This window comes from Catenulispora sp. EB89 (genome assembly GCF_041261445.1).
GTDB lineage: Bacteria > Actinomycetota > Actinomycetes > Streptomycetales > Catenulisporaceae > Catenulispora.
Genome location: NZ_JBGCCU010000037.1, coordinates 1 through 57,671, shown reverse-complemented (window position 1 = coordinate 57,671; position 57,671 = coordinate 1). Strand labels below are relative to the sequence as shown.

The following is a 57,671-nucleotide window of genomic DNA, read 5'->3' as shown; positions in this document are numbered from 1 at the left end:
CGCGGCGCCAGCGCGTCCGGCGGGGCGATCGAGGCGAGCAGGTCCGAGCGCTCGTGGGAGGGCAGGTCGATCAGGTCGCGGCCGTCGAGGTGCAGGAGGTCGAAGAGGAAGACGGTCAGCGGGATCTGCTCGCGGAGCTTGGCGACGTCGCGGCGGCTGCCGGTGCGGCTCGCGGTCTCCTGGAACGGCCGGGGGCGGCCGTCGGGGGCCAGGGCCAGTGCTTCGCCGTCCAGGACGGCCGTGGTCACCGGGAGCGCACGGGCCAGTTCGACCACCTCCGGCAGCCGGTCGGTGATGTCGTCCAGGCTGCGGGTGAAGACCTGGACGCGGTCGCCGTCGCGGTGGATCTGGACCCTGATTCCGTCGAGTTTCCACTCCAGGGCCGCCGGGGCGGCCTTCTGCAGGGCCGTGGGGACGTCTTCCGCCGTCCCGGCCAGCATCGGCTGGATCGGACGCCCGACGACCAGACCGACCTCGCGCAGCCCCGGCACGCCGTCCCGGAGCGCGGTCCGCGCGGCCGCCGCCAGATCGCCGCCGAACATCGCCGCGCGCCGCACCTCGGCCGCCGGGACCTCCGCGGCCTTGGCGACCGCGTCGGCCATGACGCCGTCCAGCGCCCCCTGCCGCAGCTCGCCGGTGAGGAGGCGGCGGAGGAAGGACTGCTCCTCGGCGGTGGCGCGGGCGAACAGCGCCGTCAGGAGCTCGCGGCGGCGCGCCTGCGAACCGGCGCCGGACGTGCCGCCGACCTCGTCGAGGATCCGGTCGACCTCGGCGACCTCCAGCTCGCCGGCCCCGGCCGCATTCCCGGCAGCAGCCCCGGCGGCAGCCCCGGCGCCGACCCCGGCCACCGGCGCGGGCAGGTCGCGCAGCGTCGCCCAGCCGACGCCGATCTGCCGCTGCGGCAGCTCGCCGGACAGGTAGTGGACGGCGACCGTGATCTCCTCGGGCCCGGCCGTCCGCAGCCGCTCGGCGAGCAGCGCGATCTTGGCCGAGCGGGCTGAGGTCTCGGCGACCGCCGCGGACGTGGTCGCCAGATCGAGCAAGCGCATGGGGTCCATGCTCCGCCACGGCACTGACAGGGGCGAGCGGAGTCATCCAGAAGATGTGGCACGTCGCAGCAGGAAGTACCCCGCCGCCAGCCCGAAAGCCGCCGCCGTCTCGTGTCCGATCGTCGCGAAGTTCGGCAGCAACCCGAACCACTGCGCGCTGACGAACGGGTACGCGAACACCCCCGCCACCCACGGCAGCCGCGCCGCCCTCGGCACCAGCGGTGTCACCGCCGCGGCGATCGCCAGCACGCCGTAGCTGATCCCGTAGTCGTAGCCGTCCCACCACTTCGCGGGGTAGCGGCCGGAGTGGATCGCGGCGGCGGCGACGCTGGTGGTGACGGCGGTGGCGATGGTGTTCGCCAGGAGGAAGACGGCGGCGGTGCGCGCTGCGCCGAGGCGGCGTTCGAGTGCGGCCATGCAGACGCCGACGCCGCCTGCGATGATCAGAAGGTGGGAGAGCAGGCCGCTGTCGGTGGCCGCGACCAAGGGGCTGGCCAGCAGGACCGTCAGTGGGGCGTGTGCCATGTTGTGCGGGTTGGTGCTGATCGTGATCTTCAGGTGGTCTGCGGCCGGGCCGGTGAGGATCTTCGTCAGGAGCAGCAGGCCGGCGAGGATGACCAGGAGATACGCGAACGTCATGGGGTTGCGGCGCGGGTAGGCACGTGCCGCCCGGACCAGCGCTCGGACCGCGCTGTCGATCGCCATGCACCGAGCTTGGCAGAAACGCCTCGGCCGGTGCCGGATCACCGGTGACAATGGGGGTTCCGAGCCGAGGATGGAGGACCGATGGACGCCGAGGAACATCCCGAGGAACAGCCGCACATCACCTGGCACGAGGCGCCGGTCCCGCCGGGCATGCCGGTCGTGCAGGCCTACGTCTGGGCGCTCGACCCCGACGACGGCCGCGTCCTGATCCAGGACCGCGGTCCGCAGCACCCGCGCCGCTACACGCTCCCCGGCGGCCGCCCGGAGCCGGAGGACGGCGGGGATCCGCTGAAGACCGCCGCCCGCGAGGCGATGGAGGAGTCCCAGATCCGGATCGACACCGAGCGGGCCGTCTATCTGGGCCATCAAGTCGTCACCTGGCTGGCCAAGCGCCCCGAACCGTATGCCCAACTCCGTTACGCCGCGCCGATCATCGCGTACGAGCCCATCGGACCCGACCCCGACAACGGGCGCACCAACCGCCGCTTCATGACCGGTCTGGCGCGTGCGCCGGAGCTCCTGCACTGGCACGAGACCGGCGCGGCCCAGGCGAAGGCGGCGTTACGGGCCGGGGAGGAGCTCGGCCTCCCGGTCGACGACCCCTCGCCGGAGGGGTACCGGGACGGTGAGAAGGATCGCTACCTCGTCTGCCACGACTACGGCATGGGCGGCCTGTGGTGGTGGGTCACGGCCCGCAGTGCCAAGGAGATCAAGGAGCGGGTCGCGGACGTCGTCGTCGTGACGGCGAGCGAGACCATCAGCCGGGTCGCGGACTGGAAGCTGATGGAGATCGACATCGACGCTTCCGGCGAGAACCCGTTGACCGGCTTCAAGGCCACCCGGGACGAGCAGCGCGGCCAGCCGGGCTTCGGCGCGCTCGTCGGCCGCGGCACGGTCTACGTCCGCCAGCCCTGGGAGGAGGACGTCTATCTCCTGGAACTCCGGGAGGACGGCTACCGCACCCGCCAGGTCGTCGAGCACGCCGACGGCTCCCGCGAGAAGATCGGGGAGTGGCCCGTCAACCCGCCCTACGACCTCTACGACCCGGTCCTGGGCCGGGCCGAGGTGGACCGCGCCGTCTTCGAGGCCGCGTGGGACAAGGCGGAACCGGAAACAGAAAACTGATAAGCGTGTTCGAACTACAGGTGGCCCTGGTATAGATACAGCGGCGACCGGACGCCGTCCAGCCCGAGGGCGACGTCCGGGAACCACTTGCCGGGAAGCTGCCGGGAACCACTTGCCGGCAACCTGCCGCGAACGTGCCGGGAGTCGCGACGCAGGCCCTAACCCCCGATGCCCAGCGCATCGACGATCCCTGAGATGTACCCCAACTCGTGCGCCCGCCCCCGGCTGCAATAGGCGTCCGACGACGTGTCGCCCCACGTCGCCACGTCCCCGACCATGGCGGGAACGTGGTCGTCGATGACGAACCCGTCGAACCCGGCCTTGTGCAGCCGCCGCAGGATGCTCGGCGGATGGAAGTTCCCCTCGCCGAGGAAGCACTCCGCGAACGCCGGCACCGTCCCGCGCACGTCCCGGAAGTGCACGTAGGCGATGTGTCCGCTCGGCGCCAGCAGGTCGATGACCTCCGTGACGTTCGCCGCCCCGGCCATCGCCGACACCGACCCCGTGCACAGCGTCAGCCCCCACGCGCGGCTCCCGCGCGCCCGGTCCCGTGCCTCGGCCAGCGCCGCCGGGGACGTGAAGATCCGCGCCGCGCCGCCCAACGGCTCGGCGACCGGCGGATCATCAGGGTGCAGACTCAGCCGGACTCCGACCTCCTCGGCGACCGGCAGCACCGCGTCGAGAAAATACTGGTAGTTGGCCCACATGTCGTCGACACTCAGCAAAGGATCGATCGGCTCTTCCGGCGTCAGCTTGTACGCCGCCAGCGCGTTCCCGGCGCCCGCGTCGGCCAGATCGAACGACGTCACCTGCGTCCCACCGCGCCCCGGCGCGTCCATCGACGTCCGCCACACATACGTCGGCATCCAGTGGTGCCCCAGGATCGGGATGCCGGCGGCGGCCATGTTCCGAATCGTCCGCCGGTAGTTCTCGATCTGCTCGTCCCGGCCCGGCGCCCCGCGCTGGATCAGCGCGAAGTGCGCGGCCGGCACGTTCTCCAGCCCCTCCAACCGCAGCCCGTCGCCCTCGATCCGCTCTCGCAGAGCCTTGAGTTCCGCCTCGGACCAGAACCCTTCAGCGCCAACGAGATTGCTCGGCGTGTGGAGCTGCACACTCCGCAATCCCAGCTGATGCGCGAACCGCGCCGTCCGCTCGTCGTACTCGTCGACGTGCCCCACCGCCACCCGCATCGGCGCTACTCCCCGTCGTCCGGCAGCGCGACGGCCAGCGACGCGAGCAGTCCGCCGTCCACGCGGATGTCGGCGCCGGTCACGAACCCGGCGCGGCGCCCCGCCAGGAACGCCACCACCTCCGCGACCTCCAGTGGCTGCGCGATCCGGCCCAGCGGATGCGCGCGCCCCCACTGGGCCAGCAGCGCGTCGACGCCAGCCGGCGTCCCGTCGCTGAACAGCCGCGCCGAGTGCCGCAGCATCGGGGTGTCGACCGACCCCGGGCACACGGCGTTCACCCGCACCCCGTACGGCGCCTCGTCGATCGCCATCGACCGCACCAGCGCTCCCAACGCGCCCTTGCCCGCCGTGTACGCCGCGACGTTCGCCTGCGTCGCCACCGCCTGCACCGACGACACCACCACGATCGCCCCGTCCCCGGAGCGCCGCAGGTACGGCAGCGCGGCGCGGGCCGCCAGGAACACCCCCTTGACGTTGACCGCGAAGACCTCGTCCCAGGTCTTCTCCTCGGTGTCGGCGACGGTCCCGTACCGCTGGATGCCCGCCGAGGTGACCAGCACGTCCAGCCGGCCGAAGGCGGCGACGGTCGCCTCGACCGCCGCCGCGAGCGCCGAGGCGTCACAGACGTCTGCGATCACCGGGATGGCCTGCCCGCCGGCCGCGGCGATCGCCTCGACGGTCTCGGCCGCGTCGCCCTCCCGCAGCCCGTTGACCGCCACCGCGGCCCCGGCGGCGGCGAGCAGCTCGGCCGTGGCCCGGCCGATCCCGCTCGCCCCGCCGGTGACCAGGGCGACCCGCCCCGCGTGCTCTTCCACAGTCGTTCGTCCTTTCCAGGTCCCCCCGGACACGCGCCGAGGGGAGTCAGAAGCCGCCGGATGACCCGATCACCCCAGCGGCATGGCGCAGAAACCGCCGCCGGCCCGGTGCAGCGCCGAGGCCGACCAGTCGAAGGACTCAAGGTCGGGGATGCTGGCCACGAAGCGTTCGGCGTCGTCCTCGGGGTGGTAGCCGATGGCCGCGCCCTCGGCCAGGGAGAACCAGCCCCGGGTGTTCGCCGAGATGCCCCACAACACACGGAAGGCGGCCGGGGCCGGCGCGGCCAGGCACGCCTCGACCAGGCGCGCGCCGTCCCCGTGTGAGATCCACACCGCGAGGTCGATGATCGACCGGGGCTCGGGACGGTAGGCACCGAGTCGCAGACAACTGACATCGATCCCGAAGCGGTCGTGGTACAGGCTGCCCAGCGCCTCCACCGCCGCCTTGCTGACGCCGTAGTACGTGTCCGGGCGCGGGCTGACGCCGGCCGGCAGCAGTCCGTCCGGCCCGACGTCGTCGCGCGTCCAGAATCCGGCGGCGTGGATGCTCGACGCCAGTACGGCCCGCGGTACCCCCTGCTGTACCACGGCGTCCAGTACGGTCCGGGTGCCCTCGACGTTCACCTCGGCCAGCTCTTCCCAGGTCCCCTCGCCGGGTTTGCCGCCGAGGTGTACCACGGCGTCCACGCCGGCGCAGGCCTCGGCGAGCGCTTCCGGGTCGGTGATGGAGGCCTTCACGATCTCCGCCCCGTCGTCGCCGGGCGGCACCGGGTTGACGTCCAGCAGCCGCAGTACCCGTCCGGGCCGCGCCAGCAGTGGACGCAGCGCACTGCCGACACGTCCGGCCGCGCCGGTGATCAGGATCCGTTCGCTCACAACGCCTCCCCATAGGATTCGGGGACGATCGGGTCCGGCGTGTAGGGAGGTTGGTTGTACGTGTGCTGACGCCGGAAGCCCTTGATCGGGGGCTCCCAGAACCGCGGGCTCGCGGCGTCGGTGTCGATCGGGGTGGACTCCGGACCGATGCCGTTGCCGTTCTCGGCGGCGACGGCGTACTCGTAGACGCGGTCCGTGTCCGGTTCGGTGTCCCGGAACTCGAACGCCAGCCCTGCGAACACCTCCCGATAGCCGAGATCGCCCTTCAACCGACGGTACAAGCGGTAGCGCGAAGCACCAAGGACCTCGCCCCAGGAAGCGTCGACGTACTCGCCGCCGAGATGGAGCCGCAGGCCGTCCGGCGCCGGTGGCCGCTTGTCGTCGACGTAGACCGGATAGTCCGGGCCGGGATCGCTGATCTGGTCGGCGTTGGTGGCGACCACGCGGACGTGGTACTTCGTGCCGTTGTCCAGGCCGTGCAAGGTGAAAGGGCTTTGCCGGGCCGCACCGGAGGTCTCCCAGTGTGTGCCGCCGTCCCTCGACAGCTGGATGACGTAGGACTCCGCGGCCGGCACCTCTTCGAACTCCACGACCGCGCTCTCGCTGCTGTTCGCTGTGCGCAGTACGCGCGGCGGGAGCGGACGCGGCAGTCCGTGGGCGAACTCCAGCAGGTGTCGGCCGCCGGGCAGGGCGATCACCTGCTCGGTGTCGCTCCGCCGGATCGTCATCGGCGGGTTGCCGTCGACGAATACCGTTCCGGTGCCGAAGCCGGACGCGATTCTCAGTGTCGCGGTGGTGTATTCGCGGGCGAAGTAGACCCCTGAGATGTGCGCGGGGTCGTCGAACTCCAGACTGATGCCCAGATCTGGGTCGTCGGTCATGAGCAGCACGTCCCCGGCGCCGATCACGCTGCCGTGGAACAGGGCCAGCCGAGTGCTGCCGTCGTCGCCGACCCGGATGGCGCCGACGGTGCCGGTGAAGCGCAGGCCGTCGGCCGCGTAGTCGACCTCGCCGGCGGTGCCGTCGGCGCGGAACACGTGGTCCACACCGTGCGGCCCGCGGATCCTGGCACCCCACGGCCGCGCGTCGGCGGCCACGTCGCTGCGGTGGCTGACCACCGCCAGCACGTCGGTGTCCGTGCCCTCCCAGCGTCGGATCTGCGAGGTGGAGGTGCGGATCTCGTCCACGAACGGGACGTCGCTGAGCATGTGCACGGCCGGCATCCGGTCCGGCAGCTCGGCGAAGCTGTTCGCGTCGTGGCCGGTCGCGGCGGCCAGCGTGGACCAGGTCCACACCATGCGCTGCTTCGGGGCGAAGGCGTCGTGGACCGCGATGTAGTCCGAGCCCATCAGCAGGACACTGCGACTCCTGTACTCCTTGGCGACCGGACCCTTGGGATGCGGCACGATCTCCGCGTACTGGGCCCAGCCCAGGTCGTAGAAGGGCCGCGAGAGCACGTTCTGCCCGATCGCGCGGAACGCGCCGTCCTTCCACACCGCGCACGACGTGGCGAACGTCCCGTCCGGTACCCGGCGGTCGCCGGCGTCCTCGGGGCCGTGGCCGCTCCAGGCGCGGCCGTCGGCGTAGTAGTAGATGTGGCCCGAGCCGTTGTCGTCGGCGATGCCCCAGCGGTAGTTCGGGCCGTGGTCGACCTGTTGCAGGAAGACCGCGACTTCGGACTCCTCGCAGACGTCGGCGCGCAGCGTGATGCCGTAGCCGGTGTACTTGGAGCTGCGAAGCCGTGGATTCGTACCGGTATTCCCGGCTGTCTCCACCAACGGCCGCCACGGGTCCGGCATCCCGGGTCGGACGTCCAGGCCCTTCGCGGTCTCGTCGCTGCCCCAGATCAGATGCTCGGCGACTAAGGGTTCGTAGTTGCGTAGCGTCTCCGCGAGGCGGCGCAGCTCGATGGGGGAGCGGCGGGGCCAGAAGGCGTGCGCACCCTGCGCCGGATGCATGCGCAGCGGGCCTTCGGGGGTGGCGATCGGCGTGGTGAGCGCGTCGACCAGCCAGCGGCCGAGCGCGGCGTACTCCGGTGTGGTCAGCCGGTTGCGGCCGTCGGCGCGGCGGGCCAGGGCGTTGCCGAGGGTCATCGGACGGAGGAAGGCCCAGGTGTAGGTGGCGATGCTCTCGGTCCACCGGCCGCCGGCGGCCTGGTACCCGGTCAGCGCCGGGCGGGTGAACGTCCGCCCCAGCAGCTCGGCCACCTTCTCGAAGCGGTCCTTCCAGGCCGGGGCGTCCGCGTGGTCCGGGAAGGCCCAGGCCAGGGCGCCGAGCGCGGCGACGCCGTCGGCGTGGAAGTTGGGGTGGCCGCCGAACATGCGCAGCAGCGGCGTCATCTCCTCGTTGGCCGAGACGTACGCGCAGAGCAGCAGCAGGGCCTCGACCCGGCGCCGGTCCTCGGGGCTCAGCGACTCGCGGTGGCGGTCGTAGCCGTCGAGGAAGCGGTCGTAGAGCGGGCGTTGCAGGATATTGAGATAGCCGCCGACCTCGTTGACGCCCCGGGCGATCAGGCGCGGGCCCTCGTCGCCGGCGAAGAACGCCTTCAGGAAGTCGTCGGCGGAGGCGAACTCGCCCTCGGTCGCGATCGGGTCGGGCCGGGAGCCGGTGTACTCCAGCTGCCAGTCCTTCACGCGGTCCAGGCTGAGCGTGCCCTGCCAGTGGTGCAGGTCGCGGGCGTAGCTGGACTGGTAGTGCGCGTCGTTGCTCTCAAGGTCCCGGGCATGGTCGTAGAAGGCGATGCCGGTAGCGCGGGTGCCGGGGCGCAGTGGCCAGGTCCAGTGCAGGACGCCGTCGGTGTGGCGGAAGTGGAGCTGGAGCCGGTCCGAGGAGGCCCACAGCGCGTAGAGGCGGTCGTCCCACTGCGCGTGGTCGCGGATGAAGACGCCGCACGCGTCGCCGGAGCGCTCATCCCAGAAAGCGGCGTGCGGCCGGATGTCCCAGGCGAAGCTCGGGGCGTAGGGCCCGACGGTGAACATCATGTCCACGCTCGGGTCCTCGGTGCCGCCGGGCCCGGAGAAGTTCGGGTCCTCGCCGCCGCCTCCGAGGACGATCGGGTCGTCGATGCCGAGCCAGGCGCGGCCCTGCTCGTGCGGCCAGGCGGAGGAGAAGCGGTGAGTGGGGAACACGCCGGTCCAGGTCATGTCCAAGGTCGCGTCGAGGCCGTCGGACATGGTTTCGGAGAGCTCGACGAAGTCGCAGCCGGACAGCGCGCGGATGACGGCGGTGTAGTGCGCGCCGCCCGAGAAGGAATACAAGACTTCGCAATCCACGAACAAAGGCCCGGCTTCCAGCACCCGGCTCTCGATCCGCTCGACCGAACCGGAAACCGGGTCGGCGCCCGAGACGATGCCGGAGCCCGAGCCCGAGTCCTTCGTTGCGGCCGGGACGGTGATGGTGGAGGTTCCGATCCAGCCGGAGCCCCGGTCGAAGTGGGTGATGGGACCGGGTGCGGTGCCATCGGCCGACAGCCTGGCGGGAAGGCGCACTCGCAGTGCGCCGCTGTCGAGGGTGATGTCGTCGTCGGTCGAGGCCACCGTGACCGCGGCCGCCTGTGCGCGAGGCAGAGCCGCGTCCGCCGACAGCGTGAACCGGTGGCTCTGCCCGGGTCCCAGCTCCGCGAAGAAGCAGACCGTCGCAGTGGCCAGATACCCGTCCGACTCGGTGGACTCCGTCAGCTGAAAGGGGATCGGCGCACCGTTCCCATCCACCAGCCGCAGATCCTCAGCCCGCACCGAAGCTGTCTCCCACCGCACCGGATACCGCACCAGCGTCCGCGGCCACGCGAATTCCGGATGGTCGATCAGGTCGCGCAGGACGAACTCCACCTGCTCGTCCCGCGCTCCCCAGACCCTGCTCATTCGTCCCCCTGCTCGGCGGCGGCCTTGGCCACGCCCTGCGTCCCGAACGCCGCGCCCCCGGCGACGCCCTCGACCAGGAAGCGCTGCAGCAGGATGAACAGCAACAGGATCGGCGCGGCCACGATGAACGTCCCGGCGGCGATCAGCGGCCAGTTCTGCGTGTTCTCGCCGAAGAACGAGTACAGCCCGCGGGTCACCGGCCACAGCGTCTTGTCGGAGAGCATCACCAGCGGCAGGATCAGGTTGTTCCAGGCGCCGACGAAGCCGAAGATCGCGAAGGTCGCCAGGGCCGGCTTCATCTGCGGGATGATGATCCTGAAGATGAAGCGGATGTAGCCGCAGCCATCCAGCGCCGCCGCCTCGTCGATCTCGCGCGGGATGCCCTTGATGTAGCCGACGAAGAAGAAGAACCCGGCCCCCGACAGGCTGACCATCAGCAGATAGCCGGGCATCGAGTTGTACAGGTGCAGCGCGCGGGCCTCGATGAACAGCGGGATCAGGCCGCCGGGCAGGAACCCGGAGAAGATGAAGAAGCTGTACAGCACGTTGGAGTGCCGGAACCAGCCGCGCGAGATCGGGAACGCCAGGAACACGCCGAGCGTCAGCGTGATCGTCACCGGGATGACCGCGTAGATCAGACTGTTGATCATCTCGCGTCCGAAGTCGCCGGCGCTCCATGCGTCCCCGAAGTTCTGCTTGGTCCACGGATGCGGACTGCCGGTCGGGTCCTGCAGGAAGCCGGTGAACGTCTTGAACGACTGCAGGAACAGGTAGACCAGCGGCGCCGCGAACACGAACGCCGCGATCACGAAGCACAGCAGCTGCCGGCCGCTGGCGCGGGCCAGGCGCGAGGCGCGGGAGGGGACGTCCAGGGCGCCCTTGGCGCCGGAGGACCCGGACGCTCCCGGCGTGTCCGGACCCTGATCCGCGACCGCCGCCACCGTCGTCGTGCCGCTCACAGCTGGATCTCCCTGCGCCGCAGCCCGAACAGCAGCCCGCCGCCGATCACCAGCGTCAGCCCGAACTGCAGGATCGCGAGCATCGAGCCGTACCCCAGCTGGCTGTTGCCGCCGAACGCGGAGTCGTACATGTAGAGCCCCAGGGTCTTGGTGCCGAAGTTGCCGCCGGTCAGGACCAGGATCAGCGCGTACTCGCCGAGGGTGCCCATGGCGGTGAGGAAGACGTTGACGGTGGTCGCCGGGGCCAGCAGGGGCCAGGTGACGTGCCGGAACACCCGCCACTTGCCGGCGCCGTCCAGGGCCGCGGCCTCGTAGACCGGCTTCGGGATGTTCCGCAGTCCGGCGATGTAGATCAGCATCGAGTAGCCGGAGAACATCCAGATGTTCACCAGCATCACCAGGGGCAGGGCCAGGCTGTTGTCGCCGAGGAAGGCCGAAGTGCTGTGGAAGATGCCGTGCCAGACGTTCTCGGCCGGTCCCATGACCGGGTCCAGGATCAGCGCGAAGATGGTGCCCACGACCGCGACCGAGAAGATCTGCGGCATGAAGATCAGCGCGCGGTAGAAGGTGTACGAGCGGCCCGGCCGGTTCAGCAGCATCGCCAGGCCCAGGCCGACCGCCGTCTGCAGGATCGTGACGCCGGCCACGTAGATCAGCGTCGTCTTGATCGCCGGCCAGACCTCGCCGGACAGCGCGGTGAACGCGGTGGTGTAGTTGCAGAATCCGCAGTAGTTCAGCGGCGTGCCGGGCAGGCCCGAGTATCGCGTGAACGAGTACCCGATGGTGGCCACCGACGGGTAGAGCCCGAACAGCAGCCACCCGATCCCCGGGATCGCGATGCTGGCCCAGGGGATGAACCGTCTGGTGCGTGAGGTTCCGAAGGGACAGCGTGACACGCCGCCTCCTCTCAACGGTGCTGGTGTGGTCCCGCCGACCTCGGCGGGACCACAGGGAGGGTCCTTACTTGCCGATGGACTTCGTGTAGGCCGACGCGGAGCGGTTCAGGATCGTGTCCAGGCTGTCCGAGCCGATCGGGGACAACTTGTAGTAGTCCGGTCCGGCGGCGTCGTTCGACGCGCCCTGCGGGATCCACGGCGTCGTCAGCTGCACGAACGAGTCCGACGTGTGCTGGTTCAGCCAGTCCATCCAGGACGTGCCGGTGTTGCTGACCGCGGGCTCGGTCGACATCGAGCCGGTGGCCTTGAGCCAGTTCTGGTAGTTCGCCGGGTCGGAGAACATCGCCAGCCACTGCATCGCCAGGTCCTTGTGCGGGGCCGAGGTCGGCACCACCCAGGTCAGGTCCGGCTTGACCGGCACCCGGTTGTCCGCGGCGTTGTCGGTCCCCGGCAGCACGAACAGGCCCGCGTTCAGCTTCGGGTTCGCCTTCAGGATGGTCGCGGAGTCCCACGAGCCGTCCAGCAGGAACGGGTAGTCGTCGGTCTTGACCGCCCAGATGCCCGGCGCGGTCTGCTGGTCCACGCCCGAGGCGGCCGGCTCGATGTACTGCATGACCTGCTGGTACTTCGCGCCGATGTCCTTGTAGGTCTGGGCGTTCCAGTTCTGCGTGCCCTGCCAGAACGCGTTCGCGCGGTCGGAGGAGACCTGGACGGAGTCCGTCGGCTGCTTGCCGGCCATCAGCGTCTGGTTCTCAATGCCCTGCCAGATACCGCCCTGCATCCCGACCTTGCCGGCCAGGAAGATCGGGGTCTTGCCGGCCGCCTTGAGCTGCGCGCAGTCGGCCAGGAACTCCGAGAAGGTGGTCGGGACGGCCATGTTGTACTTGGCGAGCAGGTCCTTCTTGTACCAGATCGCCCCGGCCCCGGCGTACTCCGCGGCCATCACGCCGTACACGCCGCCGTTGTAGCCGACCGCCGCCTGCTGCGCCGTCATGTCGTAGTTCTTCATGAACGGCTGGTCCTTCAGGTCGACCAGCTGGCCGGCCTCGATCAGCGCCGCCGGACCGCCGGGCTTGATGTTGGTGAAGCTCGGTGGGAACGCCTTCTGCGTCGGTGCGAACTGCGCCAGCACGTCCACCGACTTCGACTGCAACAGGCTGGTGGACAGCTGTCCCCAGGCGCCGTTCGCGGTCGAGGTGTTCTGGAAGTTGACCGTGACGCCGGGATGCGCCTTCTCGAACTGCGCGTTGAGGGCCTTGGTGAAGTCCACCGCGCCGGGGTTGGTCCACTCGGCGACGGTCAGCGTCACCTTGGGGCCGGACGAGCCCGACCCGGAGGACTTGCTGGACGAACACGCGGCCGCGGTCGTCGCGGCCACGACGGTCACGAGGGCGATCGCGACCGGTCTGCGGATGCTCATGACGGGCTATCTCCGTTTCCTGATTCCTGGGCGGGGACGAACTACGGGCGTTGCAGCGCACCGTCGCCCCGGCGCGGAGGGCGCCAGGCGTGACCGGGCTCGGCCTTCGCGGCCGGCGGGTACTCGGCGGCCAGGGCTTCGTCGAGGTCGACGCCGAGCCCCGGCGCGTCCGACGGCCACAGGTGGCCGTCCCGGATCTCCGGGCAGCCCGGGAACACTTCCCGGTGCTGGTCGGCGAACAGGTGCTGCTCCTGGATCCCGAAGTTCGGGCTGGCCAGGTCCAGGGCGAGGTTGGCGGCGTGGCCGATCGGCGAGACGTCGCCGGGGCCGTGCCACGCGGTGCGCACGCCGAAGCTCTCGGCGAGGTTCGCCAGCCGCCAGGCCGGGGTCAGGCCGCCGATCGCCGATATGTGGACCCTGATGAAGTCGCACAGGCGCTCGGTGATCACCGGTCGGTACTCGGCGGGGTTGACGAACAGCTCACCGATCGCGATCGGCGTCGCGCTCTGGTTCCGGATGGCGCGGAGCCAGTCGAGGTCCTCCGGGGCGACCGGGTCCTCCAGGTAGAACAGGTCGTACGGCTCCAGATCCTTGGCCAGCCGCACGGCCTCGGTGGGGTGCACGCGCTCGTGCACGTCGTGGATCAGCTCCACTTCCGAGCCCACCTCGCTGCGCAGGTGCTCGAACAGGCCGCGCACCGTCCGCAGATACGCGCGGGGATCCCACGCGTCGGCGACGAGCGGGCGCCGGTAGCCCTCACTCCCGGTCCCGCCCGCCGCCTTCGGTGCGCCGTAGGTGCCGCCGCCAGGGACGGCGACCTGACAGCGCACGTGTGTGTAGCCGGCTTCGATCCATTCCTGGACCTCCTCGGCGACCGCCTTGGCGTCCACCCCGGCGGCGTGGGTGTAGAGCGGGACCGCGGTGCGGCAGCGCCCTCCGAGCAGCTGCCACACCGGGAGCCCGGCGACCTTGCCCTTGATGTCCCACAGCGCCATGTCGACGCCCGACAGGGCGTTGTTCAGCACGGGGCCGGAGCGCCAATAGCCGCTGACATGCAGGGTGCTGACGATGTCCGTGATGTCGGCCGGATCGCGGCCGATCAGCTGCGGCGCCAGGTACTCGTCGACCGCGGTCGCGACCGCCTTGGCGCGCTGGGTGAAGGTCGCGCATCCGAGCCCGTACAGGCCCGGCTGGTTCGTGTCGATCCGGACGATGACCAGCGTGGTTCCGGTCGGCGCGGTGAGGATGGTCCGGACGCCGGTGATGCGGACGCCGGAGCTGGTACCGGTGTCGGGGCCGGCGTCGGTGCTGGAGTCGGCGCCGGAGTCCGGCCCGCCGGAGGGCGCCGCCCAAGGCGGTTCGGCAGGCCGGAGTTCGTCGTGCGAGGTCACTGTCCGATCCCCCAACGGGTGTCGATCCGGCCGCCGGTGAACTGCGCGCCGGTGCCCCAGAACGGGGCGAAGTTGTAGCAGCCCGAGGCGGTTCCCTCGTTCTTCGCCGTCCAGTACGTGGCGCCGTGGCTGTTCTTGCCGCGGTCGTTGACCTGGACCGCCATGGTGGCCTCGTGGACCTGGCCGGCCGTAAGGGCCTGGATTGCCGCGTACAGATCAGGGAGCTGGTTCCAGTTGATCGCCAGCTCGTACGTCGTCAGCTTGTTCGTCTCGTCGCGGGTGACGACCACCCGGCCGTCGGCGCCGGTGGTGGCGTGCGCGTCCAGCTGGCCCAGCGGAGTCGGGAGGACCGCGTTGGTCGGGTAGAACGTCTGGTAGTTCGTACCGGGCGCCAGCTGGCGGTGCAGCTCGCCGGCGCCGAAGGGCAGCGTGGCGACGAACAGGTGCGAGGCCGAGACCAGGCACTTCTCGTAGTGCGGGTCGCCGGCCAGCAGGTCGTCGGGGTTGGCGACGACGTTGAAGCCGATCTGGATGCTGTCGGCGGCGAACGGGAACAGGTACTGCCCCTGTGCCGAGGCCCATATGAGGTTCGAGGACTGCGTGTCGTCCTCGATGACCGCGCGCACGTACAGGCTCGTGCTGTCCCACGCGGTCTGGTAGGTGTACGTCTTGGTGTCGCTGACGCCGGCGAGCAGCACGGTGCTGGACATCGTGACCGGCACGACGCCGTTCCACTGGCTCGCGCTGCCGCCCACGGTGATCGAGCGGTTCGGCACGTAGGCGAGCTGGACCGTCTGCGAACCCTTCAGATGGAAGCCGTCGCGCCCCGGGATCGTCACGTCGTACCCGATCGGGTACTGGTTGTTCGGATCGACCTGCGTGGTCTGCGCCGGCCACGACACGACCTGACACTCACCCGGCGCCAGCAGCACCGGCCGGGTCGCGGTCGGCGTGCTCCAGCCGGCCGGCGGCGTCATCGTGACGTTGGCGTGCAGAGGAGCCGGGGAGACGTTCTCCACGCGCAGATCGATGGTGCTGCCGTCGCCGATCGGCTTCACGAACGACAGCGGCGTCACCTTCACCGGCTCGTCGTAGGTGAACACGGCACCCTCGGTCAGCAGCATCCTGAGATCGTTCGGCCGCAGATCCGTGTCGAAGTACAGAACCTCCCACGGGTTCAGCGGCAGCGTGACCGTGGACTTGCTGCCGTCGGCCAGCTGCGTGCCGAGGTAGTCGTAGACCCGCACGTGCCGGGCGTTGTTCAGGGTCAGCGTCCCGGTGTAGCCGACGTTCTGGTGCTCCATCGTGCCGTCGTAGAGCTGGTCGGCGTAGATCGCCGCGCGGCCCTTGCCGTCGGCGTGCTTGAACAGGAAGCCCCACGTCGACTTCGCCGTCGGGTAGAGCTCTTCGAGCAGCTGGCAGTCCTCCAGGACGCGGGTCATCGTGGAGTAGGCGACGATCGGCGCGCTCGGGCTCTTGGTCTTGTTGTCGTACATGTTGAACTCGGCGCCCGAGTACGTCGCGTCGTAGCACAGCGAGAACCAGAACACCTTGACCGGCGAGTTCTCCTCGGCCCCGGCCAGCATGTGCAGGAGGTAGTTCGGGGTCAGGGTGCGGGCTACGCCGTACTGCCGCATGGTCACCGGGTAGTCCGGGAACTGGAACGAGGCCGCCGTGCCCAGCTCCGTCTGCCACTGGCCGGCCCGGCCCTGGGTCTGGCCGTATTTCTTGTCCAGCTTGATCTGCGTCTTCGTCATCGCGTACTGCGTCGCGTCCGGATAGCCGTACGCGTGGTTCACCGAGCCGTCGATGTAGCCGGTCTTGTCCGAGCCGAGCGCGTAGACGATGTCCCGGTTGTAGGTGACCGAGCCGCCGCCGATCAGGTTCACGTCCGGGTAGTCCGGCTTGACCAGGTCCCAGATCAGCTTGGTCATGTCGCGGTAGTCCTGCGCCGTGCCGGTCGCCCAGGACCAGCCGTGCACCCACGGCTCGTTCCACAGCTCCCAGTTCTGCACCAGGTCCTGGAGCGGCGCGATGCTGTGGTACACCATCTCCGAGTGCGCGACCATGTCCTTCGGCCGGTTCTGGTACGGCAGCGGGATCGTGCCGTTGGGCAGCGGCTCCACGTTCCAGGACATGTTGTAGTTGATGCCGCCGATCGGCGTGATGCCGAGCGAGAGCCAGTTCTGGACCTCGGCGCGCGCGGCGTCGATCGCGGTCTGGTCCCAGAACACGCCGGGGGAGGGGGCGACGGTGTCCGGCTCGACGGCCACGATGCCGCGGGTCCACTTCACCCCCATGCGCGAGGCGATCTGCTGGCTCACCGCCCAGGTGCCCTCGGGCCGGATGCCGAGGCCGAACACCGAGTTCGGGCGCACCCCGGTGACCGTCTGCCGGATCACGCCGAGGCCGTGCGTGGCGGCGATCAGCACCGTGTTGTCGGACTTGGTGACGGTGACCGCCACCTGGTAGTGGTCCGGGCTCAGCGCGCCGAGCGGGATGGTGACCACGCCCGGCGTCCCGGCCGGGGCGTTGAACGGCGAGGTGCCGGTGCCCAGCTGCGTGGTGCCGCGCCGGGTCAGGGTCCAGGCGATGGCGCCGGTCATCGCCACCGTGCTGTTGAAGGTCACGACCAGCGCCGCCGGGGCGGTGCCGCTGGTCGGGTCGGCGATGTAGAGCCCTGTGGTGTCGGTGAAGTTGACGTCCACCAACGGGATGCGGACGGCTGCGGGGGCGGCGCCGGCGGCTGTCGCCGTCTCGGCATGAGCGCTTTGGCTGCCGATCATGCTTGCCGCTGCCGCGCCGGCGGTGGCCGCCGCACCGTAACCCAGCGCGCGGCGACGGCTGATCTCAGGGTTGATCATTTCTCGGGCCTCCGTGGAAGGAAGGGGTTTTCAGGCCTCTGCGATCAGCGTGATCAGGCACAGGCCGGAAGGGGGAACCGCGACGGAGAACGGCCCGAGGGCGAGGCGTGTGGTCTCCATGCGGACGGTGCGACCGCAGGCGTCTGACACGGTCAGGCGCACGTCGGCTTGGTGCGAGAGGTCGAGGACGATCCGGTCGCCGCCGGTGGCGTTGACCACAGCGGCCTCGCGGAGCCCGCGCAGGGCGAGCGGGACCAGGTGCTGTGCGCTGTGCAGGACCGCCACGACGCGCTCGGCGTCGGACGCGGTCACCAGGGAGTAGAGCTCGTCGGGACGGCTGGCGCGCAGTCGGCCGCGGGTCAGCAGCTCGCGGCGCTCGCGCCAGAAGCCGAGCCAGAAGGCGGTCATGGCGCGGTGCTCGGCGGGCAGGTCGCCGAGCCGCATCGAGAGCTGCGGGATGGTGTGCAGGACCGCCAGCAGCTGCCGGGCGGCCTGCTCCGGGGTGCCGGTCGCGTCCCACATCAGCATGTCGGAGTGGATCGCGGCGTCCGGCGCGAGCAGCGCCAGGTCCAGGGACTTCACGCGGTTGGCGACCGCGTCGGCCGGGCAGTCGCTGGCGCGCAGCAGGTTGGCGTACTCGAGCATCGCAGGGCCCGTGTACGGCTGACGGAACTCGATGAGGAAATCGGTACCGCGTACGGCGCGGAGCCGGTCGCGCAGGGCGGCGAGCATCGTGTGCATCGCGGTGCCGACGTCCGGGATCCAGTCCTCGGCGGCCGTGTCCGCGTACATCTCACTCGCGTACGCCGAGGCGGAGTCCAGGAAATCCATCTTCAGGCCGTCGAGTCCGTACTCCTCGATCAAGCGCGCGCAGCTCTCGACGACGAACTCGCGGACCCGGGCGTGGCGCGGATCCAGGACGTGGCACCGCCATTCGGGCCGGGCGTGCGGCGCGAGCTCGGCGAGTGTTCTGCTTGCCGCGCTGTTCTGGCCGAGCAACAACGGCGCGATCCAGGCCATGTACTTCAGCCCGGTCTGGTGGATCTCGGCGACGTGCGCGGCGAAGTCGGGGAACTTCTCGGAGTCCGGCTCCCAGTCGCCGCAGCCGGAGTAGCCGCCGCCGGTGCCGCCGCGCTGCCAGCCGTCGTCGAGGATGAGGAGTCCGCACCCTGCCTCGGCGGCCAGCTTGGCCTCGGCCTCGATCGCCGACGCGCTCACGTCTTGGTGGTAGGAGTACCAGGTGGAGTAGGTCGCGGTCCGGCCGGCGTCCGGCACAGGCAACGGTGTCTCAGAGGCCTGCCAGCGCGCCAGGTCGCGCAGCGCGTCGGCGTGCGGCTGTCCGGGACCGGCTATTCGGATCCGGCAGACCTCGCCGGGCTCCAGGTCCACGGCCAGCCAGATCCCGAACCGGCCGGTGCGCTCCCCGACGCCGAACCTCACGTGCGTGGTCGCGACCAGACGGTCGGTGGCGTAAGCGAGCAGCGAGTTTCCAGCGGCGTCGTAGAGACAACCCAGCGGCGCCGAGTCGAACAGGCCGACCGCGCGCCAGCCGGTCATCCAGTCCGCGGCCAGGTGGCGGTCCCAGCCGGCGGCCGGGTGCCAGTAGCCGACGGCGCCGCCGAGCGGGATGTCCAGGCGTACCAACGTTGTCCCCGGCATCCCACCGGCGAGCTCGACGACACCGCCCTCGGATTCCGCGGTGAGGACCGGTTCCGCGCCCGGAGTCAACCGTGTGACGACGGTACCTCGCACCTCAACGGCGCTACCGTCGTTCCACAGCCGACGCGGGTCGGGAAGGGAGGTCATCACTGTTCCTCTCAAGGGATTGGCTGGAACCATAGTCACGCCGAGACAACGTTGTCCAGAGTTTCAGCGAAGGAAAGGAAAGCGCATTCCGATGTTCAGCCCAGAGATATTCGCCCCCTGCGACGCTCAGGTCGGGGAGGGGCCGGTGGTCGAGCAGGCGGCCGGACGCCTGGTCTTCGTGGACATCCCGCAGGGCCGGCTGATGGAGGCTGACCTGTGGGAACCCGGTCCCGCGACAGAGATCACGAGGATCGGGATGAGCCTCGGCGCGGTGGCTCCGCGGCGCGGCGGAGGCTGGGTCGCGGCGTGTGCGAAGGGTTTCGGGACACTGAGACCGGACGGCGACTTCTCCGTCGAGCATCCAGTGCTGGCTGATCCGGCGTTGCGGATGAACGACGCCAAGTGCGACTCAGCAGGACGTTTCTGGGCAGGCAGCACGGAACTGTCCTTCGATCCGGGTCGCGGAGCGCTGCATTGCTGGGACCCGCAGCACGGAGTCCGAACCGTGGTTGAAGGACTGACGTTGCCGAACGGCCTGGGCTGGAGCCCCGACGACACCGTCTTCTACCTGGCCGACAGCATGCGGCACGTGGTGTTGACGGCCGAATTCGACGTGCACACCGGAACGCTCGGCACTCTCAGGGAACTGATACACATCGACGGCGGGCTGCCGGACGGACTGTGCGTCGACGAGGACGGTTGCCTGTGGCTCGCCGTCTGGGGCGCCGCTGAAGTGCGGCGATACGATCCGCGCGGCCGCCGACTCGCCACCGTGCGTTTCCCGGTCTCGCAACCTTCATCGTGCGCGTTCGGCGCGGACGGTGTACTCTTCGTGACTTCGGCCATTGAAGGTACCGACGCAGCTCGCGAGCCTTTGGCGGGCTCGGTTTTCGCCGTCGACGTCGGAGTGTGCGGAGTGCCGGCAGGTATATTCGAGGTCTGATTTAATCGAGAGTGCGCGCGTCGGCTACGCCGTGCCGGTTTCAGCCGGCGCTGCGCACTACCAGCTCGGTCGGAACCACGATCGTCTTGGGCCGTGACCGGTCCCCGGCGATCCGGTCGAACAGCAGCTGGGCCCCGATGCGTCCGATCTCGCGGACGTCGTAGGAGACCACGGTCAGCGGATACGGCACGAACGCGGCGGTCTCGAAGTCGTCGAACCCGACCAGCTCCACCTTCGCCGACCGGCCGCCCAGCGCGCCGAGCGCGCCGAGCACCAGCCGGTTGTTCAGCGCGAACACCGCGGTCGGCGGCTCGGGACCGTCGAGCATCGCGTTCACCGCCGCCGTGGCGTCGGCGACGGTGTGCACGCCGTACTTGATCAGGTCCGGCCGATAGGGCAGCCCGGCCTGTTCCAGCGCCTTCTCCGCCGCCGCCAGCCGCTCGGCCATGGTGGAGATGCTCAGCCAGTCCGAGACCACCCCGATCCGGGTGTGCCCGGCGGCGGCCAGGTGCTCGATCGCCGTGCGGGCGCCGGCCGCGTTGTCGATCAGCACCGTGTCCGCGCGCAGGTTGCGCGGCGGCCGGTCCAGGAACACGATCGGCGTGCCGCGCTCGATCTCCGGGCGCAGGTAGACGTGGTCGGCGTCGGCCGCCGGGACCACCAGCAGCCCGTCCACGCGCCGCTCGCACAGCTCCAGCAGCAGCTTGCGCTCGCGGTCGGCGTCCTCCTCGGAGCTGGCCGTGATCAGCAGGGTGTCGCGGTCCAGCGCGTACTGCGCCGCGGCCGCGGCTATCCCGGCGTAGAACGGGTTCCCCAGGTCCTCGATGAGCAGGCCCACCGTCGCCGAACTGCTGCCGGCCCGCAGGTTGCGGGCCATGTCGTTGCGGCGGAAGCCGAGCTCGGCGACGGCGGCGTTGACCTTGACCACCAGCTGGGGGTCCACGGTGGGCACGTTGTTCACCACCCGCGAGACGGTCTTCAGGCTGACGCCCGCGATCCGTGCCACGTCCGCCATCGTCGGGCGGCGTGCTTCCCCGCCCGCGCTGGGCGTGCTCATGCTCAAGGCGGTCCGGTTCCTTCCGGCGACACGGCGCCGGGCCCGGTGCCTACGTTGTCTCGTGTCGCTACTGTAGCGCCTCCAGGGTAAACGTGAAGCTGGCGGGCATGGCCTCCAGGCGGTGCCGCGGTTGCAGGGGATGGCCGCACGACGCGCTTCCGACGCCGTGGTGTGCGTGGTCCACATGGACGTGCAGGCGCCCGGAGGGGACCAGCTCGTCGGGATGCCGTGCGGCTTCCAGCGCCGCGGTGCTCCACGGCCGCACGGCGAGGTCGAAGTGCGGGGCGCCGGAAAGCAGCAGGCCGGTGCCGTCCGCGCGGGTCAGCGAGGCCCGGCGGACCTGGTGCCGGTTGCCGTTCTCCTGCGGGAACAGGTAGGGGGTCTGCAGGTCCCGAACAGAGCTCTGATACTGGCCGACGCGCACCGCCGACCGGCTGTCCCGGTACGCCTCGCCGGGCCCGAGCCCGTACCAGCTCACGGTGTCCAGCTCGCCGGGCAGCTGGAAGGAGACCCCGAAGCGCGGGATCGGGCACGGCCACGGCCGGTTCGGCGCGGTGTGCACGGTCAGGCTCAGCCGGGTGTCGGTCGCCGCCCAGATGTAGGTGACCTCCAGGTGGTGGTCCAGGCCGACCGGTCCGACGCGAGTCGTGACGGTGAAGGCGTCGGGCTCGCACTCCACGCCGCGCACGTCGTGCACCAGCCGGTCCAGTCCGGCGGCCTGCCAGGTTTCCAGCAGCGGCGGTGCGGTGAAGGAGGACCAGCGCTCGTTGTCGATCGGGGCGCGCCACAGGTCCAGCGCGAAGCCCTCGATCGCCAGTCCGGCCAGGCCCAGCAGCTCCCCGGAGGAGGCGTCGAAGGTGGCCGCGCCGAGCGTGACGGTGTCGCCGAGGCGTTGCGGCGTCAGGTAGTCCGCGGCCGCGTCGCCGCGGTCGATCGTGGCGCTGCCGAACGACGTGCCGCCCGGCGTGGAGGCCGCCAGCAGCGCGTCGGCGGCCAGCGCGACGGCCTGGTCCACCAACGGATCGGCGTCGCTGAACGGGGCGTCCTCCAGCTCGACCTGGCCCCAGGCGACCACGTGCCCGGCCGGCGCCCAGGCCTCGTCGGCGGCCAGCACGGCCTCCAGGATGAGCCAGCGCTCGCCGGGGCCCGCGGCGTCGGCGGCCTTCGTCAGCTCCACCGGGTGCCGGAAGCGGTGCGTGGCGCCCGGCGGGATCGGCGGGACCGGGAGTTCGTCCTGCGCGATGAGGTCGCCGTCGATCTCCAACCGCCAGCTCCAGCGCAGGTATCCGGTGTCCCGGGTGTGGTGCAGGTTGCGGATCGTGTCGCCCTCGACGCGGACCGGCTCGCAGAGTTTGCCGTACTCCAGCAGGCCCGGCGAGGGCGTGCGGTCCGGGAACAGCAGGCCGTCGGCGACGAAGTTGCCGTCGTGCACCCGCTCGCCGAAGTCGCCGCCGTAGGCGTAGTGCGCGCCCTGCGCGACGCCGTGGTCGATCCACTCCCAGATGAACCCGCCGGCCAGCCGGGGATGCGACTCGAACAGGTCGCGGTATTCCAGCAGGCCGCCGGGGCCGTTGCCCATCGCGTGCGCGTACTCGCAGAGGACGAACGGCAGCGACCGCCGGTGCGCGTCCACGGTCGGGTCGACCGTCATCGGCTCCTGATACACCCCGGTGGCGGCCACGTGGTCGTAGTTCGAGTACATCCGCGAGTACAGGTCCACGTAGGAGGAGTCGCGGTCGCCCTCGTAGTGGATCAGCCGGTCCGGGTCGCGCTCCCGGATCCACGCGGCCATCGCGGCCAGGTTCTCGCCGCTGTCGCACTCGTTGCCCAGCGACCAGATCACCACGCTCGGGTGGTTCTTGTCCCGCTCGACCATCCGCTCGGCGCGGTCCAGCAGCGCTTCGCGCCACTCCGGGTCGGCGACCGGGTTGCCGCGCCAGCCAGCCAGCGCGAAGCCGTGCGTCTCCAGGTCGCACTCGTCGACGACCCACAGGCCGTACTCGTCGCACAGGTCCAGGAACCGGGAGTCCGGCGGGTAGTGCGAGGTGCGGACCGCGTTGATGTTGTGCCGCTTCATCAGCAGCACGTCCTCCAGCATCGTCTCCGGGCTCAGCGTGCGGCCGGTGAGCGGATGCCACTCGTGCCGGTTCACGCCGCGGAACTTCAGCGGCTTGCCGTTGGCCAGCAGGACGCCGTCGGCGGTCTCGACGCGGCGGAAACCGATCCGGACCGGGACGCGCTCGCCGGCGCTGACCAGCTCGCCGGTGTACAGCCGCGGCCGCTCGTCGCTCCACGGCTCGACGTGCGCGATGACGAACGGGCCGGCCGGGTCGGCGTCGGCGATGCCGAGGTCGGGGACGGTCAACCGGGCGGTTCCGGCGGCGGTGTGGACGTCGACGCGCAGCGTGCCCGCGCCGGTCGCCGGGTCGAAGTCGGCGTGGACGAAGAAGTCCGATATCCCGTCGCGCGGCCGCTCTAGGATCGCCGCCGACCGGAAGATGCCGGACAGCCACCACATGTCCTGGTCTTCCAGGTAGGTGCCGGCCGACCACTGGTGCACGCGGACCGCGATCACGTTGCGCCGCCCCGGATCCAGCACCGCCGAGACGTCGAACTCGGTGGGCAGCCGCGAGCCCTTGCCGTCGCCGAGCAGCGTGCCGTTCAGCCAGACCGCGAAGCAGGAGTCGACGCCCTCGAAGCGCAGCCGCGCGCCCTCGGCGTGGAAGTCGGCGGGCACGTCGAAGGCGTACCGATACTCGCCGGTCGGGTTCTCGCGCGGGACGTGCGGCGGGTTCAGCGGGATCGGGTAGGTGACGTTCGTGTACGCCGGGGCGCCGTAGCGCGGCTCGCCGGGCACGCCGTCCAGCTGCCAGCACGACGGGACGGCGATCAGGTCCCAGCCGGCGTCGTCGAAGTCCGGGGCGTGGAAGCCCTCGGTGGTGTCGTGCAGCCCGGCGGCCAGCCGGAACCGCCACCGGCCGTCCAGGCCCAGCGTCGCGGCGTCGGAGGCGAAGGCCGCGCGCGGGGCCAGCCGGCCGGTGCCGGGGGAGCGGTCCTCGACGTAGGCGCAGTGCTTTTTGCGGGGCGAGTGCTGGTTGAGGGAGGTCTGTGGGGTCATCGAGCGGGCCACATCCTTTGATTCATCAGGGTTCTCGAATGACAGGGTTCTCAGATGAGGGTGCGCGGCGGTGCGGTGGACTTGCGCACCATGAGGCGGCCGGCCATGACCGTCTCGGTGTTCTGCGCGTCCTTGCCGTCGAGCATGTCGAGCAGGATCTGGGCCGCACGCCGTCCGAGGTCCACGCTCTGCAGCGCGACGCTGGTCAGCGGGGTCTCGCCGAGCACGGCGGCCGAGGTGTCGTCGAACCCTGCGATCGAGACGTCGCCGGGCACGCTCTTGCCGTTCTCGCGCATCCAGCGCAGGACGCCCAGGGCCATCGCGTCGTTGAAGGCGAAGACGGCGGTCGGCGGGTTGGGGAGGGTCATCAGCTGCTGCGCGCCGGCGTGCCCGGATTCGAAGGTGAAGTCGCCGTGGACCTCCAGCTCCGGCGTGGGTTCCAGGCGCGCGTCGGCGAAGGCACGCCGGACGCCGCGCAGCCGGGCGGCCATCGCCAGCCGGCTCTCCGGCGGTCCGTTGACCACGCCGATCCGGCGGTGGCCCAGCGCCAGCAGGTGCTGCGCGACCGCGTAGGCGCCGCCCTCGTCGTCGGGGTGCACCATGGCCAGGTCGTCCTCGGTGTAGCCGATCACCACGACCGGGTAGCCGAGCTCCACCAGGTGCGGCAGCGCGGCCGTGCCCCCGCCGCCCTCGACGATCAGGCCGTCGACCAGCCGGCGCCGGTCGAAGCGGCGGTAGGCGGAGGCGGGGTCCTTGGAGGCCTCGCGGGTGGACAGCAGCATGCCGTAGCCGCGGGCCGCCAGTTCCTGCTCCGCGCCGGTCATCATGCGGATCAGGTGGTCGTTGGCGAAGGCGAAGCCGGGGTCGTGCGGGATCACCAGGCCGACCACCTCGGTGCGGCCGCGGGCCATGGCCCGGCCGCCGGCGCTGGGGCGGTAGCCGAGCTCCGACATCGAGGTGACGACGCGCTCGCGGACCGCGTCGGTGACCGTCGGGTCGCCGTTCACCACGCGGGAGACCGTCTGGTGCGAGACCCCCGCGTGTTCCGCGACGCTGCGCATGGTCGGCCGTGCTGGCATCCCCTCCTCCTCCCCGGGATGGACGTTCAGTCCTACCTGATCTACTGTCGATCCTCGCTGAATGAACGCTCACTTTACAAGTGTTGGGGGATCGCCGACGATGCCTGGTTCCGACACCGCCCCGGACGACTTCGACGCATTCTGGTGCAAGGGCATCGAGGTCGCGCGCTCGCTCGGCGGCAAGCCGTCGGCCGAGCTCGTCGACACCGGTCTGACCACGATCACCACCCAGGACGTGACGTTCCCCGGCTACGGCGGCGAGCCGGTGCGCGCTTGGCTGCACCTGCCCCGGCACACGGACGGGCCGCTTCCGGTGGTGGTGCGCTACATAGGCTACGGCGGTGGACGGGGATTGCCGCACGAAGACGTGTTGTGGGCCAACGCCGGCTATGCCTACTTCGTGATGGACACGCGCGGGCAGGGGTCGGATTGGGGTTTGGGCGACACCGCTGATCCGCATGGATCAGGGCCCGCATATCCGGGGTTCATGACGCGCGGCATTGGTGACCCGGAGGATTACTACTACCGGCGCGTGACGATCGACGCGGTGCGGGCCGTGGACGCCGTGGCGGCGTTCGGCGAGGTGGATCCGACGCGGATCTCGGTGGTGGGGACGAGCCAGGGCGGGGGACTGGCGCTGGCGGTCGCGGGGCTGCATCCGGGGGTGCGGGCGGCGATGATCGATGTTCCTTTTCTGTGCGACTTCCCGCGCGCCGTTCACAGCGCCGAGCGGGGGCCGTATACGGAACTCGCGGCGTATATGCGGATGCATCGCGGTTCCGTCTCCGCGGTTCAGGAGACGTTGGCGTATTTCGACGGGGTGAGCCATGCGCGAAGTGCCACTGCTCCGGCCATGTTCTCCGTGGCGTTGAAGGACGACATATGTCCGCCTTCAACGGTGTATGCGGCCTACAACGTCTATGGCGGGCCGAAGGAGATCGTGGAGTACGAGTTCAACAACCATGAAGGTGGCGGCAGTTTTCACGCCGCGGTGCAGCTTCGGTGGCTGGCACGGTTGCATCGGGCGTTGGAAACAGACTGTTGACAGTAGGGTCGCTCGAACCTACCTTCGTCAGTGCCCTCAAGTGAACGCTCACTTTACAGTCGTTCTAGGGAGCTTGGCATGGAGGATTCGAAGGGAATGACGCGTCGGCGGCTCATTGTGAGCAGCGCCGGTGCGGTGATCGCGGGCGGGGTCGCGACGGCCCTGCTCGGTGAGACAGCCACAGCCCAGGCGGCGCCGGCCGCCGCCGGCGCCACCTTCCCGACTCTGAACGTCACCACCTCGTGGGTGGGGAACACGTACGCCGGCGCCACGCAGTGGATGCAGGACTTCCTGTTCAACATCGCCGTCACGGCCGACGGCACCGTCTACACCAACTCCTTCTGGGACGAGGGCGGCGATGAGGCCGGGATCTACAAGGACGGCAAGGTCGTCGGCAACAGCCACAGCGCGAACGGCGACGCGGTGGCGGTGAACAGCAAGAACGCTTTCCTGACGGTCGGCAACGGGCTGACCGCGTTCTCGCTGGCCGGGGTCGCGAGCACGGTGACGTTCGCCGTCGGCAGCCCGCCGGCCGCGGCCGCCGCGACCGACACACAGGTGGTCGCCACCGACCGGGTGCAGAACCGGGTCATCGTGTTCGACGCCGCGACCGGCGCGATCGTGCGGACCTGGGCGGTGAACATGCCCGGCGCCGTGGCGATCGACCCGAAGAGCGGCGACGTCTGGGTGGTCTCCGGAGTCACCCGCGACACCAACGACGGCCACTTCTGGCACGTGGGCGCGAACGGCCCGGCGACGGTGCTCGGCTTCACCAACACCGGCACCGCGCTGCCCGGCACGATCGCCGGTCCGGCCGCCGACTGGCTGCCGACCTCGCTGGCGATCGACGTCAACGGCAACCTGCTGGTCGGCGACAACGGGCCGCTGCGGCAGGTGCACACGTACACCGGGCTCCTCTCCCCGAAGCCGACGCTGGCCAGGAGCCTGGGCCGGCCCGGCGGGATCGGCAGCGGCACGCCGGGAGTGCCGGACACGAACAAGTTCTGGGGGATCTCCGGCGTCGGCGGGGACGCGGCCGGCAACGTGTACGTCGGCATGAACGAGTTCGGGACCTGGCTGCGCAAGTACGACCCGAGCGGCAACCTGGTGTGGCAGCTGGTCGGGCAGGAGTTCGTGACGTCAGGGGACTTCGACCCGGCGTCGAACGCGCTGGACATCTACAGCCCGCACGCGCACTACCGCATGGACTACAGCAAGGCGCCGGGCAGCGACTCGACGTGGATGGGCTACACCCTGGACTCGGTGAAGTACCCGCAGGACCCGCGGCTGTTCATGATCGGGCACCAGCACCACATCACGTCGGCGTTCGTGCGGCGCTTCAACGGGACGCTGTACATGTACACGACCGGCATGTACAGCGGCGAGCTGGTGATCCACCGGATGCAGGGCGAGATCGCCGTCCCCTCGGCCGCGATCTTCAAGGCGCACTTCACCGACGCCCCGAACTGGCCGCCGTTCCAACCCGCCACCGGCGAGTGGATCTGGCGCGACGCCAACGGCGACGGGGCGTTCACAGCGGACGAGTACACGACGAACAACGGCCTCAGCGCGCCGAGCAACTGCTGGGTGTGGTTCGTCGACGACAAGGGCGACGTGTGGGAGGGCGGCGATCGCAACCTGCGGCGGTATCCGTTGCAGGGCTTCGACAGCCACGGCAACCCGATCTACGACTACGCACACCTGGTGACGACGGCCCTGCCGGCCCCGTTCAAGCCGGTGCGGCGGCTGTACTACGACGTGGCGACGGACGTGATGTACGTGTCCGGATACACGGCGGCGCAGCCGTTCGAGAACGCGCACTGGAAGGAGTGCGGCAAGGTCCTGGCGCGTTACGACAAGTGGAGCACCCTGGACCCGGCGACGGCGACGCCCACCTGGCAGATCCTGCTGCCGTGGGACGAGACGGTGCAGCCGGTGGCCACGACCCCGGTGAGCTGGCAGCCGGCGGGGGAGTACATCTTCGTGTGCGGGATCGCCACGCGGGGGTTGGTGTGGGTGCTGAAGGCGTCGGACGGTTCAGCGGTCGGGATGTGGGAGCCGAGCGCGATCGTGGGGCCGCCTTCGGCGTACGGGCCTACGGGGTGGGTGGACGTTCCGTATGGGCTGAACGCTGCGGTGGGGGCGGATGGGACTTATCACGTGACGGTTGAGGATGATTTGAAGAACAAGATTCTGGTTTATAGCTGGAAGCTGTGAGGGTTTTGCGGTGAGTGAGTGAGTGAGTGAGTGAGGTGAGTTCGGCCCCGGCTTCTTCGCGCGCTTGATGGGAGTGCTGCGGGGAGGCTGGGGTTTTTGGTGGGCGATGGTCGGGGCGGTCTGGGCATCGCGCTGGCGGCTGGTCTGTGGTTTTAAGAGCCTTTTTTACGGCTTCGCCTAAGGTTTGGTGACCTCGCTGGGGGACGCAGTTCGGTGGTGTGCCGCTGGTTGCGCTGGCGGCCGGCGGGTAATGCTGGACACGACCGCGCACCGGTCCGAGTCACTGCGCACACGTCAGGTGGGCGGGTCGCGGCCGCGTGTGGTGGGTGCCTGAAAGTCAAGAGCAGGCGCCTCCGGCGGGGGCACTCGAGACTCTGAGGGATCCCCAACCCCCCGCGTCGGCGGCGGTTTGTGTGTTGGTCGCCTCGTCCCGGATCCCTCGTCGCTGTCGTCGCCCGGAGGGAACCATCCCGGCCTGGCGGTGTCCAGCCGGATCGCACGCTGCTGTGGTCGGGTCGCGTTCGGCCGGACACCGCCAGTCCGGGCTGGTTGTGCAAGCACCGCCGACAGCGACGAGGGATCCGGGACAACCCCACCTGTGGGAAGGATTCCCGCATCTCGGGCACGCCATGTCACCACCCGCAGGTGTACGCGCCCGAGTGGACCATGTCCACACCACACGCGGGGTTGTCCCGGGTTCCCCGTCGCGTCGGCGGGCGTAGCCAAGCTGACCGGGCCGGTGGTGTCAAGTCGCACGAGGCTGGACCACAGCAGCAGGGGTCCGACTTGATACCACCGGACCGGTCTGCTTCCGTGAGGCGACGATGCGACGGGGAACCCGGGACACAGGCGACCACAAGCAGCATCCGGCAGCAGACAGCGCGGCCCCCCTCCCCGGAGCGAGTGCCGCTCGCCGCGCAGGCGCCGCCGGAGGCCCTGCCCTTGACTTTCGGTGCCCACCACACGCGGCCGCCAGCCGCCAGACCAAACGTGTGCGCAGTGACTCGGACCCGTGCGCGGTCGTGCACACGAACAACCGCCGGCCGCCAACGCAACCAGCGAGGCACCACCGAACTGCGCCACCCAGCGGATCCTTCTTAAACCCGTGCGAAGCCGTAAGAAAACGCCCTTGAATGTCAACCCACAAACAAACCGCACCTACCAGCACCCACACATAGGTCAGAAGCGCCTGAAAATCGCCTGTAAAGCTACAGATCAGCCGCAACCGCAACCAACCAGCGCACCAAGCCCCAGCCAGCGCCCCCAAAAGCGAAAGCGCGGTAGGCCGAAGCCCGCCGCGCCATCGTCGTACCGTCGAACCGTTCGCTGAGGCCTAGGCCCCGGCCCCCGGCCCGATCTGCTTCTTCGCGTCGCCGGACGCGATCTCGTTCCGGAGCCGCGCCATCTCGTTCTCCACGCCGGAGCCGGCCGAGAGGGCATCGAGTTCGCGCGTGATGTCGTCCTTGCCGTAGCCGGTGGGGTCGTTCAGGACGCCGGAGGCGGTGAGTTCGTCCAGGGCGGCGCCGCGGGCCTGGAGTTGGGCCGTTTTGTTCTCGGCGCGCTCGATGGCCATGTTGACGTCGCCCATCTCCTCGGAGATGCCGCTGAAGGCTTCGCCGATCTGGGTGGTCGCCTGGGCTGCGGCGTAGGTGGCCTTGATCGTCTCCTTCTTGGTGCGGAAGGCGTCGACCTTGGCCTGCAGGGACTGGGAGGCTCGGACGAGCTTTTCCTCTTCTGCCTGCAGGGCGTTGTACTGCTGCGTCATGTCCTCGATCTGCTGCTGGAGCGGGCCGCGGCGGACCAGGGCCTCGCGGGCCAGGTCTTCGCGGCCGATCTCGAGGGCGCGCTTGGCCTGCTCGCCGCGCTTGTCGTAGTCCGCCTGCAGTTGCTTGAGCTGGATCTCCAGGCGCTTGCGGCTCGTCGCCACCTCCGCGACGCCGCGGCGCACCTTCTGCAGCAGCTCCAGCTGCTTCTCGTAGGACAGGTCGAGCTGTTCGACCGGATTTTCGCGGCGTTCAAGGGCCGCGTTGGCTTTGGCCTCGACGACCAGCTTCATCCGCTTCATGACGCCGCTCATAGACGCTCCCCGCCCCCTTCGATGCATGGGCCCCTACGCATGGCACGGCCCGGGGCTCCACAGGGGCCGGGGCCGGGGTACGGCAGAGTAGGGACGTTTCATGGGATCAACGCTTCCGTGGTGACCGTGGTTCCCAGGATAGACCGGGTGGAATCTCCTTCGGCACCCGTGGTGCGCCCGATTCCGCGCTGTGCGAGGTAGGCCCCCGCCAGCACGATCACGCCGCCGGCGATCTGCGTCGCCGACAGCCGCTCGCCGAGTGTGATCCAGGCCACGACGGTCGCCGATGCCGGCTCGACGTACGCCAGTCCCGCCGCCACCGTCGCCGACAGCCGCTGCACCGCCGCCGCGCCGGTGAGGTAGGACAGGACCGTGCTGATCAGCACGATGAGAGCGGCCAGCGTCCAGCCCGGCAGGTGGTGCGAGCCCATCGGGACCGAGCGCCCCAGGATGTGCCAGGGCGCGGACCACGGTGCGGCCAGCGGGGTCAGCGCCACCATGCCGACGCTCATGCCGCCGGTGGTGAGGGTCAGCGGGTCGACCGTGCCGGACAGTCGGTCGATCACCAGGAAGTACGTCGCGTTCCCGGCGCCGGCGCCGAGGCCGGCCGCCAGGCCCACGGCGTCCAGGTGCACCCCGGACCAGATCTGCACCACGATCGCCAGTCCCAGCATCGCCACCCCGACGCCGATCGCCGACTCGCGCGCCACGTGCGTGTGCCGCACCAGCTTCTCCCAGCCGACCACCAGCACCGGCCCGGTGAACTCCAGCAGGATCGCGATCCCGACCGGCAGCCGCGAGGCCGCCACGAAATACAGCACCTGGCACGCCGCGACCGCCACCAGTCCGTAGATCACGATCGGCCACTTGTTCCGCGCCATCGTCGCCAGCTGCCCGGGCCGCCGCAGCGCCAGACACAGCGCGACCAGCACCACGACCGTCCCGATCAGCCGCATCCACACCGCCTGCAGCGGGCTGAACCCGGCGGCGATCAGGGCCTTGCCGAACGGACCGCCGGCCCCGAAGGCCACCGAGGAGACCACGCCGAACAGGACGCCGGCCGTGGCGCGGTTGACGGAAACGGGGCTGCTCACATCCGGAAGAGTAATAGGCGCGGAGTGCTTTTGTCCTTGACGATCACCAGGCGAGGCCGAGTCGTGATCAGCTGTGCCCGCGAGCCGAGCAGCTCACGCGAGCAGCCGGACCGCCTCGGCGAACGCCTCCGGCGCCTCCTGCGGCACGTTGTGCCCGACCCCCTCCACCTTCCGGTACTCGAAGCGCCCGATGAACAGCTCCCGGTCCCCGGAATCGGCGAACGCCGGCCCGCCGACCCCGTCCGCCCCGGCCTCCAGCACCACGGTCGGCACCGCGATCTCGGTCCCGAACGCCAGCCGCTCCTCGATCGCCCGATACCGCGGATCACCCTCGGCCAGGCCGTACCGGTGCCGGTAGGAATGGATGACCACTTCCACGAAGTCGGGGTTGTGCAGGCTCGGCGCACTCGCCGGGAACTCGGCCGAAGCGGCCTGCCACGTCGGCGACCACGTCCGCCACAGCAACTCGCACAGTTCCTCGCGGTTCCGCTCCAACCCGCGCCGCCCGCGCTCGCTGTGGAAGTAGTACTGGTACCAGTACGTGGCCTCCCACTCCGGCTTCGACGGCTCGCAGGAGTGCGCGATGTCCTGCACGTTGAACCCGTCGACCGTGACCAGCCCGCGCACCCGCTCCGGCCACAGCGCCGAGACGATGCACGCCGCCCGCCCGCCCCAGTCGTAGCCGCCGACGATCGGCCGGTTCAGCCGCAGCGCGTCGATGAAGTCGACCAGGTCCTGGCCGATGGCGCCCTGCTGCCCGGACCGCAGATCGGCCTCGGACAGGAAGCGCGTCCTGCCGAAGCCCCGCAGATACGGTGCGTATACCGAATAACCACCTTGCGCAACCAGCGCTGCGGCGACCTTGTCGTAGGCCCGGACGTCATAGGGGAAGCCGTGGAGCAGGACGACGGGAATCCCCGAGGGGTCCCCTGCGTGTTCATAGGCGATGTCGAGAACGGGCGTCGCTACGTGATCCAACGCAGTGAAGGTCATGAGGAGAGCTTCGCATAATCCCTGGCGTAAGCCTCGAAGAAAGCTGCCTCTGCCAGCACCGAACTCCGCAGTTCAGACAGCAGTACACGCTCGTTGGGCCCGTGCAGCTGGCACGCCGCGTCTTCGGCCCCGAACAACAGGATCTCAGCATTCGGAACCGCTTTCGAGAGCCCGTTCACCAACGGGATCGCGCCGCCGCTCGCGGCCTGCGTCGCGGCCGAACCCCACGCGGCCGCCAGCGCGGTCGCAGCAGCCTGATATGCCGGTCCGCCGGTCCGGGCGGCGAACCCGGGGCCCGCGTCCTGGGGCGTCACGGTCAGCTCGACGCCGAACGGCTTGACCGCCTCCAGATGCCGGACCAACGCCTGCTGCGCTTCCTTCGGGTCCTGCCGCGGATGGATCCGCAGGTTCACCAGAGCCCTGGCATACGGCACGACGGCCAGCGCCGCGGTGTCGACGGCCGGCGCGTCCAGGCCGACCACCGTGACCGCCGGGCCGCTCCACAGCCGCTCGCCGAGGCCGCCGGTGCCCAGCAGCGGCGTGCCGGGCTCGACGGTGGCCAGCGCGCGGAACTCCTCGTCGGTGTACGCGGTGCCGGACCACGGCTCGCGGCGCAGGCCCGGCACGGCCACGTCGCCCTTGTCGTCGTGCAGCGTGGCCAGCGCGGCGATCAGGGTGAGCAGCGCGTCGGGGGCGGCGCCGCCGTACAGGCCGCTGTGCCGCGCCTCCTTCAGCGTGCGGACCTCCACCAGCACCTCGGCGTCCCCGCGCAGCGCGGTGGTCAGCGTCGGGGTGCCGGGGCGGATGTTGCCCATGTCGGCGATGACCATCGCGTCGCAGGCGAACGCGGCCGGGTTCTGCGGCGGGTAGTCGTCCAGGACGCTGCCGTACTCCTCCTGGCCTTCCAGCACCAGGCGGATGCCGACCGGCGGGCGGCCGTCGAAGGCGCGCAGCGCGCCGAGGTGCACGGCCAGGTTCGACTTGTCGTCGGCGATGCCGCGGCCCCGGATGGCCGGGCCGTGCTCGGGGTCGGTGTACTCCGTCGGGGTGAAGGGCGGGGAGGCCCACGCCGCCTCGTCCCCGGGCGGCTGGACGTCGTAGTGCCCGTAGAGCAGGACCGTCGGGGCCTGCGGCGTCGGCGGCGGGATGTAGCCGGTGATGATCGGCGAGGTGTCGGGCAGCCGCAGGTCCGCCAGGTCCTGGACGCCCGCCTCGCGCAGCAGGTCGACCAGCAGGTCGTGGCACTCGACGACCTTCTCCTGCGGATAGCCGGGGAAGGCGATCGAGGGGATCGCGGCCAGGCGCTTGAGATCGGCGGCGACACCGGGCATCAGGGCGTCGACTTTGGCGGTGAGCTGCGCGATGTCCATGCGGTCAGTAACTCACACCCAACCGCGGCGCGCCGCCTGAGCGCCGATCTGGAAGCGCGACGCGGCCCCGAGCCGGACCGCCAGATCGGCGACGCGGCGGCGCACGGTGCGCTCGCTGATGCCGAGCTGGCGCGCGATGACGTCGTCCTTCATCCCCGCGTTCAGGCACTGCAGGATCGCGTGGTCCTCGGCGAGCAGATCCGGGTTCGCTCCCGCCCGCGGCGCGAACAACGGCACCGCCTGCGTCCACACCGCCTCGAACAGCGCGATCAGTGCCTCGCAGAGCCCGGAGGCGTGCACGACGGCGCAGCGCGAGTCGGCGTCGCCGGCCCCCGGCTCGGACAACGGCAGGATCGCCTCCCGCCGGTCGGCGACGACGAGCTTGGTCGGCAGCGCCGGAGCGGCGCGCGCCTGCTCGCCGAGCTGGACGAGCGCTCGTACCCGGTTGGTGCGGTCAGGGTGGTCCAGCACCTCGGCCGCGTAGACGGCGCGCACGGCGACACCCCGCGCCAACGCGCCGGTCTCCGCCTCGGAGTCGCCGTAGTTGGACGCGACGTATGGCGGCGTGTCGAAGGCGAGGATCTCGGTGTCGGCGCGCGCCATCAGATCGTGGAACCGCGCGGCGATGGCCGAGCGCCCGACGATCGCCTCGACCGGCCGCGCCGCCCCGGTGCGCACCGCGCGGTCGTGGAAGCTGGCCGACAGCTCGTCGATGGTCTGGGTCAGCCGGTCCAACTCGGTCCGCCGCTCCCGCAACAGCCCGGTGAGCGCCACGCGCGGGTCGACCGGCACCACCGCCAACCCGTCGCGCAGCGCGAGCCCGAGCTCGGTGAGGCGGCGGACGCTGCGGCGGACCTGTTCCGGCGGGGCGCCGAGGTCCTCGGCGAGGGTCGCCGGGGTGTGCGGGTCGCCCGCGGTGAGCAGGCGGCGCAGGACGGATTCGTCGAAGGCTGACAGGCCGGCGGGGATCAACACGGGCGCGGCCCGCCGTCGCCGCCGGTTCTGACCAGCTCAGTCTCCTGTGCCACGGTGATCCCCCTCCTGATTCCCCTCCTGCGATCAAGAAGCGGCCACACTATAGCGCCGTCCGGCCGGAACCGGCAGGTGTCCGGTAACGGTCAGGGAAAACGCTTCCACCTCGCGGTACGCCGCTGCCAGCATCCCTGTCACCGCTTCGGCGCCGGTTCCCGCATTCTGCCGGGTCGGAAGCGCAGTCACATCAGCACTCTGGGATGTCGGGAGATCACCCTTGCCTGCGATACCTCTACGCCGTCCATGGATGGCGGCGGCCGTGGCCGTGACAGTCTTCGGCTCGACGGCCGGTGTGGCGAGTGCGGCCGGTGCGTCCGCCGCCGGGTCCGCCGCCCCGTCCGCCGCCCCGTCTCCGTCATCCGCGGCCGCCGCGCTCCGGCTGACCGCGGATCAGGTCCGGAACCTGTCCGCGAAGTACACCGTCGGTGTCGACAGCACCGGCACTGTAGCCCAGCGCGTCGGGATGGCGCAGGCCGTGGCGGCCGGCGTGAGTGCCGACCCGACCACGTCGGCCGCGCGGAGTGCGCCGAGTGCGCCGGCGGCTGGTTCGGCGGCTGGTCAGGCCTCGAACTCCGGCCTGTCCTTCACCGCGAACCAGCAGATCGAGACCGCGCGCGGCCTCGGTCTGACCGCGGCCGTCCCCGGCAGCGACGACTGGTTCCACGTCGACACCTCCGGCCAGGTCCAGCGCGTCGGGCGGGACGGCAAGCCGGTGTGGACCAAGACCGAGCAGGGGCTGGCGGCGGACTGGGGTCTCAAGGGCACCGTTCCCTATCTCCCCGAGCCGCCGCCGCTGGACATGTTCGCCGGCTACGACCCGATTTCCGGCACCGGCGTCGGTTCCGACCAGACCTTCGCGGTCGGCGACTTCGGGGGCGGATCAGGGCACGACATCGCTGTCGCTTACACCCTCGGCGCCAGCGCGGCCTTCCCCTTCACGGTTCCGGACTCCCCGCTGACCCACTTCGCGTCCTTCGTCACCGTGATCGACGGCCGCACCGGCAAGACGTTGTGGCATCACGTCTATCCCGGTTACGTCAACCGCCTCGCGGCCGGGGCCGGGGGCTTGGTCGTCGGCAACGTTACCGGCCCGATGTGGGGCATCGAACCGGCGCCGTCGTCGGGCGAGAGCCGGACCAGCGTCTCGCTCGTGAAGTTCCACAAGTCCGGCGCCGCGGTGGCCGGCGCCACCGCCTGGACGTACGACACCCAGGTCCCGTGGGCCGCGCTCGCCACCATCACCCCGACCGCCGACGGCATCGCGACCGGCTGGACCGACACCCCGATGGGCCTGGGCACGCCGCGTCCCGCCGACGGCCACGTGATCCTGCTGGACGCGGCCACCGGCAAGCTGAAGCTCGACGTCCCGACCTCCGGCTACCCGCGCATCATCCGCGACGATCCCGAGCGGCACCGGCTCGTCGTCGCCGAGGAGAACGACCCCGAGGACGCGGTCGGCTGGCAGCTCACCGCGATCGACCCGAGGACCGGCAGCCGCCAGGTGCTCTCCGACCGCACCGGCACCTTCGTCACGTCGCTGCGGGTCGCGGACTCGGACCACGAAGGCCGTAAGAACCCCGCGTATGTCGCGACCGAGCTGACCATGGACATGTCCGGCTCCCAGCCGCTCCCGGTGAGCTCGTCAGTCCTCTCCTTCACCGCGGGTGGCAAGAGCCTGTGGACCACGCCGATCCCGGCCGCCTTCACCGGCGACGCGCCGGTCGTCGGCGGCATGTTCCTGCCGGACGCGGACCGGGCGAGCGTCGTCGTCACCACCCAGGACCCGCAGAACCCCACCGAAGCCGTCCCGAACGGCCCCGAGGGCACGCAGGTCCTGTCGTTCGACGCCCGCACCGGCAAGCTCCGCTGGCGCCAGTCCGGCGCGGTCGGCACCGGTTTGGAGCCCGCGCAGTGGGGCGACCGCATCCTGTCGGTGGCCGCCGACCAGACCGCCTACGCGTACAAGATCTCCAACGGGGCCCCGGTGGCGACCCAGCCTCAGCTCGGCGACCTGTACTCCGGCGTCCTGGTCCCCGGCCCGACCACGGCGGAGGACGGCGTCAAGAACATCGTCGCGGCCGGGCAGAGCCGCGGTGTGTTCCTGCTCGACGGCCATCCGCAGCCGAACGGCGTGCCGAAGGTCCTGTGGACCTCGACCGTGCAGGGCGCCGTGCACCACGCCGAACTCGTCGACGACGGCAAGCAGGTGCTGGTCGCCGCGACCGGCGGCTGGGACCTGATCGACGTCGCGACCGGCAAGGTCACGGTGGCCAAGGACGTCCCCGGTGCCTACACGTGGTCGGTGGCCGCCACCGGTTCGGGTAAGAACACTGAGATCATCGACCCGACCCACGCGCTCACCGCCTACGGCCTGAACGGCCGGCAGCTGTGGACGTTCAAGCCGGCCGGCAGCGCGGTGCGGTTCAGCAACGCGACGGTGGACTCCGACGGCCACGTGATCGCCGAGTACGCCACCGCGGCGGGTGACAAGGCGCCGAAGGACGGAGTCGTGTCGGTCGACGCCCGGACCGGCAGGACGGTCTGGGACCTCCCGGCCGATCCGTCGGTGCTCAGCACCGGCCAGTTGCAGGCCGCCTATGCGAGCCCTGACATCCCCGGTGCGGACGGCCACGGTGTCGCTCTGGCCTGGGCCGCCAAGGACCCGAACGGTCCCTCGGGCACCACCCTGGTCGAGGTCCGCGACAGCCGTACCGGCGCCGTGCTCACTTCGCACACCGGCGGCGGATCGACCACGAACATCGACTTCAGCGCCGATCCGAAGGACGGCCTGGCCTGGTACCACTTCGCCGTCATCAGCCGGCTGCTGCCGGACGGCAGGACCTGGACCGACACCGGCATGTTCTCCGACACCTACTCCGGCGCGTTCGCCACCTCGACCGGCGGCTCGACGGTGCTGCTGGACTCGCCGTTCGGGGCGCAGGCCTACGACCCGGCACTGTTCGACGGGAACAACGACTACCCCGGCGACCTCGCGGAGACCGGACCACTCGACGACGCGCACCAACTCGTCGTCGACGGCTCGCAGGTGCTGGGGCTCGAACAGGACATCCGCGAGTGGGGCATCAACGACGAGTGGATGGGGTCGTTCTACTTCGATCAGGACACGAACATGCACGGCGTCACGGTCTCGACCCTGACCGGCACGCTGACGCCCGGCGCCGCCAAGAAGTCCGCGCCCAAGCAGCGGTTGAAGGCCACCACCCCGAGTGTCGCGCCGACCACACCGACCACACCGACCACACCGGTGATGGACCCGACCGGCGGCAGCCTCGTTCCGGACTCGGTGATCCCGCCGGCCCTGGCGACCACACCGCCGCTCCGCGGCTACACCCCGGCGCAGATCCAGCACAACCTCGCGCTCAAGGGCGACGGCAGCGGCCAGACCGTCGCGATCGTGGACGCCTACCACCACCCGGCGCTCCGGAGCGACCTGAACATCTTCAGCAAGCAGTTCGGCCTCCCGCCGACATGTGACAGCGCGGCAGCCGGTGCCGACTGCTTCGACTTCTCCGTCCACACCATGCCCGGCACGACCGTCGACGGCGGCGGCTGGGACGGTGAGGCCGCGCTGGACGTCGAGTGGGTGCACGCCGTGGCCCCGCACGCGAAGATCGTCCTCGTCGAGGCGCAGGACCCGACCATGCAGCACCTGAACGAGGCCGTGGAGGCCGCGGCGGCGCTGCACCCGGCGGCGGTCTCGATGAGCTACGGCTTGAATCGCGAGTTCTCCGGCGAGTCCTTCTACGACGACCGGTGCCTGTTCACCGACACCGTCTGCGTGGAATCGGCCGGCGACAGCGGCAATCCCGACGGTTACAGCGCCACCTCACCGAACGTGCTCTCCATCGGCGGCACCACCTTGAAGCTGGACGCCGCGGGCACCACGGTGAGCCAGACCGCGTGGCGCGGCACCGGCGGCGGTTTGTCGTTCTTCGAGAAGCGTCCGGCGTACCAGGACGGTGTGAATCCCGACGCGCACCGCGGGACGCCCGACGTCTCGGCGGTCGCCGACCCGCAGACCGGCGTCGCCGTCTACTACACGGACGCGACGCAAGGCCGCTCCGGCTGGGCCGAAGTCGGCGGCACCAGTTTGTCGGCCCCGATCTGGTCGGCGATCCTGGCGACCGCCGACCAGGCTCGTGCCACCCTCGGCAAGCCGCATCTGGCCTCGGCCGACGGCTCGGTGTTCCGCGACGTCTACGGGCTCGGCTCCGCGCTCGTCGATGTCACCTCCGGCAGCAACGGTGCCTGCCCGCCCGCGGAGTGCTCGGCGCACGCCGGCTACGACACGGTGACCGGTCTCGGGACGCCGGCGCGCGGAGTGGACCAGGCGCTGGCGGCGAAGCCGTAGGCCTTTCCCTTGTAGAAGAAGTAGGAGGCGATGCCCCGGCGGTACTTCCCGCCAGGGCATCGCCTCTTGTTGGATGACTCGCACACGCCTACGATGAGCGTCCCGAGAACATGAAGATGATTCATATATCTGGAGCGCGCCTTGTCCACCGAGACTTCGCCCGGCCCCGGCACCACGTCATCCTCGTTCGACGCGGAGCCCACGGCGAAGGTCCGGGCGCCGTGGATCACCGGCTTCGTGGTCGCCGGGCTCGGCTGGCAGGTCGCGAGCCAAGTGCCCAGCACCTTCACGGTGCCGCAGCAGATCAAGGACATCGACCCGGCCGGGCACGTCGCGGACTTCGCGTGGGTGAACACGATCGGGACGCTGTCGATCCTGTTCCTGGGGCCGCTGTTCGGGATGCTGTCGGACCGCACGGTCTCGCGCTTCGGGCGGCGGCGGCCGTGGATCGCCTTCGGCGGCGTCGCCGGCGCCGGTGCGCTGGTCTTCAGCGGGACGCAGAACTCGGTGTGGGGCGTCGGCCTCGGCTACCTGCTGCAGACGGTGTTCGTGGCCGCGCTGGCCGCCGGCATGGTGACGATCGTCCCGGACCAGGTGCCGTCCGGACAGCGCGGCATCGTCCTGGGCTGGGGCGGGGTGCCGCAGGCCGCCGCGCTGATCGTCGGCGGGGTGCTGGTCTCGCTGTCGAAGGGGTACGTCGGGCAGTACGCGGCGCTGGCCTCGCTGATGGTGTTCGTGCTGCTCTTCGCGTGGCGGGTCGGGGACCCGCAGCTGCCGCGGGAGCGGCGCGAGCCGTTCAGTTTCCAGGCTTATCTGGCCAACTACCGGATCCAGGTGCGGCAGTACCCCGACTTCGGGTGGGCGCTCGCCACGCGGTTCCTGATGGTGCTCGGCTACGGCCTCGGGACGCTGTACACGCCGTACTTCCTGAGTGACGTCCTCGGATTCAAGAACACGCCGTCGGACAAGAGCAACGACAGCCACCTGCTGATCGTGGTCGCGGTGAACAGCGTCTCGACGGTCGCGCTGGTCGTGATCGCCGGCTGGCTGTCGGACCGCTGGGGACGCCGCAAGCCTTTGGTGGCCGCCGGATCCGCGGTGATGGCGGTCGCGGCGGCGATGATCGCGGTGCACCAGACCTGGGGGATGATGCTCGCCGCCGGTGCGGTGCTCGGTCTCGGGTACGGCGTCTACCTGAGTGTGGACGGCGCGTTGGTCACGCAGACCCTGCCCTCTGGTGCCGACCGGGGGCGCGACATGGGTTTCGCGAACTTGATGACGATCATCCCGTTCGCGCTGGTGCCGCCGATAGCCGCGCTGCTCATCAAGTTCGCGGGTGGGTATGCTGCGCTGTTCTGGGCCTCGGCGATCGCTTCGGTGGCCGGTGCGGTGTGCATCAACAGGATTCGCGGCGTCCGCTAGAAGAAACGGGTAGATCGGTACCAATGACTTCACCATCACGCGTCCTCGTCATCGGCATCGACGGGGTCCGTCTCGACGTGCTCCGCGAGGTCCGCACCCCGCATCTCGACGCGGTCGCGGCCGAGGGCTTCCTCGCGCCGGTGCGCATCGACGACGCCACGCCGACGTGGTCCGGGCCGTGCTGGGCGACGGTCGCGACCGGCGTCTCGGCGGCCAAGCACGGGATCACGCACAACGTCTTCACCGGGCACCGGCTCGCGGAGCATCCGGACTTCCTGACGCTGGCCTCGCTGGCCGGCAAGCGGACGTATCTGTCGGTCGGGAGCTGGGAGCCGTTGGCGACGGCGGCCTGCGGGGGACCGTTGTTCGCGGCGCCGGACCGGGTGACGTTCACGTCGTACGGCCTGGACTGCGAGCGCGGGGACGAGGCGGCGACGGCCGATGCGGAACGCGAACTGCTGGCGGCGGACTACGACGTGGCGTTCGTGTACCTGGGGGATGTGGACGAGACCGGGCACGAACTCGGCGTCGGGGCGGAGTACCGCGCGGCGGTGGAGCGTGCCGACGCGCGGGTCGGGCGCCTGCTGGCGACGGTGCGGGCCCGGTCCGCGCACGCCGAGGAGCGGTGGACGGTGATCGTGGTGACCGACCACGGGCACGTCGACGAGGGCGGGCACGGCGGCGACAGCGATCTGGAGCGGACGGCGTGGATCGCGGCCAGCGGGCCGGGGATCGTGGCGGGGGCCGAGATGGGGACGCTGCGGCATGTCGATGTCGCGGCGCATGTGTACGAGGCGATCGGGCTCGGTGAGGCGATGGCGGGGCTTCCGTTGGAGGGCAAGCCTTTCGCGAGCGTGTGACGCCGGCCTGTCCCCGGTGGACCGGGGCAGACCGGCAGCGGGCACCGCATCAGTTCTTGGGGACCCGGAACCGTCGCACCTCCTGCGGCCAGCCGCAGGCCACCGCGATCTTTCCGGCCCACAGCCGCGCCGCCTCCTCGTCGGGCACGTCCACGACGGCGAAGCCGCCGAGGTACTCCTTGGACTCGACGTAGGGGCCGTCGGTGAACAGCGGCGTGCCGCTCGACGCGTCGACGCTGAACACCGGGGCGGCGTCGTCCAGGCCGCCGGTGAAGACGAAGACGCCGGCGGCCTTCATCTCCGCCACCAACGCCCGGACCGCCGTGGCCTTCTCTTGCAGCTCCTCGACCGTGAAGTCGGGTACCCACTCCTCGTTGAAGGCGATGAGGTACTCGGTCATGGCTCCTCCTTGTCCCGGCGGCTTCGTTCGACCGCCTCTCATCTACCCGACGAACAGCTCGCTGCGGATCCGACAGGCTGCCGGAGATTGTCAGGAGTCCTTGGCCTCCACACGCTTCGGGAACGGGATCCGCATCAGGTCCTCGGCGATGTGGATCGGGCCGTCGAACTCCTCGGCGGCCTCGGCCAGGTAGCGCGCCGGGGCGGTGTCGATCGGGTAGCGCTGCGAGAAGTGCGTGAGGACGAGTTCGCGGACGCCGGCGTCGGCCGCCAGGCGTGCGGCCTGGCGGGCCGTGAGGTGGCCGAACTGGCCGGCGAGGGATTCTTCGGAGTCGAGGAACGTCGCTTCGATCACCAGCAGGTCCACCCCGGCCGCCAACTGCTCGGCACCGGGGCAGCGGCGGGTGTCCATCAGGAAGGCGAAGCTCTGGCCGGGTTTGGGGATGCTGACGTCCTCCAGCCGGACGTCCCCGAGGCGGCCTTCGGCGCGCAGGCGTGCGATGTCCGGGCCCTTGATCCCGGCCGCGTTCAGCTTCTGCGGCAGCATCCTGATGCCGTCGGCCTCGTCGATGCGGTAGCCCTGGCAGGGGATGCCGTGGTCGAGCGGTGCGACGGTGAGGGTCAGGCCGCCGTCGAGAGCGTAGGTGCGCGCGCCGGTGCTCGGCCGCGTCGCGATCTTCGCGCGGGCGTGGTGCGGGGTGGCGAAGCGGAGGCGTTCGAAGTACTCCTCGTGCTCGCCGGGGAAGTGGCAGACCACTTCGTGCGGGACGTCGTCCAGGGACATGCGCTGCAGGACGCCGGGCAGGCCGAGGGCGTGGTCGCCGTGGAAGTGGGTGACGCACAGCCGGGTGACGTCGGTGACCGACAGGCCGGCGAACTGCATCTGGCGCTGCGTGCCCTCGCCGGGGTCGAAGAGGAAGCCCTGCTCGTCGAAGCGGAGGAAGTAGGCGTTGTGGGCGCGGTAGCGCGTCGGCACCTGCGAGGCGGTGCCGAGGATGACGAGCTCGCGCATCATCGGCGGGCCTCCTGTTCGACGCCGGCGCGGATCCGGTCCCACCGCCAGCCGTCCGCGAGCAGATGGCTGACCAGGCCCGCGTCGAGGAGCGCCAGGATCGTGTAGGCGCGGAACTCCGGATCGCGGTCCTCGGTGAAGAGCATGGTCAGGTGGGTCTTCCAGAACTGGTAGACGCCCAGGCGATAGCGGGCGCCGGGCGCGGCGGTCTCGGAGGCGAGCAGAAGATCCAGGTGGGCCTGCAGGTAGTCCAGGTACGCCAGCACGAAGGCGACGCGGCGCTCGGTCTGCGTGGCGGCGTCCGGCCCGAGAGGCGCGGGGCCGCTGATCATCGCGAGCTGGAGTTCCTTCTCCCGGTCGTCCAGCAGGGCGGCGACGAGCCCGCTCTTGTCCCGGAAACGGCGGTAGACGGTGCCCTTGCCGACGCCGGCCTCCTGCGCCACCGCGTCGGTGGTCAGCGCCTCGACGCCGCCGTGCGTGTAGAGCCGCCAGGCGGCCTGGAGCACCAGGGCCCGGTTGCGGGCGGCGTCGGCGCGCTCCCGGGGCGGCTCGCCGGCGAGGGGGAGTTCGGGCCTGGACGGTTCGGACATGGACTCATTGTAGACAAGCGGACCCCGGTCCGCATACTCTGGAACCGTCAAGCGGACCCAGGTCCACTTAGCGCACGAAACAGGAGGCCCAGCCATGACCACCCTCATCACCCGCGACGAGCTGAAGGCCGCGATAGACAGCGGCTCGGTCACCGTCCTCGACGCCCTCGCCGGCGCCTACTGGGAGCAGCAACACCTGCCCGGCGCCATCCCCCTGCACGCCGACCACGTGGAGGAGGTGTACGCGGAGCTGCTGCCGGACCGGGACGCGCTGATCGTGACGTACTGCTCGAACCCGGCGTGCCAGAACAGCCAGGCGGTGGCTGGGAAGTTGGAGGGGCTGGGGTACACGAACGTGCGGAAGTACCGGGAGGGGATCGAGGACTGGGCCGCTGCCGGGCTGCCGCTGGAGTCGGGGGAGCTGCGGGTTTCAGGGAGCTGATCGGCGCGGCGCCGACGCAATGCAGCAGCGCGCGCGAACCGCACGGCGTAGCGTGATGTGTCCGGAGGCGGGGGCCATGCGGCTCGGTGCTCGGCGCGGCGGCACGGCGGCGCGCGGCACGGCGCGATGCAGCCGATGGCGGCGGGTCATGCAGCCCGATGCTCGGCGGCGCGGCTCGGCAGAGTGGCGCGTGTATTCAGCCGCGTGTACGCACCAAGGTGCGAGATCGTGTGGCGCGGCGGTCCGGGCAGTGGTCCTGGTCTTCGGCGCGGTGCACCAGGAGAGCGGCAGCGCGATGCAAGCCGCAGGGCAGGCTTGGCATGGCGCGGTGCAGCGCGGCGGGCGGGAGCGGGGGTCTCGCCGTAGCCTGAGCACATGATCAGGATCTGCTTCTCCGGCGTCACCGGCTGGACCGCGTCGGCCGTCGTCGCGGCGATCGAGGACTCGGCCGATCTCGTCCTCGTCTCGGGTGTGTCCCGGTCGGCGGCGGGGAAGTCGCTGGCGGAGGCGGCCGGATGCGCGGCGGCGGGGCGGGTGTATGCGTCCGTGGCCGAGGCGTTGGCGGCCGAGCCGGTTGATGTCGTGATCGACTACACCAGCGCGGCGGCCGTGAAGCAGAACGCGTTCGAGGCCGTGCGCGCCGGCGTGCACGTCGTGATCGGCTCGTCCGGCCTCACCGCCGAGGACTATGCCGAGCTCGACGCGGCGGCGCGGGATCGTGAGGTCGGGGTGATCGCCGCCGGGAACTTCTCGGTGATGGCCGCGGTGCTGCGCAAGGCCGCGGCGCTCGCCGCGGAGCACCTGGACCGTTGGGAGATTATCGATTACGCCAGTGCTGGCAAGCCCGACGTGCCGAGCGGGACGGCCCGCGAGTTGGCCGAGACGCTGGGGGCGATCCGGCGTCCGGTGCCCGCGGTTCCGCTCGACGAGTTGCGGGGTCCGGTCGAGGCGCGTGGTGCGGACGTCGACGGCACTCGCATCCATTCGGTGCGGCTGCCGAGCTACGTCGTCAGTACCGAGATCATCTTCGGCGGTGCCGGCGAGCGGCTGGTCATGCAGCACGACGCGGGTCCCGATCCCGCGCCCTACGTGGCCGGCACGCTGCTCGCCGTGCGCCATGTCGGGGACGCGGTCGGCGTGCGGCGCGGGCTGGACTCGTTGCTGTTCGAGAGCTGAGTGATCCCCGCCCCCGCCCCCGCCCCGCCGCACCTCTCACACGTCCCCGGCGGCTCGCCGCACGAGCCACCGAGGACCCCGCCGTCGCCGCGGCGCTAGCCGCGCGGGCGGTCGAGCTCGACGTTCTCGAGCACGCCGAGCGCGTCCGGGACCAGGATCGCGGCCGAGTAGTAGGCGCTGACGAGGTAGGAGATGATCGCCTTGTCGTCGATGCCCATGAAGCGGACGTTCAGGCTCGGCTCGAACTCGTCCGGCAGGCCGGTCTGGTGCAGGCCGACCACGCCCTGCTCGTCCTGGCCGGTGCGCATGGCCAGGATCGAGGTGGTGTGGCCGTCGGTGATCGGGATCTTGGAGCACGGGTAGATCGGGACGTCGCGCCAGGCGAACACGCGGTTGCCGTCGACGTTCCCCGACGTCGGGTACACGCCGCGCTTGGTGCACTCGCGACCGAAGGCGGCGATGGCCTTGGGGTGCGCCAGGAAGAACTTCGTGGAGCGGCGCATCGACAGCAGCTCGTCCATGTCGTCCGGGGTCGGCGGGCCGCTGTGGGTGTGGATCCGCTGCTCGTTGGCGGCGTTGTGCAGCAGCCCGAACTCCGGGTTGTTCAGCAGCTCGCTCTCCTGCCGCTCCTTCAGCGCCTCGACGGTCAGCCGCAGCTGCTGCTCGGTCTGGTTCATCGGGTCGTTGTAGAGGTCTGCGACGCGGGAGTGGATCCGCAGCACCGTCTGCGCCACCGAGAGCTGGTACTCGCGCGGCTGCAGCTCGTAGTCCACGAACGTGCCCGGCAGGTCGGCCTCGCCCTCGTGGCCGGCGGCCAGCGAGATCTCCGCCTCGCCCTTCTTGTTCACCGGCTTGGCCCGGCGCGTCGCGTGCGAGGCGAGCTGCGCGCGCAGCGTCTCCGAGCGGTCCAGCAGCTCCTGGAAGGCGCTCAGCGGCAGCGCGAGCAGCACGCCGGAGGTGGTGGCGCGGGCCCCGTAGCCCCAGGGCACCGAGTCCACGACGCCGCCGGCCACGGCCTCGTCGCCCAGGTGGTCGCCGCCCGCGAACGAGCCGATGACCGTGGTCTCGCCGTACTTGCCGGTGCCGACCTTGGCGACCTTGCCGTGCCCGACCACCAGGATCTCGGTCACCGGCTGCCCGGCCTCGGCCAGTTGCTCGCCGGCGGCGAACGGGCGCTGCGCGAACCGGCTCGCCAGTTCGGCCAGCAGCGCGTCGTCGTCCAGGCCGCGCAGGATCGGCAGCTCGGTCAGCGTCGGGGGCAGGACCCTGATGTCCTCGCCGGCCTGGTCGAAGGCGACGCGGCCGCGCCCCACCGCGTGCGACAGCCGGCGGTTCACCCGGTAGGTGCCGCCGGAGACCTGCACCCAGGGCAGCTTGCGGAGCAGCCACCGCGAGGTGATGCCCTGCATCTGCGGAACGGTCTTGGTGGTCGTCGCCAGGTTCCGGGCGGCGGCCGTGCTGAGGCTGAGCTGGCTTTCCTGGACGATGTCCTGCGGGACGAGGTCCTGGGGCGTGGAATCCGTGGTCGGCATGCCTCCACGTAACCAATGTCCGTCTCACCCGGGCAATATGCGCTTTGTTACTTCGTTACATCGAGTGATAAGCACTCGCCGGGATTGACGCGGCGCCCCGGCGGGTCGCGGGCCTTATGAGAGCCCTGATCCGCCGGGACGCCACGCGTGCGCAGGGGGAACCTGCTAGGAAATGGCGAAGTCGTCCGCGTAGACGTCGCCCTGGCTGTACCAGCCGTGGACGAACACCGTCACCTTCCCGGTGGAGTCGGTCGTGAACGGCACCGACAGCTGCGTCCAGCTCGACGCCGAGGTCCAGGCGCTGGCGCTGGCCCCGCCGCTGACGCCGACGAAGGCGTAGTTGCCCTGCACCCACGCGGTGAGCTTGTACGCGTGGTTCGGCGTCAGCCCGCTCACCGCCTGGTCGCACTCGCCGGTCGCGCTCGCGGTCGGCGAGACCTTCGCGGCGTGCGACCCGGAGTGCACCGGGCTGCTGACGACGGCGTCAGTGCTCTGACACGTCCAGGGGCTGAACGAGCCGGACTCGAAGCCGCCGTTGGCCACCGCGCCGCCACCCCCGCCGCCCGGACCGGTCACCGTCAGCGTGAACGTGGCGCTGTGGCTTCCTGAGGCCGCAGTGCCGGTGACGGTGATCTGGTACGTGCCGGCCGGGGTGGTCGAGGCCGTGGCCACGGTGAGCGCCGAGGTGCCGCCGGCCGTCACCGAGGTCGGGCTCAGGCTCACGGTCGCGCCCGAGGGCGCCCCGCTGGCCGTCAGCGCGATGCTCTGCGCGGTGCCGTTGGTGACCGCCGTGGACACCGTCGCCTTGGCGGTCCCGCCCTGAGCCAGCGAGGCCGACGTCGGCGAGACGCCCACGGAGAAGTCGTTCGTCGGCGGCGGCGGAGTGCTGCCGCCGCTGGTGAACGGCTCGAAGGTGTTGCTGAAGTACCACGTGCTCTGCGCGATGCCCGAGCAGCTGTCCGAGCCGCCGGTCCCGACGCAGCCGCCGTTGTCCCGCTGCAGCGCCCAGAACGAGATCTCGGCGATGCCCATGGAGTTGGCCCAGCTCAGCACCGGTGCCGCGTCCGAGGTCTGGAACGTCTCGGCCGCTCCGTAGTCGTCGATGCCCGGCATCTCGGTGACGCCGACCATGCCCCACAGCTGCGAGGCGGACTTGCTCGGGTAGAGCGAGGCGAGCTGACCCTCAAGGCCGGTGGCGGCGGTCTTGGTGTCGTTCGCCATCTCGTGCGTCGCGCCGTCGTAGTAGTCGAACGTCATGATGTTGACGACGTCGATCCGCGCGTTGTTGGAGACCGCGTTCTGCAGCACGGCCAGCCCCGAGTCGGCCAGGCCGCTCGTGGTGGTCGGCAGCGTGTAGCTGAACTGGACGGTGCGGCCGTTCGCCGCGGCCCAGTCCTCGACCATCTTGATGGCCTTGTTGCGCCGGTCGATGCCCGCGGTGTTGGTCAGCGAGTTGTCCTCGGTGTCCAGGTCGAGCCGGGTGACGTTGTACGTCGTGATGACGTTCTCGTACGCCGCGGCGATCGAGCTGACGTTGGTGCAGCTGTCCGCGATCTCGGTGCCGCCGTGGTCGGCGGCGTACCCGCCGAACGACGGGATGACGTCGCCGCCGCTGGACCGGATCGTGGCGATGGAGGTTCCGTAGGTCGAGGACGAGATCGGCGTCGAGGTGTCGCCGTCCCAGTCCACCGTGCACGAACCCGCGCTGGCGGTCTGGACGAACGCCATCGTCAGGTACTTGGCGCCGGACTGCTGGCTCAGCGTCGCCGGGTCGTCGCCGTTGTAGGCCTCGAAGTAGGGCGCGAAGACGTGCGCCGGGATGGGGGTGCCGGTCGACGCGGCCGGTACCGCACTGGCGGCATGGCCCGCGGCGCTCGACGCCAAGAGGGCGCCGGCGCTCGCGGCCAGCGTCGCCGCGGCGGTCACGAGCACGCGGATATGACGGCCTGTCCGTTTCATGTTGCTCCCAGATGGCAGGGCGTTGAGCAGGACTGGATCTTGATAGAGGCGGCCGCCCTGGAGGACATCATTGGACTAGACCAGAGGTCTGTCAAGGTTCCTAACAATTCGGCTTGCCACAACCTGCGACGCGGTGTTTTCCGAGGCCTCGCAGGTGCGCGATATGCACGGAAAGCAACAATCAGAACCCTGAGTCGGGTATGTGGTTGTTCGAGCGGGCCGTGCAGTGAGCTCTACAGCGAGCGCAGTGCGTCCACCGCGATGCGGGCCGCGGTGCCGATCACGGCGTCGGCGGCGGGCAGGATCGAGGCGGTGGAGGCGGCGCGCGTGAAGACGGCGACGGCGTAGCGGCCGCCGTCGGGGTACTCGATGACGCCGGCCTCGTGGCGCAGCGTCGGCAGCGTGGCGGTCTTGCCGCTGACCCGGACGTCGTCGAACGGGAAGCCGGAGGCCATGCGGTGCGTCCAGGCTTGGAGCCCGAGCAGCGAGCGCAGCTCTTCGGCCAGGTCTCCGGTACAGACCTCGTCGCGCCACACGGCGGCGAACAGCTCGGCCATCTGGCGCGCCGTGGAGCGGTTGGTGCGCAAGGGACTCAGGATGCTGACAGCGGCGACCGCGGCGGGGTCGGTCAGGTTCGGGTGGGCCCGCAGCGCGTCCCTGATGGCCGCCATGTCGTGGACCGCGATCGTATCGGTCAGACCGAGCTCGGCCATGGTGCGGTTGACGGCGTCGAAGCCGATTTCGCGCCACAGAACGTCGGCGGCGGCGTTGTCGCTGACGGCGACGACGAGGGTCGCGAGGTCTCGCAGGGACATGCGCACGGCATCGCGCATCACGGCGAGGCCCGACAAGCCAGGCGTGCGCTCGGCAGCCGGGATCTCGATCTGCCGCGTGCGGTCCAGGCGGCCGGCGGCGGCTTCCCGGTACAGGGTCGCGAGCAGGCACACCTTGTGGAGACTGCTGGTCGGCATCAGGTGCGTGGCGGCCACGGAGACTGTGGCGCCGGAGTCGATGTCCAGCGCGTGCAGTTGGCCCGTGACACTGGCGTCGGCGAAGGCGGCGTTGATGCGGGTCACGGCGCGCCGAGTGGCGGCGTTGGACGGGGAAACGGCTTCACTCACAACGCGAACTCCGTCTCCGGCCGGGCGGCGCGCGGACGTTCGGCGGACGCCGCGTACATGCCGGCGTGGACGCGCAGCGCGAGGTCGGCGGCCGCGGCGAAGACGCGCACGGCCGGTCCGTCGTGCCCGGCGCGCCAGGCCGTGGACGTGCGCCAGGACAGCGGACGGCCGGACAGCGGACGCCAGGTCGTGCCGGGCTCCGGCGGCGGCTCGGGGATCAGCGCGACCAGGTCGGCGCCGGACAGGATGAGCGCGCGGGTGAATTCGAGCCCTTCGACCGTGCGGATGGCTGTCGGCGTGAAACCGTGGCGGGCACACGCGGTCAGCGTCTCGTCGTGCAGCGCCGGGCTGTTCGTGCGCGGCGGCATGGCCAGTCCGCGTCCCGTCAGGGCTCTGAGATCGACCTCGGGCCGGGCCGCGAGCGGATCGTCCTCGCGCAGCAACACGCCCAATGGCTGATGCAGCATCGGCCCGAACGACAGTCCTGCCGCGAGACAGGGATGCCGCACGATTCCGGCGTCCAGCGTGCCCGCCGCCAACTCCGCCGTCTGCTCGGCCGTGGTGAGCTCGCGGAGGTCGAGTTCGCTGCCGGGACTGCGCTCCTGGAACGCCGTCAGCAGCGCCGCCACCGCCGCGCCGCCGAGGTGCGCCGGCACCGCCGCGCGCAACGTCCCGGCCTCGCCGTCCTGCAGCCGCTCCACCACCGACCGCAGCCGGTCCGCGGCGTCGAGGACGGCCTCGCTCTGCGCCAGCACCAGCTGCCCGGCCGGGGTCAGCACGGCGCCGCCGCGTCCCCGGTCGAACAGCCGCACCCCGAACTCCCGCTCCAGCCGCTGGATCCGCTGCGACAGCGACGGCTGTGCCAGCCGCAGCCGGCTGGCGGCCCGTCCGAAGTGCTGTTCCTCAGCGACCACACGGAAGTACCGGAGGTGCGCCAAGAGGTCCATGACATTGGATCATAGTCACTTCGCTATGGATGTGTTTCCCATACGACTCTTGGACAGGATCACGAACCGCAGGCTTTCCTTACGAACTATGGCAGGCATGCAACGGCGGGGACGCCGCACTTCAAGGACCGTCACCGCGGCGGTCGTCACGGCCGCGGTGGTGGCGACCGCGTCCGTGGCGCTCTGGCTGCGGTCCGATCACAGCGGCGCGGGCACGTCGCCGACGGCGCAGGCGGGGCCGGGCGGCGGCGCGGCGTCGTCGGGGGCGTCCGGGGCGGCGGGGGCGTCCGGGTCCGGCGACACGCCCTCGACGCCGGACGCAGTCGCGAAGGACTTCCTGGCCGCGTGGGCGTCGGGCGACTACACCAAGGCCGGCTCCCTCACCGACAACGCGACCGCCGCCGGTCCGCGGCTGCAAGCGGTCATGAAGTCGCTGAATCCTAAGTCCACACAGCTCACCCTCGGATCGCAGATCCCTGCGACCGGCGCCGCGCCGGACCCGGCGGCGCACTACAACTTCAGCGTCGTGGACACCTTCGACGGCGGTTTGCAGTGGACGTACAACTCGGTCCTCGCGGTCGTCCCGGCGAGCGGTAGCGCGAGGACTCCGCTGGTCCACTGGTCCTCGGCGGTCATCCATCCGCAGCTCGGCGGCGCGGCGAATCTCACCGCGACGCCGCCGGCCGCGACGGTCGTTGACGACACCGGTCTGCCGTTGCAGGCGTCGGCGCATCCCAGCCTGGGGACCGTGCTCTCGCGGCTGGCGACCGCCAAGCCGTCCGGGGCTCCGGCGCCCACCGCGCTCCAGATCAACTTCGTCGACGCGAACACCGGCGCGACGCTCGGCGGGACCGAGCCGGTCACCATCGGCGCGCCGAGCGGCGGCGCCGCGCTGCAGATCAAGTCGACGCTCGACAACCGCGTCCAGACCGCCGCGGAGCATGCGCTGGCCGCGTATCCGGAGTCCGGCATGGTGGTCATCAAGCCGAGCACCGGCGGCGTCCTGGCGATGGCCAGCAACTCGCAGAGCACGGCGGGCTTGGCGTATCACGCGCTGCGGGCGCCGGGTTCCACGTTCAAGGTGGTCACGACCGCCGCGCTGCTCCAGGCCGGGCTCAAGCCGTCGGATTCGGCGCCGTGTCCGGCGATCGCGACCGTGGGGTCGCAGAACTACCACAACGACGAGGGCCTGAAGAACGGCTACCCGAACGCCACCCTGACCGATGCCTTCGAGCAGTCCTGCAACACGTCCTACGTCGGTCTGCGGAACCGCCTGTCGGGCCTCGGCGCGCTGGAGAACGAGGCGAAGACGCAGTTCGGCATGAACCAGCCGTGGGACATGGGGCTCGGCGCAGCCACGTACTGCACCGCGGGCAGCGAGCAGGTCCCCGCGGCCGACGGCCAGGAGCGCTTCGCCGCCGAGACCTTCGGCCAGGGCGACATCACGATGTGCCCGCTCACGATGGCCTCGCTGGCCGCGACGGCCGCGACCGGCACGTTCAAGCAGCCGATCCTGCTGCCGGGGCAGACCCAGGTCCCGGCGACGCCGCTGCCCGCCGGGGTCGACAACGATCTCAAGACTCTGATGCGGGGCGTCATCACGGAGGGCACGGCCACCTCGCTGCGCGGCATCAGCCCGACGCTCGGCGCCAAGACCGGCACGGCCGAGCGGCAGAACGGGGATCTGGACAGCTGGATGATCGCGATGGACCCGCAGCACGACATCGCCGTCGCCTGTGTGGTGCTCAACGGCGGATTCGGCAACGACAAGGCGGGCCCGGCGATCAAGGCGATGCTGAACGGGATCGGGATCGGGTGATCCGGGGAGGGCACCGGATCCGGGAAACGCGACTGCGGACGCTGTCATAGGGCGGTTATCCGCCCTATGGCGGGTTCGGCCCTCACGAAGGGTGAAACGCCTGGTAGCACCGTGGTTCGTGGGGTGCGCGAGTTGCGAGGATCAAGGTGTCAGAACACCGCGTCACCGCATCCGAAGGAACGTCTCATGCGCACTTCTCGTCTCGTCGCCGCTTCTCTGGCCGGGGTCGTCGCTTGTGGTCTCGCCGCCTCGGTCACGCTCCCGGCGTCGGCCTCGTCGGCCGTGTCGGCCTCGAAGCCCGCCAAGCCGGCCAAGGGGGAGACGCTCAAGCTGCCCGCGCCGACCGGCCGGTACGCCACCGGCGAGTCGACCTTCCGGCTCGTCGACGACTCGCGGTCGGACCCGTGGACGCCGAAGCAGCCGTATCGCGAGCTGATGATCAGCGTCTTCTATCCGGCCGTGCACACCGGCGGCAAGCCCTTCACGAACCAGTACCCGGCAGCGGCGTCCGCTCTGATCGGTGCCAGCTTGGACAGCGGCAACAACCTGCCCGCCGGCCTGGTGAACTGGGCCGCGACCAAGACGCACTCGGTGCAGGACGCCGCGATGGCGCCGGGCCACTTCCCGGTCGTCCTGTACTCGCCCGGTGCCGGTGACCCGCGGGACTCGAATGTCACGCTGGTGGAGAACCTGGCGTCGCAGGGCTATGTGGTGGTCACCATCGACCACACCGGGGAGGCGCCGGCCACGGAGTTCCCGGACGGCCACGTCGTCGACAACGCGCCGCTGCTGGCGGCCTTCGCCCAGGTCGGGGACGACCAGGCGGCGGCCACGGTCCTGCTCACCAAAGTGATGGACATCCGCCTGGCCGACACCCAGTTCGTGCTGAACCGGCTGTCGAGCCTGCCGCACCGGCTGACCGCCGGGATGGACCTGAACGACATCGGGATGTTCGGGCACTCCGCCGGCGGGTTCGAGGCGGCGGAGACGATGTACAACGACCCGCGGGTCAAGGCCGGCGTCAATCTGGACGGCACCCTGGAGTTCACCGAGAACCCCGACGGCACGCACCTGAGCGATGTCGCGCTGCACGGGCTGAAGCAGCCGCTCCTGCTGATGGGCAGCACCGGCCGCTACCCCAGCAGCATCCACGTCGAGCCGTCGTGGGCGTCGTTCTGGCAGCACCAGCAGGGCTGGAAGGCCGACATCACGCTGAACGACTCCCAGCACCAGTCGTTCACCGACGCCGAGCCGCTGCTGGCGCAGCTGGCGGGCAAGGTCCCGGCTTCGACGCTGACCGACGACAACGGGACGGTCGACGCGAAGCGCGCGGTGGCGGCCGACCGGGCGCTGGTGGACTCGTTCTTCGACCGGTTCCTGAAGGGGCACGACAACCACCTGCTGGACGGCCGCGGGGCGTCGCAGTACCCGATCACGTTCGTGAAGTAGACCGTGAAGTAGATCGCGTTGTTCCGGGGCGGGTGCCCCTCCGGCCGCTCAGCCGCGGTACGGAGGGTGCCCGCCCCAGTTCCATTTCGGCATCGGGGCGTTGTACTCCTTCACACCGGGCTGCGAGTTGATGACGGCCAGCCGGGTGCCCCACTCGATGTAGCTGGTGAAGGCGGCGCGGAACTCGGGGTCGTCGGGGAGACCGACCTCGTCGGCGGCGTCCATCAGAAGGCTGACCCAGCGGCGGCGCTGCTTTTCCTGAATGCCGCGGCCGAGGTGCTGCCGGATCATGTGGCGGTAGCCGCCGTGGGATTCGGTGTAGGTGCCGGGGCCGCCGAAGACCTCGCCGAGCCAGAGCGCGACGTGCTGCGGGTGCCCGGGGTCCATGCCGGCGAACAGCGGCTGGAGCAGGTCGTCCTTCAGGACCTCGCGGTAGAAGGCCTCCGTCAGGCGCAGCAGGGCCTCTTCACCGCCGAGCCATTCGTAGAGGCTCGGGACCGCGCCGCCGTCACCTCGGACGGCGGTGTTCTCGTAGCGGCGCCGGTCGGTGACGTCGGCTTCGAAGGCCTTGAGGCGGTCCTCGACCGGGGCCGTCGGCGTCTTCGCCGAGTTCCAGGTGGTGCGGAAGACGTACTGGTCGGGTTCGTCGACGCCTCGGGTCAACTCGTAACCGACGCACTCCGGGTCGGCGGCGAGCGCGGCGGCCGCGTCGGCACAGGCCGCCTCGAAGTCGGCTGCGCGCTCGGCGGGGATGCGATAGCGGATGTACTCGACGGTCATGCCGCCAGCTTTCCACGGCGCCTTCTTAGACGCGCCGATCCGCCGCTGTCATATTCGTGGCGCTGCTGCCGAAGCTCGCGCTGTCGGCGCCGGCGGTCAGTGCCTCCGGCGCTCGAAGAACTGAGTCGACTCGCGCTGCCACAACAGAACTGTAGTGCCGAGGCCGGCGACCCAGCTCAGCACGTCGACCGTGACGATCAGCGCGTTGACGTGCAACGTGCCGGCTATCACCTGCACGATGCCCAGCGTGGACAGGGCGAAGAACACGGTGCCCAGCACGCGGGCGCCGTTGCGGCCTGCCTGGGAGGCGCTCGCCACCCACAGCCAGACGGCGGCCGCGACTGCGCAGATGGCGAGCTCGAGGACGACGACGGCGGGTCTGCTGAGCTCGCTCAGTGCTCCCGCGACTCCCTGCACCACCGCCAGCGCCGCGCCGGCTTGCATGAAGCTGACCGCCTTCTTGATGCTGTCCGGTACAACGCTTTGGTCAGCCGTCATGTCTGTCTGCGTCATGGTTTCTCCCCCGAGGTCTGTGAGCAGTGATTCAGCTGACTGAATCGTCTCAGCCGCAACATAGACCTGACACGCGCCGTGCGCTACTTCGCTCCCGGCACCTGAACCGCCTTGGCCAGCCACGGCAGCTCCTGCACGAACGCCGCCTGCGCGAAGGTCCACGAGTGCTTCCCGGAGCCGGTCCAGATCTGGTTCGGGACGTGGTCCTTGTTCAGCGCGGCGGAGAGCTGCTGCGCGTGCTTCGGCTGCGCCGACTCCTGGTCGCCCACCGCGAACATGCCGGAGAAGGTCTTGGGCCACTTCTTGTGCTTGGCCAGGATGGTCACGGGGTCGTCGGCGGCGTACTCGGCCGCGTTGCCGCCGTACAGGGTGGCGATGGTGGAGTTCTTGTCGCCCTTGTTGGGGCCCAGGTCGCCGCTGATGTCCAGGAAGTGGCCGAAGACCGTGGGGTGCGTGAGTGCCAGGTCGATGGCGCAGGTGCCGCCCATGGACCAGCCCGCAGCGGCCCATTTGGCCGGGATCGTGGCGGTGCCGAAGGTCTTCTCGACGTAGGGCGGGATGTCCTTCACCAGGTGGTCCATGGCCTGGCCGGCGGGGCCGTTCACGCACTCGGTGTCCACCTTGAAGCCGCCGGAGGCGTCGACGAAGACCAGGACCGGGGCGAAGCCGTGGTGGGCGGCGGCGTAGGCGTCGGCGGTCTTGATGGCGTCGCCGGCGCGGATCCAGTTGTCCGGGACGGCGTACTCGCCGCCGATCATCTCCACGACCGGGAGCTTGGGGCGGTGCGTGGAGCGGAACCAGGCCGGCGGCAGGTAGACGTACTCGCTGCGGTGTTGGAAGCCGCTGGCGGTGTCCGGGATGTCGACCTCGACGATGCGTCCGGTCCTGGTGTTGCCGTGGATGCTGCCCAGCTGCGCCAGGGTGACCTGCTGCGGCAGCGCCTGGTTGGTGAGCTCGCCGTACATGTCCGCCAGCGTCGGGTAGTAGCCGAGGCTGATGTCCAGCGCGTCGGCGGCGGTGAGCACGGCCAGCACCATCGCCAGCGGCGCGGCCGTGCGCTGCCACCAGCGTGAGCCGCGCCAGCACACGATCGCCAGGCCCAGGGCCAGGGCGAAGACCGCGAGCCAGAACCAGAGGCCGAGCGGCAGCGGATCGGAGATCCCGGCGACCGTCCGGACCAGCACCACGCACAGCACGCCGAACAGAACAGATCCCCCGAGCACGATCGGCAGGCGCTTGAGCAGGAACTTCCGGTCCCGCAGCCGCCTGCGTCCGATCGTGACGACGACCAGCGCCACGGTGAGCACCCGCAGGGTCCACGGCAGCCAGCCGGCCAGCAACGACACGTCCACGGCCTCGATCTTCGCGGGGGCGCTGTCAGTTCTGGGTAAGGGTTGCCTACGTAGCCGCCGCAGGCCACCGGCCCCCGGCGCTGGCACAATGACCGCATGGCGGTCACGGACGAGGCGATCGAGAAGATCAAAGAGATGATCATCAAGGGCCGGCTCCGGCCCGGCGACCGCCTGCCCAAGGAGGCGGACCTGGCCGCGGAGCTGGGCCTTTCGCGCAGCTCGCTGCGGGAGGCGGTGCGGGCCCTGTCGCTGATCCACGTGCTGGACGTCCGGCAGGGCGACGGTACTTACGTCACCAGCCTGGAGCCGGCGCGGCTGCTGGAGGCGATGAGCTTCGTGGTGGACTTCCACCGCGACGACACCGTTCTTGAATTTCTTGAGGTACGCCGCATCCTGGAGCCGGCCGCCACGGCGATGGCCGCGCAGCGCATCACCGACGAGGAGGTGGCCGACCTGCGCGCGCACCTGGCGCTGATCGGGAACGCCCCGACGGTCGAGGACCTGGTGCGCAACGACCTGGAGTTCCACAGCCGGATCGCGGCCTGCTCGCGGAACGTCGTGCTGGGCTCGCTGCTGGACAGCCTGTCGGGGCCGACGACGCGCGCGCGGGTCTGGCGCGGGCTGACGCAGGAGGGGGCGCTGACCCGGACGTTGATGGAGCACACGGCGATCTTGGACGCGCTGGCCGAGCGGGACTCCGAGGGGGCCCGGGCGTGGGCGACGATCCACATCGTGAGCATCGAGCAGTGGCTGCGGAACACGTTGAGCGAGAAGCGGTCGGCGCAGGGGTAGCAGGCCGGGCGCCGGAAAGCAGAAAGCAAGAAGCAGAAGGCAAGAAGCAGAAGGCAAGAAGCAGAAAGCAAGCAAAGAGCGGTCGGGGGGCGGGGGGGGGCCGACCCCCCCCCCCCCCCCCCGAAACCCAAAAAAACACGGCGGCCCCCCGGG

At 70.5% G+C, this 57,671-nt stretch carries 42 protein-coding genes (1 of these 42 running past the window's edge); 12 read left to right on the top strand and 30 right to left on the bottom strand.

The window, feature by feature from the left end; all coding sequences use genetic code 11:
• Both ABH920_RS45515 and ABH920_RS45510 read right to left on the bottom strand, forming a co-directional pair.
• A protein-coding gene (locus ABH920_RS45515) for an ATP-dependent DNA ligase (protein WP_370355589.1) crosses the window boundary here: on the bottom strand, positions 1–1,049 show its 5' portion. The gene continues 532 nt to the left of window position 1, outside the view; the window shows 1,049 of its 1,581 coding nt (coding positions 1–1,049); the start codon lies at positions 1,047–1,049; its stop codon lies off the left edge, out of view.
• Positions 1,050–1,091: 42 nt separating this feature from the next.
• The gene (locus ABH920_RS45510) at positions 1,092–1,754 is read right to left on the bottom strand and encodes a rhomboid-like protein (protein WP_370355588.1); all 663 of its coding nucleotides are present in this window, start codon (positions 1,752–1,754) and stop codon (positions 1,092–1,094) included.
• 81 nt (positions 1,755–1,835) lie between these two features.
• Here ABH920_RS45510 and ABH920_RS45505 point away from each other — a divergent pair, with 81 nt between their 5' ends.
• Entirely contained in the window at positions 1,836–2,879 is a 1,044-nt protein-coding gene (locus ABH920_RS45505; protein WP_370355587.1) for an NUDIX hydrolase, read from the top strand.
• A gap of 158 nt (positions 2,880–3,037) precedes the next feature.
• Here ABH920_RS45505 and ABH920_RS45500 read toward each other — a convergent pair whose 3' ends face one another.
• The 10 genes from ABH920_RS45500 to ABH920_RS45455 all read right to left on the bottom strand — a co-directional run bounded on the left by ABH920_RS45500 (position 3,038) and on the right by ABH920_RS45455 (position 18,956).
• On the bottom strand, positions 3,038–4,069 hold the full coding sequence (locus ABH920_RS45500) for a mannonate dehydratase (RefSeq protein WP_370355586.1): 1,032 nt from the start codon (positions 4,067–4,069) through the stop codon (positions 3,038–3,040).
• A gap of 5 nt (positions 4,070–4,074) precedes the next feature.
• Complete coding sequence (locus tag ABH920_RS45495) at positions 4,075–4,884, bottom strand: glucose 1-dehydrogenase (RefSeq protein ID WP_370355585.1); 810 nt, start codon at positions 4,882–4,884, stop codon at positions 4,075–4,077.
• A gap of 69 nt (positions 4,885–4,953) precedes the next feature.
• Positions 4,954–5,760 carry an NAD-dependent epimerase/dehydratase family protein gene (locus tag ABH920_RS45490; protein WP_370355584.1) on the bottom strand — a complete coding sequence of 269 codons (807 nt, stop codon included), beginning with the start codon at positions 5,758–5,760 and terminating at the stop codon, positions 4,954–4,956.
• On the bottom strand, positions 5,757–9,620 hold the full coding sequence (locus tag ABH920_RS45485) for a hypothetical protein (protein ID WP_370355583.1): 3,864 nt from the start codon (positions 9,618–9,620) through the stop codon (positions 5,757–5,759). The genes ABH920_RS45490 and ABH920_RS45485 overlap by 4 nt, the downstream gene beginning before the upstream one ends.
• Positions 9,617–10,579, bottom strand: coding sequence for a carbohydrate ABC transporter permease (locus ABH920_RS45480; protein ID WP_370355582.1), 963 nt, complete (start codon positions 10,577–10,579; stop codon positions 9,617–9,619). The genes ABH920_RS45485 and ABH920_RS45480 overlap by 4 nt, the downstream gene beginning before the upstream one ends.
• On the bottom strand, positions 10,576–11,475 hold the full coding sequence (locus tag ABH920_RS45475; protein WP_370355581.1) for a carbohydrate ABC transporter permease: 900 nt from the start codon (positions 11,473–11,475) through the stop codon (positions 10,576–10,578). Before ABH920_RS45475 ends, ABH920_RS45480 begins: the two co-directional genes overlap by 4 nt.
• Before the next feature lie 64 nt (positions 11,476–11,539).
• The gene (locus tag ABH920_RS45470; RefSeq protein WP_370355580.1) at positions 11,540–12,895 is read right to left on the bottom strand and encodes an ABC transporter substrate-binding protein; all 1,356 of its coding nucleotides are present in this window, start codon (positions 12,893–12,895) and stop codon (positions 11,540–11,542) included.
• A gap of 41 nt (positions 12,896–12,936) precedes the next feature.
• Positions 12,937–14,160 (bottom strand): enolase C-terminal domain-like protein, encoded by a 1,224-nt coding sequence (locus ABH920_RS45465; RefSeq protein WP_370355626.1) that lies wholly within the window; start codon positions 14,158–14,160, stop codon positions 12,937–12,939.
• A 122-nt stretch (positions 14,161–14,282) separates the two neighbouring features.
• Complete coding sequence (locus ABH920_RS45460; protein ID WP_370355579.1) at positions 14,283–17,150, bottom strand: hypothetical protein; 2,868 nt, start codon at positions 17,148–17,150, stop codon at positions 14,283–14,285.
• Positions 17,151–17,180: 30 nt separating this feature from the next.
• On the bottom strand, positions 17,181–18,956 hold the full coding sequence (locus ABH920_RS45455) for a glycoside hydrolase family 36 protein (RefSeq protein ID WP_370355578.1): 1,776 nt from the start codon (positions 18,954–18,956) through the stop codon (positions 17,181–17,183).
• 91 nt (positions 18,957–19,047) lie between these two features.
• On the opposite strand from ABH920_RS45455, the gene ABH920_RS45450 reads away from it, so the two are divergent.
• Positions 19,048–19,899: an SMP-30/gluconolactonase/LRE family protein gene (locus tag ABH920_RS45450; protein WP_370355625.1), complete on the top strand. Its 852-nt coding sequence runs from the start codon at positions 19,048–19,050 to the stop codon at positions 19,897–19,899.
• A 40-nt stretch (positions 19,900–19,939) separates the two neighbouring features.
• Here the strand turns inward: ABH920_RS45450 and ABH920_RS45445 are convergent, their stop codons facing one another.
• The 3 genes from ABH920_RS45445 to ABH920_RS45435 all read right to left on the bottom strand — a co-directional run bounded on the left by ABH920_RS45445 (position 19,940) and on the right by ABH920_RS45435 (position 25,153).
• Entirely contained in the window at positions 19,940–20,956 is a 1,017-nt protein-coding gene (locus tag ABH920_RS45445; protein WP_370355577.1) for a LacI family DNA-binding transcriptional regulator, read from the bottom strand.
• Positions 20,957–21,023: 67 nt separating this feature from the next.
• Positions 21,024–24,074, bottom strand: a complete 3,051-nt coding sequence (locus ABH920_RS45440; RefSeq protein WP_370355576.1) for a glycoside hydrolase family 2 TIM barrel-domain containing protein — start codon at positions 24,072–24,074, stop codon at positions 21,024–21,026.
• Positions 24,075–24,124: 50 nt separating this feature from the next.
• Positions 24,125–25,153 (bottom strand): LacI family DNA-binding transcriptional regulator, encoded by a 1,029-nt coding sequence (locus tag ABH920_RS45435; RefSeq protein WP_370355575.1) that lies wholly within the window; start codon positions 25,151–25,153, stop codon positions 24,125–24,127.
• A gap of 100 nt (positions 25,154–25,253) precedes the next feature.
• On the opposite strand from ABH920_RS45435, the gene ABH920_RS45430 reads away from it, so the two are divergent.
• Both ABH920_RS45430 and ABH920_RS45425 read left to right on the top strand, forming a co-directional pair.
• Positions 25,254–26,198: an acetylxylan esterase gene (locus tag ABH920_RS45430; protein WP_370355574.1), complete on the top strand. Its 945-nt coding sequence runs from the start codon at positions 25,254–25,256 to the stop codon at positions 26,196–26,198.
• 78 nt (positions 26,199–26,276) lie between these two features.
• The gene (locus ABH920_RS45425; RefSeq protein WP_370355573.1) at positions 26,277–28,415 is read left to right on the top strand and encodes a hypothetical protein; all 2,139 of its coding nucleotides are present in this window, start codon (positions 26,277–26,279) and stop codon (positions 28,413–28,415) included.
• A gap of 1,333 nt (positions 28,416–29,748) precedes the next feature.
• On the opposite strand, the gene ABH920_RS45420 is transcribed toward ABH920_RS45425, so the two are convergent.
• The 5 genes from ABH920_RS45420 to ABH920_RS45400 form a co-directional block, all read right to left on the bottom strand.
• Positions 29,749–30,492 (bottom strand): PspA/IM30 family protein, encoded by a 744-nt coding sequence (locus ABH920_RS45420; RefSeq protein WP_370355572.1) that lies wholly within the window; start codon positions 30,490–30,492, stop codon positions 29,749–29,751.
• 98 nt (positions 30,493–30,590) lie between these two features.
• Positions 30,591–31,586, bottom strand: a complete 996-nt coding sequence (locus ABH920_RS45415; protein WP_370355571.1) for a DMT family transporter — start codon at positions 31,584–31,586, stop codon at positions 30,591–30,593.
• A 93-nt stretch (positions 31,587–31,679) separates the two neighbouring features.
• Entirely contained in the window at positions 31,680–32,579 is a 900-nt protein-coding gene (locus ABH920_RS45410) for an alpha/beta fold hydrolase (protein ID WP_370355570.1), read from the bottom strand.
• A complete protein-coding gene (locus tag ABH920_RS45405) occupies positions 32,576–33,949 on the bottom strand; it encodes a M20/M25/M40 family metallo-hydrolase (RefSeq protein ID WP_370355569.1) in 1,374 nt (457 codons plus the stop codon). The genes ABH920_RS45410 and ABH920_RS45405 overlap by 4 nt, the downstream gene beginning before the upstream one ends.
• A 12-nt stretch (positions 33,950–33,961) precedes the next feature.
• On the bottom strand, positions 33,962–34,924 hold the full coding sequence (locus ABH920_RS45400; RefSeq protein WP_370355568.1) for a LuxR C-terminal-related transcriptional regulator: 963 nt from the start codon (positions 34,922–34,924) through the stop codon (positions 33,962–33,964).
• Between the two features lie 316 nt (positions 34,925–35,240).
• Between ABH920_RS45400 and ABH920_RS45395 the strand changes: the two genes are divergently transcribed.
• The 3 genes from ABH920_RS45395 to ABH920_RS45385 all read left to right on the top strand — a co-directional run bounded on the left by ABH920_RS45395 (position 35,241) and on the right by ABH920_RS45385 (position 41,635).
• A complete protein-coding gene (locus ABH920_RS45395; RefSeq protein WP_370355567.1) occupies positions 35,241–39,353 on the top strand; it encodes a PQQ-binding-like beta-propeller repeat protein in 4,113 nt (1,370 codons plus the stop codon).
• 141 nt (positions 39,354–39,494) lie between these two features.
• Positions 39,495–40,775: an MFS transporter gene (locus tag ABH920_RS45390; RefSeq protein WP_370355566.1), complete on the top strand. Its 1,281-nt coding sequence runs from the start codon at positions 39,495–39,497 to the stop codon at positions 40,773–40,775.
• Between the two features lie 23 nt (positions 40,776–40,798).
• Complete coding sequence (locus ABH920_RS45385) at positions 40,799–41,635, top strand: alkaline phosphatase family protein (protein WP_370355565.1); 837 nt, start codon at positions 40,799–40,801, stop codon at positions 41,633–41,635.
• A gap of 49 nt (positions 41,636–41,684) precedes the next feature.
• Here ABH920_RS45385 and ABH920_RS45380 read toward each other — a convergent pair whose 3' ends face one another.
• The 3 genes from ABH920_RS45380 to ABH920_RS45370 form a co-directional block, all read right to left on the bottom strand.
• Positions 41,685–42,035: a YciI family protein gene (locus ABH920_RS45380; protein WP_370355564.1), complete on the bottom strand. Its 351-nt coding sequence runs from the start codon at positions 42,033–42,035 to the stop codon at positions 41,685–41,687.
• A gap of 90 nt (positions 42,036–42,125) precedes the next feature.
• Positions 42,126–43,049: a ribonuclease Z gene (locus ABH920_RS45375; protein ID WP_370355563.1), complete on the bottom strand. Its 924-nt coding sequence runs from the start codon at positions 43,047–43,049 to the stop codon at positions 42,126–42,128.
• Entirely contained in the window at positions 43,046–43,636 is a 591-nt protein-coding gene (locus tag ABH920_RS45370) for a TetR/AcrR family transcriptional regulator (protein WP_370355562.1), read from the bottom strand. Before ABH920_RS45370 ends, ABH920_RS45375 begins: the two co-directional genes overlap by 4 nt.
• Positions 43,637–43,730: 94 nt before the next feature.
• Between ABH920_RS45370 and ABH920_RS45365 the strand changes: the two genes are divergently transcribed.
• Together ABH920_RS45365 and dapB are read left to right on the top strand one after the other, a co-directional pair.
• Positions 43,731–44,078 (top strand): rhodanese-like domain-containing protein, encoded by a 348-nt coding sequence (locus ABH920_RS45365; protein ID WP_370355561.1) that lies wholly within the window; start codon positions 43,731–43,733, stop codon positions 44,076–44,078.
• Positions 44,079–44,453: 375 nt separating this feature from the next.
• Positions 44,454–45,254 carry a 4-hydroxy-tetrahydrodipicolinate reductase gene (gene dapB / locus ABH920_RS45360; RefSeq protein WP_370355560.1) on the top strand — a complete coding sequence of 267 codons (801 nt, stop codon included), beginning with the start codon at positions 44,454–44,456 and terminating at the stop codon, positions 45,252–45,254.
• A 95-nt stretch (positions 45,255–45,349) separates the two neighbouring features.
• Here the strand turns inward: dapB and ABH920_RS45355 are convergent, their stop codons facing one another.
• The 4 genes from ABH920_RS45355 to ABH920_RS45340 form a co-directional block, all read right to left on the bottom strand.
• Positions 45,350–46,786, bottom strand: coding sequence for a family 2B encapsulin nanocompartment shell protein (locus ABH920_RS45355; protein WP_370355559.1), 1,437 nt, complete (start codon positions 46,784–46,786; stop codon positions 45,350–45,352).
• Positions 46,787–46,951: 165 nt separating this feature from the next.
• A complete protein-coding gene (locus ABH920_RS45350) occupies positions 46,952–48,745 on the bottom strand; it encodes a glycosyl hydrolase family 18 protein (protein ID WP_370355558.1) in 1,794 nt (597 codons plus the stop codon).
• Between the two features lie 233 nt (positions 48,746–48,978).
• The gene (locus ABH920_RS45345) at positions 48,979–49,866 is read right to left on the bottom strand and encodes a serine hydrolase (protein WP_370355557.1); all 888 of its coding nucleotides are present in this window, start codon (positions 49,864–49,866) and stop codon (positions 48,979–48,981) included.
• Positions 49,863–50,813, bottom strand: a complete 951-nt coding sequence (locus ABH920_RS45340; RefSeq protein WP_370355556.1) for a LysR substrate-binding domain-containing protein — start codon at positions 50,811–50,813, stop codon at positions 49,863–49,865. The genes ABH920_RS45345 and ABH920_RS45340 overlap by 4 nt, the downstream gene beginning before the upstream one ends.
• An 88-nt stretch (positions 50,814–50,901) precedes the next feature.
• On the opposite strand from ABH920_RS45340, the gene ABH920_RS45335 reads away from it, so the two are divergent.
• Positions 50,902–52,632 carry a penicillin-binding transpeptidase domain-containing protein gene (locus ABH920_RS45335; RefSeq protein WP_370355555.1) on the top strand — a complete coding sequence of 577 codons (1,731 nt, stop codon included), beginning with the start codon at positions 50,902–50,904 and terminating at the stop codon, positions 52,630–52,632.
• A 186-nt stretch (positions 52,633–52,818) separates the two neighbouring features.
• Positions 52,819–54,081 (top strand): alpha/beta hydrolase family protein, encoded by a 1,263-nt coding sequence (locus ABH920_RS45330; RefSeq protein ID WP_370355554.1) that lies wholly within the window; start codon positions 52,819–52,821, stop codon positions 54,079–54,081.
• Positions 54,082–54,129: 48 nt separating this feature from the next.
• Here the strand turns inward: ABH920_RS45330 and ABH920_RS45325 are convergent, their stop codons facing one another.
• The 3 genes from ABH920_RS45325 to ABH920_RS45315 all read right to left on the bottom strand — a co-directional run bounded on the left by ABH920_RS45325 (position 54,130) and on the right by ABH920_RS45315 (position 56,726).
• A complete protein-coding gene (locus ABH920_RS45325) occupies positions 54,130–54,861 on the bottom strand; it encodes a group II truncated hemoglobin (protein WP_370355553.1) in 732 nt (243 codons plus the stop codon).
• A 96-nt stretch (positions 54,862–54,957) separates the two neighbouring features.
• Positions 54,958–55,374 (bottom strand): hypothetical protein, encoded by a 417-nt coding sequence (locus ABH920_RS45320; RefSeq protein WP_370355552.1) that lies wholly within the window; start codon positions 55,372–55,374, stop codon positions 54,958–54,960.
• Positions 55,375–55,457: 83 nt separating this feature from the next.
• Positions 55,458–56,726, bottom strand: a complete 1,269-nt coding sequence (locus ABH920_RS45315; RefSeq protein WP_370355551.1) for an alpha/beta hydrolase — start codon at positions 56,724–56,726, stop codon at positions 55,458–55,460.
• Positions 56,727–56,822: 96 nt separating this feature from the next.
• On the opposite strand from ABH920_RS45315, the gene ABH920_RS45310 reads away from it, so the two are divergent.
• A complete protein-coding gene (locus tag ABH920_RS45310; protein ID WP_370355550.1) occupies positions 56,823–57,518 on the top strand; it encodes a FadR/GntR family transcriptional regulator in 696 nt (231 codons plus the stop codon).
• Positions 57,519–57,671 lie beyond the last annotated feature (153 nt).

Bases quoted from the DNA above. Each gene is read 5' to 3' on its own strand.
- ABH920_RS45510 (WP_370355588.1), bottom strand. From the start codon at position 1,754: ATGGCGATCGACAGCGCGGTCCGAGCGCTGGTCCGGGCGGCACGTGCC.
- ABH920_RS45505 (WP_370355587.1), top strand. From the start codon at position 1,836: ATGGACGCCGAGGAACATCCCGAGGAACAGCCGCACATCACCTGGCAC.
- ABH920_RS45500 (WP_370355586.1), bottom strand. From the start codon at position 4,069: ATGCGGGTGGCGGTGGGGCACGTCGACGAGTACGACGAGCGGACGGCG.
- ABH920_RS45485 (WP_370355583.1), bottom strand. From the start codon at position 9,620: ATGAGCAGGGTCTGGGGAGCGCGGGACGAGCAGGTGGAGTTCGTCCTG.
- ABH920_RS45470 (WP_370355580.1), bottom strand. From the start codon at position 12,895: ATGAGCATCCGCAGACCGGTCGCGATCGCCCTCGTGACCGTCGTGGCC.
- ABH920_RS45460 (WP_370355579.1), bottom strand. From the start codon at position 17,150: ATGATCAACCCTGAGATCAGCCGTCGCCGCGCGCTGGGTTACGGTGCG.
- ABH920_RS45455 (WP_370355578.1), bottom strand. From the start codon at position 18,956: ATGACCTCCCTTCCCGACCCGCGTCGGCTGTGGAACGACGGTAGCGCC.
- ABH920_RS45450 (WP_370355625.1), top strand. From the start codon at position 19,048: ATGTTCAGCCCAGAGATATTCGCCCCCTGCGACGCTCAGGTCGGGGAG.
- ABH920_RS45445 (WP_370355577.1), bottom strand. From the start codon at position 20,956: ATGAGCACGCCCAGCGCGGGCGGGGAAGCACGCCGCCCGACGATGGCG.
- ABH920_RS45440 (WP_370355576.1), bottom strand. From the start codon at position 24,074: ATGACCCCACAGACCTCCCTCAACCAGCACTCGCCCCGCAAAAAGCAC.
- ABH920_RS45435 (WP_370355575.1), bottom strand. From the start codon at position 25,153: ATGCCAGCACGGCCGACCATGCGCAGCGTCGCGGAACACGCGGGGGTC.
- ABH920_RS45430 (WP_370355574.1), top strand. From the start codon at position 25,254: ATGCCTGGTTCCGACACCGCCCCGGACGACTTCGACGCATTCTGGTGC.
- ABH920_RS45425 (WP_370355573.1), top strand. From the start codon at position 26,277: ATGGAGGATTCGAAGGGAATGACGCGTCGGCGGCTCATTGTGAGCAGC.
- ABH920_RS45420 (WP_370355572.1), bottom strand. From the start codon at position 30,492: ATGAGCGGCGTCATGAAGCGGATGAAGCTGGTCGTCGAGGCCAAAGCC.
- ABH920_RS45410 (WP_370355570.1), bottom strand. From the start codon at position 32,579: ATGACCTTCACTGCGTTGGATCACGTAGCGACGCCCGTTCTCGACATC.
- ABH920_RS45405 (WP_370355569.1), bottom strand. From the start codon at position 33,949: ATGGACATCGCGCAGCTCACCGCCAAAGTCGACGCCCTGATGCCCGGT.
- ABH920_RS45385 (WP_370355565.1), top strand. From the start codon at position 40,799: ATGACTTCACCATCACGCGTCCTCGTCATCGGCATCGACGGGGTCCGT.
- ABH920_RS45380 (WP_370355564.1), bottom strand. From the start codon at position 42,035: ATGACCGAGTACCTCATCGCCTTCAACGAGGAGTGGGTACCCGACTTC.
- ABH920_RS45375 (WP_370355563.1), bottom strand. From the start codon at position 43,049: ATGATGCGCGAGCTCGTCATCCTCGGCACCGCCTCGCAGGTGCCGACG.
- ABH920_RS45370 (WP_370355562.1), bottom strand. From the start codon at position 43,636: ATGTCCGAACCGTCCAGGCCCGAACTCCCCCTCGCCGGCGAGCCGCCC.
- ABH920_RS45365 (WP_370355561.1), top strand. From the start codon at position 43,731: ATGACCACCCTCATCACCCGCGACGAGCTGAAGGCCGCGATAGACAGC.
- dapB (WP_370355560.1), top strand. From the start codon at position 44,454: ATGATCAGGATCTGCTTCTCCGGCGTCACCGGCTGGACCGCGTCGGCC.
- ABH920_RS45355 (WP_370355559.1), bottom strand. From the start codon at position 46,786: ATGCCGACCACGGATTCCACGCCCCAGGACCTCGTCCCGCAGGACATC.
- ABH920_RS45350 (WP_370355558.1), bottom strand. From the start codon at position 48,745: ATGAAACGGACAGGCCGTCATATCCGCGTGCTCGTGACCGCCGCGGCG.
- ABH920_RS45340 (WP_370355556.1), bottom strand. From the start codon at position 50,813: ATGGACCTCTTGGCGCACCTCCGGTACTTCCGTGTGGTCGCTGAGGAA.
- ABH920_RS45335 (WP_370355555.1), top strand. From the start codon at position 50,902: ATGGCAGGCATGCAACGGCGGGGACGCCGCACTTCAAGGACCGTCACC.
- ABH920_RS45330 (WP_370355554.1), top strand. From the start codon at position 52,819: ATGCGCACTTCTCGTCTCGTCGCCGCTTCTCTGGCCGGGGTCGTCGCT.
- ABH920_RS45325 (WP_370355553.1), bottom strand. From the start codon at position 54,861: ATGACCGTCGAGTACATCCGCTATCGCATCCCCGCCGAGCGCGCAGCC.
- ABH920_RS45320 (WP_370355552.1), bottom strand. From the start codon at position 55,374: ATGACGCAGACAGACATGACGGCTGACCAAAGCGTTGTACCGGACAGC.
- ABH920_RS45310 (WP_370355550.1), top strand. From the start codon at position 56,823: ATGGCGGTCACGGACGAGGCGATCGAGAAGATCAAAGAGATGATCATC.